We start from the raw sequence: 57,671 nt of genomic DNA on the forward strand, positions 1-57,671 counted from the left end.
TCCAGATGATTCTTACCGGACACGGTCCGGTGCTCATTGACAATCCGCAGGAAATCATTCATTTATACAAGGAATGGGCGACGGAAACCAATCCGAATTCTAAGAAAACAGTTATTATCCCTTATGTGAGCGCCTACGGTTATACGAAGATGATTGCAGACAAGATTACGGAAGGGATAAAAGCCTTCGGGGATATTGATGTAAGGCTTTACGATATGGTCTATGATGATACGGCAAAGGTTTTGGACGAGATGTATTGGGCAGATGGAATCCTATTTGGCACGCCTACCATGGTTGGAGAAGCACTGAAGCCGATCTGGGATCTGACAACGGCGATCTTTGCTAAGACACATGGCAAGAAAATTGCGTCAGCCTTCGGTTCTTATGGATGGAGTGGAGAAGGTGTTCCCAATATTATGGAACGGCTGAAGCAGCTGAATATGAAGCTTTACGGAGAAGGCCTGAAAATCAGATTCAAACCAAATGATGCGCAGCTTCAGGAGGCTTTCGAATTTGGCTATGGCTTCGGAGCATCCGTATTGGCAGGCAAGATTGTTGAAAATGTAAAACCCTCCAGTGCTCCCAAGAAAGTATGGAAATGCCTTGTTTGCGGTGCAGAGATTGAAGGAGAAGAACCACCGGAATCCTGCCCCGTTTGCGGTGTTGGACCGGATCAATTTACGGCGCTTGAAGTTTCTGATACTTCCTTTGTATCCGATAAAGCGGAGCGCTTTGTGATCATCGGAAACGGAGCAGCAGGAACTACAGCCTGTGAAGAAATCCGAAAGAGAAATAAAACGTGCAGTATTGAGATCATATCCAGTGAGAATGTCATCGGATACAACAGACCGATGCTGACAAAGGGCATTTTGTCCGAGGTGGATCCCATTAACTTTTATATCAAGCCCGAGGAATGGTATCGGGAAAAGAATATTACCTTGACCCTTGGTACCACTGTAAAAGAGATTAAGAAGGAAACCAAGGAGCTGGTACTGGAAAACGGAGAGACCAGAGTCTATGACAAGCTGATTCTTGCCACAGGAGCAGATTCTTTCATCCCTCCGATCAAGGGTGCGGGACAGGAAGGCGTTTTTGCAATCCGTACACTGGAAGGCGTTAATCAATTGCAGAAATTCCTGCAGACCGTAGAGAAAACCGTTATAATCGGCGGAGGCATTCTGGGTCTGGAGGCTGCATGGGAGCTGAAGAAGGCAGGAAAAGAGGTCACGGTCATCGAAATGGCCCCCGTTATTATGGGTAGACAGCTGGATGAAAGAGGCTCTGCACTTTTGACAGCGGCAGCTGAGAAATCAGGAATAAAAGTCGTCACTGGTGTTGGAATCGAAGAAATATCAGGAGACGGAAAAGCAGCCGGCGTGAAAATGGCTGACGGAACCTTAGTTGAAGCTGAGCTTGTCATCCTCTCCACAGGAGTTCGCCAGAACATCGAGCTGGCCAAAGTCATCGGCATTGAAGCAGATCGTTCCATCAAGGTCAATGAGAAGATGGAGACCAGTGCAGAGAATATCTACGCCTGCGGGGACTGCGCAGAATTCAACGGAGTCAATTATGCAATCTGGGGCCAGGCAGTTGAGATGGGTAAGGCAGCCGGCATCAACGCTGTTGGAGACGAATATCAATATGAGGCTTTTGTACCGTCAAATGCGTTCAGCGGCATGGGAACTACCCTATTTGCCGTCGGTGACAACGGGAAAGATCCTTCCAAGGTCTACAAGACATTTGAAGTTTATGACGGCGCCAAAAATACCTATGAGAAACTGTATTTTGTCAATAACAGATTCTGCGGAGGCATCCTGATGGGGGATGTGTCCAAGTCGGCAAAATTGCTGGAAGGATATAAAAACCAAGATCCTATTACAAAATTCCTATAGGCCTTAGCAGATAAAACTTTGGAAACTAAAGTAAATTTATCGGGTACTGGCATAATGGATGAGCAATAACGCAACGAAATAAATAATAAATAAAAAACAACACCTCATTCAGGCGGCATCTAGAAATATCCGCCCGAATGAGGTGTTTTGTTTCGCGATCAAAGTTATTGCTGCAATAGGGCCTCCCATCGGGCAATTTTATCTTTCAGCTGCTCAATAAAGATCTGATGGCTGTATTTTGCATGCTCAGGCTGTCTTGTCGAGCGCTCCTCCAATTTAGCAAGTGCTGCTTTTTCGAGCTGAAGTTCTATTTGCAGCTTGTTTGTAAGGGTAACGCCGGAACTCTCAGCGATTAGCATGACTGTTTTTTCCGGCAGGTCTTCAGCTTCGCGATCCCAATGATCACAACAACCAGTTAAGTTTCGGATAAAATTGTTGTCGGAGCCATTGTCAACAATGTCTTCTCCCGCATTGCACTCGATGCGGTTATGGTAGATGAGGCAATTTGAGGAATCTGGGGAGAGCGAGAGCCCGATGCTATCGTTACAGCTGATTCGGTTATTCTGTATGATACTGTAGTCACTCATCACGTATAAGCCGATTTCGTTATTATGATTCATAATGTTGTCAGCTATGAACGTATTTTCAGGGGAGGAAAAGTTCGAGGTACCATTGACGGAGCTGCCGTTCCCTTTACTTTTATTTTCTATTGCGAGGCAGTCTCTGCCCAGAACCACACCAACTCCGTTATAATGAGCACCGAATGCCGTGTTGCGATATGCAAGGCAATTTGCTCCAACGGCGGAAAAACAGCTCAGACCGCTGTTGCAGCCGTTATTACTGATAAATGCATTCCCGGTGCTTTCCGTAAAGAAGGATTCGAAGCAATCGGCAATACAATCCCGTACTTTATTCTCAATGATCCAGTTATCGGTGCTTTCCGTTTCCAACAAAACTCCGAACCGAGTAAGACAGATCTCATTTTTCCAAACCAAATTTGCGGATGACCGCACGATATCAACGCCCCGCTCCGCTGCCTCTTTGATAATATTGGAGAGGATTCGGTTTGCGGAGCCAAAGATCACGACAATGCCGGCATATGCGTAATTTTGAATTTTTATTCCGCTGACTTCAACGCCGGTTGTACCGAAAAGAAAGAAACCATTTGAAAGCTCACCGTAGCCGTCGAATACGACGTGCTGGTTTTTCGCCATGATACGAATATGGCTTTTGCTGATGAAAACCGACTGGTTATAAACTCCTTCTTCGAGAATCAGAACATCCCCCTGAGAAACCTCGTCGGAGGCGATCAAAGAGGTGATGTTTGTTTCGGGCGATACTTTGAAGATCGCCATAGTATCACGCCTTTCTATTCATTCAAACTCAGGCTGTTTCATGGCCATAACGCATCTGCCATGCAGCCGGGGTTAGGGAAGCACTGAATTGATCAAGTTTCCCTAGTACACTATATTCAAGGGAGAGCGATTTGTTGCGAAGCAGCTTGCTGAACCAGAATAAATGGAAAGAACCGGAAGTAAAGCAATTTAATATTTGAATTATTAGTAGGGGGCATATATACTAGTAGATACCTGCTTTGGCACTGCATTTCGGCAGGTACTTTGTGGAGATTTTGCTGCCAGCTTAACAAGTAATAAAAGGAGACGTATCACTGGAGCAGTGATACAAGAAGTACCACAGATGAACATTATGAAGGATAAGAAAACGAAAAAAATGATCGCTATCCTTGTGATTAGCTCGCTTTTTTTAATCGTTTCTGAATTGATCATATCACAAATGATCAGTACTGACTTTTCTATGTTGATGCAAAACCAGCGTCAAAGCTCGGTCAGCAAAATGGTTCATATGGCCTACAACACAATCGAGCCGATTCTCGATGACATGCGCCGCGGAATGCTGGACAAGACAGAGGCCAGAGAAGAAATCATAAATCTTGTTCGCAAAATGACCTACGAGGATGAGTACGGAAAAAATTACATATTTATGAGTTCTTATGATGGCGTAATGCTGGTGCAGCCCTTTGAAAACAGAAAAGAAGGATCCTATCAATGGGATCTACAGGATGTAAATGGTAAATATATCATTCGGGAGCTTGTGAAAGCTGCTAAGGAGACACCATCCGGTGCTTATGTCTCCTATCATTACTATATGCCGGAAGAAAACCGTGTGGAGGAAAAGTTGTCATATGTAATGGGCATTCCGGAAATAGATGCCTATATCGGCACGGGAATGTACCCTGAGAGCGCATATAGGGAGCTTGAAAAAGTGTTGAAAATTCAGCGATATGGGTTTCTTTTCATCACGATCAGTGTGATTATTGCTGCGGCAATATATATTCGTATTTTAATTACAGCCAACGACAGACTTTCTGTTGAGATTCAGGAAAGGATGTATGCGGAAAGCAATATTAGGACCGTCTTTGACTCAATCCATGATACTGTAATGATTCATGACAAAGATGGAGTGATCCTCCAGGCAAACAAAAGAGCGGGCTCTTTATTTGGGATACCGGTAGATCGAATCACGGATTACAGCATTCCGCAGCTCTGCGCGGATGGTTATGAGGCCGATGAAAAGCTGCAGCAAGCGGATACTCTTGAGATGGCATCCATGGTCTTCGAATGGAAATTCAAACGGCCTAACGATGGCAATACCTTTGATGGAGAGGTAGCTTTGAGAAAAAGTATCTGGTCGGGTGACGAAGTAATCGTTTCTGTGATCAGAGATATCAGTGAGCGAAAAAAGCATGAGGATGATATCAGATATCTGGCATATTGTGATTACCTGACTTCACTTTATAATCGTGTATATATCATGAATGAACTGAGAAAGGAATTTGATGCTGCTGATGATGAAGGAGTAAGTGGAGCTATCCTGTTCATAGACCTTGATAATTTTAAGAAGATTAATGACAGCTTTGGCCACTTCTTTGGCGATGAAGTCTTGGTTGAACTTGCAGAGAGGCTTAGGGAGCTTGCAAATCCTAATCTGATTCCGGCAAGGATTGGTGGCGATGAATTTGTTATCTTATATCATAATGCTGACAGCGCCAAAGCGGCCTTGGCGGCAGAGAATGTTCTTTCGGCGTTCCGAAAGCCGATCATGCTACGAGAAACACCCGTACATATCACGTGCAGTATTGGTATCAGTCTCTTTCCTGACGATGGGCGATCCGTGGAGGATTTATTTAAGAAGGCTGACCTTGCGCTTTACAGTGCGAAGGACAAAGGAAAGGACAGTTTCTGTTTTTATGAAGAGATATTAAGCCTTGAGCTGCAATTCAAAAGTGAAATGGAAGAGCAGATGCGGCTTGCCTTTACAAATGGTGAATTTGCGCTTCACTTCCAGCCAATGTTTGACATTAAAAGCCGGAGCATTAAGGGCTATGAGGCACTGATTCGCTGGAACAGTATAAAATATGGATCTGTTTCTCCTGAAGTGATGATTCCTCTGGCGGAGGAAATCGGGATGATCAAGCAAATTGGAGATTGGGTTATTGACAAATCGTTTGCCTTCGCACAACAAACCCAGTTACAGGGACTCTACATTTCCTGCAATGTTTCGTCGATTCAATTGTCACAGAATGACTTTGTGGAGAATGTGCTTGCAAAATATGATCAATATAAGTTGCAGAAAGGCAGTATTGCATTGGAAATCACAGAATCATGCTTAGTAGAATCCTTTGGTGAAGCATCTCAGAAGCTGACTTCTCTCAGGGAAAAAGGGATCCTTATCTATCTTGATGATTTTGGTACGGGATATTCTTCTCTAAATTATTTAAAAAACCTCCCCGCTGACATTATAAAAATTGATAAATGCTTTATTGATGAAATCGCAAATTCCGGAGTGGATAGCAAGATTCTTAAGACCATAATCTCTCTTGTTCATGATATGGGGATTAAAACGGTAGCGGAGGGCGTGGAAACAGAAGACCAGCTTCATTTCCTGGAAACCTGCGGCTGTGATTTGATACAGGGTTATTTGATCAGCAAACCAATTCCTGAAGCTCAGGTTCGTGCGGAATTGGGGCTATGATTGGTAATATGAATCGCTATAAAAAAATACATGGACAAAAATAAAACGTTGTGGTATAATCGGAGAAATGCCTGGATGAAGGATGAACTGAATCCTGAATGCAAGTCCGTTATATACCCTTGAAGGGATTAACTCGAAGTTGGAAAAGAGAGTGTTATTCTGTTGAAGTTTGCGTTAGATGATATCATTAAAAATGTGAATTATGATCAAAGCCGATTGTCGGAAGGGGTTTTCCGTGATGGGGTTCGTGTTTCAATCATTTGTAGCATGAATCAATGGAATGGAGCATCTAGCGATTGCATTTTAGAGATATTGAATGATCAATTAAGTGAAGAGAAAGGGAAAAAACAGAAACTACAATTGAACAGCGAAGGAAAAAGTGCAGGAATCAAATGATATTTTTTGATTCACTGCACTTTTATTTTACCGTCCTTTATATTTCTGCTGTGTGGCAAGACCGCCACGGATATGACGCTCCGCCTTGTTATTATCTAAAACAGTCTTGACTTCATGGGCAAGCCCTGGATTTATCTCAAGCAGCCTTTCGGTAATATCCTTATGGACTGTGGATTTAGATACCCGAAACTTTTTAGCGGCCGCTCTAACCGTGGAATTTGTTTCAAGTATGTACCTAGCGAGCTCCAGAACCCGCTCTTCTATGTAATCCTTCATATTATAGACTTCACCACCTTCATATATTTGTGCAATACTTGGAATTGGCCTCTAAGCCAAGCAACCGTTTCTTTACAACATATATATGTAGGACATGAAGGTGATATACCATTTGATTGACAGATAAAAATGGAACTTCGGAGGTGGATCAAGGCACCTATTCAAGCTTGCACCTCTGATTTGTAATTGCCAATGAATAAAAATACATTTTTCGTAATAAATATGCAAAAATCCGTTGACTTTGTTCCAAATAGGCGTATAATGATAAAAATGACATTTTAGCTGAAGTGGCTAAACTAGAGGAATACAGATCAATATCCAAAAACGAAGGAAGGTGCAGTCGGAATGGCATATAAAATATTTATTGACGGTCAAGAGGGAACCACAGGTTTGAAGATACATAACAGGCTGAAAAGCAGAGCAGATCTTACAATACAAACAATTGCCGAAGCGGATAGGAAAGAGCCTGAAGCCCGTCTTAAAATGATACAAAATGCAGATATATCCTTCCTGTGTCTGCCGGATGCAGCAGCAAGAGAAATAGCTGCTCTTGCAGGAGAAAGCAGCAGAATCTTGGATACTTCTACGGCTCATCGAACGAATCAGCATTGGGATTATGGAATGCCCGAACTGGATAAGAACCAAAGAACTCTTATCCAAAAATCAAATCGTATCGCAGTACCAGGCTGTCATGCTACCGGATTCATTTCTCTGGTAAAGCCGTTGATACAGTACGGAATTGCAGACGCTGGATACCCGTTTGTCTGTCACTCTTTGACAGGATACAGCGGCGCGGGAAAAAACATGATCGCCCAGTATGAGTCAGAGGGCAGGAATAAAGAGCTCAACTCTCCAAGGCAGTATGGACTGGATCAAAATCACAAACATTTACCCGAAATGATCGCCATGACAGGAATTGAATACGCTCCGGCATTTCATCCAGTTATAGCAGATTATTATTGTGGAATGCTGATTACCGTGCCGCTTCACACAAGACTCCTGGCAAAGAAAATGAGCCCGTCGATACTGCAGCAGGTGTTTGCAGAACATTATCAAGACCAGCCTCTCATTACAGTGAAGGAATTCGGGGAAAAGCCCGAAGATGGCTTTATGGCTGCGGGATCGCTTGCGGAAACTGATGGGATGGAAATTTATCTATGCGGTCATGCAGAGCAGATCACTTTGATGGCCCGATATGATAATCTCGGCAAAGGCGCTTCCGGCGCAGCAATCCAATGCATGAATATTATGCTGAACCTGCCTGAAACCACAGGGCTCGTTCTTCATTCATAAATATTGAAACAGAATTGGAGGAATCAATATGAATACAGGATTTATAGAGGGCGGAATCTGTGCGCCCAAAGGCTTTCAAGCGTCCGGAGTCCACTGTGGAATCCGAGGCAACACCTCGAAGAATGATTTGTCACTTATTTTAAGTGATGTTATGTGCAGCGCTGCTGCTGTCTATACTAAGAACAAGGTAAAGGGTGCACCGCTGCTGATTACAAAGGAGCATCTGGATGACGGAAAAGCGATTGCGGTCATCTGCAACAGCGGAAACGCAAATACCTGCGCACCCAACGGAATCGAGATTGCGGTAAAGACCTGCGAATTGCTGGCCGAAAAGCTGGAGGTAAAGCCTGAGGATATCATCGTGGCATCGACCGGGGTCATAGGCCAGCCCATGAGCATGGAACCCTTTGAAAAAGGAATCCCGGAAGCGATCAAAAAGCTCAGTGATAACGGTTCGGAAGAGGCAGCCTTCGGTATTATGACGACGGACACCGTGAAAAAAGAGTTTGCAGTCAAATTCGAGCTAGGCGGAAAAGAATGCAAAATAGGTGGTATCGCCAAGGGCAGCGGCATGATCCATCCCAATATGGCGACAATGCTTTGCTTCCTGACGACAGACGCGGCTATCGCTCCTGAACTTCTTCATAAAGCACTGTCTGCAGACATTCTGGATACGTTCAACCAGCTGAGTGTTGACGGTGATACCTCCACCAACGATATGGTATCCATCATGGCGAACGGAATGGCAGGCAATGTGCTCATTGAGAGAGAGGGAGAGGACTTCAATGTTTTCTGCGCCGCACTGAACCAGGTTACCTCTGCAATAGTCAAAGCGCTGGCAAAAGACGGCGAAGGTGCAGGGAAGCTCCTTGAATGCACCGTTACAGGAGCACCTGATAAGGAGACTGCGCGGACAATCTCCAAATCAGTCATTACTTCCAGCCTGTTTAAAGCTGCCATGTTTGGCGAAGATGCCAATTGGGGCAGAGTCCTTTGCGCCATTGGATATGCAGATGCAGAATTTGATATTAATAAAGTTGATGTTTCTTTGGCATCAGCCAAAGGTAAAGTGGATGTATGCAAAGGAGCCGCATACAACGAATACAGCGAAGATGAGGCTTCGGTGATCTTAAAGGAAGACGAGATCAGCATCCTCGTATCACTCAATCAGGGTGAAGCCGAGGCAAAGGCATGGGGCTGTGATCTGACGTACAGCTATGTGGAGATTAACGGCAGTTATCGGTCATAACAAGGAACGCAGCCTAGCAGATTCAGATAAGGGGAAAACATGAAAGACACGATCACAAGCGCGAAGGTACTGGTAGAGGCCCTTCCTTATATACAGAAATATTTTAATAAAACCGTAGTGATCAAATACGGCGGAAACGCAATGGTCAATGACAAGCTGAAAATGGCTGTCATGAAGGACATTGTGCTTCTGGCACTGGTCGGAATCAAGGTTGTCCTGATACACGGAGGCGGCCCTGAGATCAGCACCATGCTGAACATCATGGGAAAGGAATCCAAATTCATTGACGGGCTCAGGTATACCGATGAAGAAACTGCTGAGGTTGCGGCCATGGTTTTGGCAGGCAAGGTCAACAAGAATCTTGTTTCGCTGATCCAGCAGAATAATGGGAAGGCCATCGGCCTCTGCGGCCTGGACGGAGGAATGCTTCAGGTGGAAAAGCTGCAGGGAGAAGTGGATCTGGGTTTTGTGGGAGACATTAAAAAAGTCGAAGCTGCACCGATTACCATGGCACTGAAAAATGGGTTCATCCCGGTTGTGGCCACTGTGGGTGCTGACAAGGACGGCCAAACCTACAATATCAATGCAGACACGGCAGCGGCAGCAATCGCTGGTGCCTTGAAAGCAGAAAAGCTGATCCTGATGACCGACGTGAGAGGACTGCTTCGGGAAAAGGAAGATGAAGATACGCTGATTCATAAGGTTAGGGTAGATGAGGTTCCTGGGTTGGTCAGCAGTGGAATTTTATCTGGCGGCATGATCCCAAAGATTCAGAGTTGTGTAGACGGAATCAAAAGTGGAATCAAGGAAGCGGTCATTATCGACGGAAGAATTGAACATTCTATTCTGATCGAGCTTTTTTCCGACGAAGGTATCGGAACGCTGCTCTACTAGGGTGTGTTTCAGAAAGAATGATTGAAATAGAGGTACTGGATGCAAGGAAAGAAGGTTATCTTCCTCCCAAGGCTTGACGGTACAGGAACGGAGGCAAACATAATGAAAAGTGCAGATGTGAAAGAAAGAGATCAGAAATACATCCTTGGGACATATGCAAGAAACGATCTATGCATTGAAAAGGGTTCCGGAGCCACCTGTTGGTCACCGGAAGGAAAGAAATACATCGATTTCTCCTCTGGAATCGGCGTGAATTCGCTGGGGTATAGTGATACCGGCTGGGTGGATGCGGTGATGCAGCAATTAAAGAACATTCAGCACACATCAAACCTCTTTTATACAAGCCCCTGCGGAGAACTGGCCGAAATGCTCGTAAGCAGAACCGGTTACAAAAAAGTATTCTTCTGCAACTCCGGAGCAGAGGCAAATGAAGGCGCCATCAAAACCGCCAGAAAATACAGCAGTCAAAAATACGGAGACGGAAGATACGAAATCATTACCTTGAAAGATTCCTTCCATGGAAGAACAATGGCCACTATAACGGCAACGGGCCAGGAAGGTTATCATAAATATTTCAACCCCTTTGTGGAAGGGTTTGAATACGCCATAGCAAACGATACGGACGACCTGCTTTCAAAGGTTTCGGAAAAGACCTGCGCCATCATGGTGGAATTTGTCCAGGGAGAAGGCGGCGTCAATAATCTGAAACAGAGTTTTGTAACGGCGATCTACGAGCTCTGCAAGGAGAAAGATATCCTGTTCCTTGCAGATGAGGTTCAGACGGGAGTGGGAAGAACAGGTAAGCTGTTCGCTTATGAACATTATGGGATCACACCTGATCTTGTGACTATGGCAAAAGGACTTGGCGCAGGACTGCCTATCGGCGGAATTCTGTTTGGCGAGAAATGTGAAGGTGTGCTGCAGCCGGGGGATCATGGCACAACTTTTGGTGGAAATCCGGCGGTATGTGCCGGAGGTATTGAAGTTCTGAAGAGGATTGACGAAGCATTCCTTTCGGAAGTCAGTGAAAAGGGAGCATACCTGCGCAGCAAACTCCTTCAGATGGAGGGTGTTGCGGCAGTGACCGGGCTTGGGTTGATGCTGGGTGTAGCGCCTAAGGAGAAAGATGCTAAGGCTGTTGTAAAAAATGCGTTGGAAGCGGGACTTATTGCGCTGACCGCAAAGGATAAAATTAGACTTCTGCCTCCGCTGAACATCACAATTGAGGAGCTGGAAGAAGGGCTTGCAATTCTTGAAGCAGCCCTGAAATAAAGCGATGCGCTGAAAAGACGCTTACGCAGCAGTGGAAATAAAGCGGTGCAGTCTGGCGGGCAGATACGCCCTGCATCGCAAGAATTTCACCGGATATGAGCCTGCAGACTGATACGTTGGAATTGATGGGGAGGAATATAAAACATGGAACATGGCAATCAATTGACAGGAAAAGAAGAGCGCAAAGCATATTTAATCTTGGCGGATGGTTCTGTATACCAAGGAAATAGCTTTGGCGCTCAGGGTACAGCATTGGGAGAGGTGGTTTTTACCACGGGAATGACCGGTTATCAGGAAACCTTGACCGATCCCAGCTATTATGGTCAAATTGTAACACAGACCTTCCCGTTGATCGGAAATTACGGTGTGAATGAATTTGACAGTGAATCAAAAAAATCCTGGGTGAAAGGATATATTGTGAGAGAATGGTGCGAGGAACCGTCCAATTTCAGATGCGGCAAAACCATAGACCAGTATCTCAAAGAACAGAATGTAATCGGTATCTATGATATTGATACGAGGGCACTTACGAAGAAAACGAGAGAGCATGGCGTCATGAACGGTGCAATTACAACGGAATTGCCTGAAGATATGGACGCTTTTTTAAAGGAATTAAAGGAATATACCATACAGGATGCAGTGAAATCAGTAACCTGCGCGGAGAAGACATTTCATAAGGCAGAAAATCAAGAACTTCATGTTGCCCTTTACGACTACGGATCAAAGGAGAACATTCTCCGCAGCTTGCTGGAACGAGGCTGCAGCGTAACGGTGGTGCCTTATAATACCACTGTGAAAGAAATCCTCGACATCAATCCTGATGGGATTATGCTTTCCAACGGACCTGGAGATCCTTCAGAGAATACGGAGCCCATCGCAATTTTAAAAGAACTGATGAATTCTGAGATTCCTATCTTCGGCATCTGCCTGGGACATCAGCTTCTGGCCCTGGCAAATGGTGCAGCCACACAGAAACTAAAGTATGGCCACCGGGGAGCCAATCAGCCGGTGGTAGACACGGTGCGGGACAGAGTCTTTATTACGAGCCAGAATCATGGCTATGCGGTGGTAGGAGAAACGCTGAACCCAGCGGTTGGCTTTGTAAGCCATCATAATGCCAATGACGGGAGCTGCGAGGGGATTACGTATCAGAACGGAAAGGCCTTTACGGTGCAGTTCCATCCGGAAGCCTGCGCTGGACCGCTGGATACCAAGTATCTGTTTGACACATTCATCGGACTCATGAAGCAGCAGTAAAGAGAGGGAGGAAACTATGCCATTACGTAACGATATAAAGAAAGTGCTTGTGATCGGATCTGGTCCTATTATCATCGGACAGGCGGCGGAGTTTGATTATGCGGGAACGCAGGTCTGCCGTACACTGAAGGCTGACGGACTTGAAGTCGTGCTGGTCAATTCAAATCCGGCCACCATCATGACGGATAAAACCATAGCGGATAAGGTGTATATTGAGCCCCTGACGCTGCCGGTACTGAAAAAGATTATTAAGCTTGAAAAGCCTGACAGCATTCTGTCTACCATGGGAGGGCAAACCGCACTGACGCTTTCCATGCAGCTTGCAAAGGAAGGATTTCTGGAAGAACAGAATGTAAAGCTTCTGGGTGCTACTCCGGAAACCATCGATAAGGCGGAGGACCGGCAGCTGTTTAAGGATATGCTGGAGTCTATCGGAGAACCGGTGATTCCTTCCAAAGTTGTAACTGACATAGACGACGCCCTTGCCTTTGCGGAAGAGATCGGATACCCTGTGATCGTTCGCCCTGCATATACCCTTGGGGGAACTGGGGGAGGTATTGCATCCACGAAGAAGCAGCTTTTGAGAATCGGTGAAAACGGCCTGCGGCTGAGCCCCATCCATCAGATTTTGGTGGAACGCTGTGTTTCCGGCTGGAAAGAAATTGAATTTGAAATTATCAGAGACAGCAAGAACAATACCATCACCGTTTGCTCGATGGAAAACGTTGACCCGGTGGGCGTACATACGGGAGATTCCATCGTTGTAGCACCGGCTGTTACTCTGTCTGATAAAGAATATCAGATGCTGAGAACTGCATCGATCAATATCATTCAAGCGCTAGGCGTAGAGGGCGGCTGTAACTGTCAGTTCGCTCTGAATCCAGACAACTTTGAATATGCAGTCATTGAAGTAAATCCCAGAGTATCCAGATCCTCTGCCCTGGCTTCAAAAGCCACTGGATATCCGATTGCAAAGGTGGCATCCAAGATTGCCATTGGCTATACATTGGATGAGATTCTCAATACGGTAACAGGAAAGACTTATGCTTGCTTTGAGCCGGCACTAGACTACATTGTTGTCAAATTCCCCAAATGGCCCTTTGACAAATTTGTCTACGCAAAGAGAACCCTAGGCACTCAGATGAAGGCTACCGGAGAAGTAATGGCCATCGGTACTACGTTCGAACAGGCAATGATGAAAGCGGTTCGCTGCATTGAGCTGAATCTTGATTCCCTAAACCTAAGAAAGCTGAAGGAAAAAGATACCGATACCATTGAAGAGCTTCTGCACCACTGTGACGACGAACGGATCTTTGTGGTATATGAGGCGTTGAAGCGTGGAATCTCCATTGACACAATCTTTGAGATCACAAAGATTGATCGTTGGTTTATCAATAAGCTGAACAACCTATTCAAGATGGAGCAATCCCTTTCCCAAGGAGAGCTGACGCAGGAAAAATATAAAAAGGCAAAAAAACTGGGCTTTCTTGACAAAACCATCAAGAATCTTAGCGGACAGGAACCACCGCAAAAACTGTACGCTTCCTATAAAATGGTTGACACTTGCGCCGCAGAGTTTGCTGCGGAAACCCCCTATTTCTATTCCACCTATGATGAGGAAAATGAGGCAAGAGAATTTATCGAGCAGCATAGCACCGGAAAGAAGAAGGTCATCGTATTCGGTTCGGGTCCCATCCGGATTGGACAGGGAATCGAGTTTGACTACTGCTCTGTTCACTGTGTCACGGCACTGAAGGAAGCCGGATATGAAGCGATTATCGTGAATAATAATCCAGAGACTGTTTCCACAGACTTTGACATTTCCGACCGGCTTTATTTTGAACCCCTAACTCCCGAAGATGTGGATTCCATTCTCGAGACAGAGCAGCCATGGGGCGTGGTGGTGCAGTTCGGAGGACAGACAGCCATCAAGCTCACCAAGCATCTGAAGAATAAGGGCGTTAAAATACTGGGGACCTCAGCGGACAGCATTGATGCAGCAGAAGACAGAGAACGGTTTGATAAGCTTCTGGAGCATTGCAACATTCCGCGGCCAAACGGCAGAATGGCCTATACCACAGAAGTAGCAGTGAAGGAAGCGCAGAAGCTGGGATATCCCGTATTGCTGAGACCGTCCTACGTTTTGGGAGGCCAGAATATGATCATCGCTCACGGAAAAAATGATGTCATAGAATATATGGATATCATTACCGCAACAGAGCTTGAGAACCCGGTGCTCATCGATAAATACCTCATGGGTACGGAAGTGGAGGTCGACGCAGTTTGTGACGGAGATGATTTCCTCATCCCTGGCATCATGGAGCATATTGAGCGGGCAGGAGTCCACTCCGGAGACTCCATCTCCATCTATCCGCCCCAGACATTAACCCAGAAAATACGGGATACCATCGTGGAATATACCGGACGGCTTGCCAAGGAGCTCAACGTATCGGGTCTTGTAAATATCCAGTACGTCATCTATCAGGGAGAGGTCTATGTCATCGAAGTCAATCCCAGATCATCGAGGACTGTACCGTATATCAGCAAGGTTACCAACGTTCCTATTGTTGACCTTGCAACGAAGGTGGCACTGGGTGCAAAGCTCAAGGATCTCGGTTACGGCAGCGGCGTTTGCCCTGAAGGCGACTACGTAGCGGTCAAAGTACCGGTATTCAGTTTTCCTAAGCTTCATGACGCAGACAATCATCTCGGACCGGAGATGAAATCTACAGGAGAAGTACTTGGGATCGATCGCGATCTGGAAACTGCCTTGTACAAAGGTCTCATTGCAGCAGGTTATGAGATGCATAAAGTTGGAAACTGCGTTCTGATTACAGTAAAGGATTCTGACAAGCCGGAAGTCGTGCCTCTTGCGCAGAAGTTTATTGATTTTGGATATAAAATCTGGGCAACGAAGGGTACGGCAGAATATCTGAGAGAACACGGCGTACCGTCAGAAATCGTTAATAAGCACGATGGACCATCTCCCAATACGAGTGATTTGTTTGATACTGGTGAGGTTGACTTTGTAGTGTCAACATCCACCATCGGAAGAAAACCGGCGGTGCATTCCGTTCAGATGAGGCGAAAAGCAATCGAGAGAAACATCGCATGCCTGACCTCCATCGATACTGCCAATGCACTGGCCAATAGCCTTCTGATGAGGAAGACCTTGGAAGACTTTAACATGGTAGACATCGTAAAAATATGAATGTTAGCAGTGTGAGCTGTCGATTTCATCTGGCAGCTCCATTTCCATCCAAACTTTGTCTATGAAATATAAAATAAAAATTGAAAATTTTACTCTTTGTAGATATAATATTAAAGATAAACGTAAATGATAAGAATATGGCGGCGAAATCGAGATTTTTAAGATTTCCGAGCATAAGTTCGCCTTAGTTCTGTTTAGCGGGACAAGCTGATATATGCAGATCTATTTCCTTATGGATTACAGAATGATTTGATACGATATATACGAGGAGGGATAATTTTGGGATTTACAGAAGAAGTGGGCATTGACCTTGGAACAGCAAATGTTTTAGTTTATATAAAAGGGAAGGGCGTCGTTCTGAACGAGCCGTCCGTTGTCGCTATCAACAGAGATACCAATGAGATTCTCGCAGTGGGAGAAGAAGCAAGGCAGATGCTGGGGAGAACTCCAAGCAATATCATTGCTGTTAGACCGCTGAGAGATGGCGTGATTTCCGATTATGATGTAACGGAAAGAATGCTGAAATATTTTATTAAAAAGACCTGCGGAAGCGGCAGATTCTTCAAGCCAAGAATTATGGTTTGTGTGCCCAGTGGTGTTACTGAGGTTGAAAAGAGAGCCGTCAGAGAAGCTGCTACCCAAGCGGGAGGCAAAGCGGTCTATTTGATGGAGGAGCCTGTTGCGGCAGCCATCGGTGCAGGACTTGATATTTCTAAGCCCGACGGAGTCATGATCATAGACATCGGCGGAGGAACGACCGATGTTGCAGTGATTTCCCTGGGAGGAATTGTAACAAGTACCTCTGTAAAGGTTGCTGGTGATAAATTCGACGAATCGATTATTAAATATATGCGAAAAGAGCACAAGCTTTACATTGGGGAGCGTACCGCGGAAGAAATGAAAATGACCATCGGTACTGCTTATCCGAGAGAAGAAGTGGTCGTAAAGGAATGCAGAGGGCGAGACCTTGTCACGGGACTTCCGAAATCCATCGAAATCACTTCGAAGGAGATGATGGAGGCGCTGGACGAGCCTTTGCAGGTGATCTGCGAGGTTGCTCACGGCGTATTGGAGAGAACGCCGCCGGAACTTTCAGCAGACATCAGCAACAGCGGTATCGTCATCACCGGCGGAGGAGCACTCCTACACGGTATCGACAAACGGATCGAGGAACGAACAGGCATCAAGGTTACCATTGCTGAAGATCCCAAATCCTGTGTTGCCATCGGAACCGGTAAGGCCTTAAATTCCATCGATGCGATTGAAAACAATCAGATGAATAAAAGAAGGTCATACATTTAGTAGAAAATGAAAGCTCTCGCAAGAGAGCTTTTTATCTTTGTGGGAATCAATCTGCAAAGGTAATCGCAAGAGCCGGAGCCGTTGGGCTCTGACGGAAGTGGCAGATGCGCTTCCCATGGTATAGGAGGAAAAACTTTGGCAAAGCTGGAACTGATCGCCACCGCTACCTTTGGACTGGAAGCGGTGGTCAAAAGAGAAATTGAAAATCTAGGGTTCAAGGTTCTTAAGTCTGAAGATGCAAAAATAACCTTTTTAGGTGATGAACGGGCTGTTGTAAAATCAAACCTGTGGCTGCGGTGTGCCGACCGAGTGCTTGTTAAACTGGGCGAATTCGATGCGCTTAGTTTTGAAGAACTCTTTCAGCAGACAAAGGCTCTTCCCTGGGAAGAATGGATTCCGGAGGACGGTAAATTCACTGTTACAGGAACCTCTGTCAAATCGAAGCTGCACAGTGTTCCTGACTGTCAGGCGATTGTGAAAAAATCCATCGTAGAGAAACTGAAAGAGACGTATCACTGCCAATGGTTTGAGGAGACGGGACCGGAATTTATCATTAAGGTGACGCTTCTTAAGGATCGTGCAACCATTACGCTTGATACCAGCGGTGCAGGCCTTCACAAAAGGGGATACCGGGTTAAGGACGTGGCTGCGCCCATCAAGGAAACGCTGGCAGCAGCAATGGTCCAGCTGTCCTTTTGGAAAGAAGGAAGGCTTCTCCTTGATCCATTCTGCGGTTCCGGGACAATTCCCATTGAGGCGGCACTAATTGGGAGAAATATTGCTCCTGGCCTGAACCGAAAATTTGCGGCTGAGCAATGGCCGGCCATTCCGTCCCATCTTTGGAAAGAAGAGAGAAAGGCAGCATTTGATGCAATAAACAATGATGCTGAGATTCGCATTATCGGCTCTGACATTCTGCCTGCTGCGGTGATGGCAGCACGGGAAAATGCTATGGAAGCCGGCGTTGATGACTGCATCGATTTTCATATCCGCCCGCTGAAGGAAGTCCGGTTTGATGAAAATTATGGCATCATGATCGCGAATCCGCCCTATGGCGAACGAATCGGAGAAAAGGATGCGATTCGGCACATCTATTCTGACTTGAAAAAGTTGTTCGAACAAAATCCCACATGGTCCCTGTACTTAGTAACCACAGATAAAGAGTTTGAAATGCTTACCTTCGGACGTCCCGCAGACAGAAGAAGGAAACTCTATAATGGCAGGCTGGAAGTCACATATTATCAGTATTACGGAGAAAAACCCAAGAAAGCTTAAGGAAACGAAAATTTACGTGATCATCTGCGCATACACTCCATTTGATCAGTGCGTCCCTAATACTTGGAGATTTTTTAGGAATTATTGACAGGTAGTAATGAATACCTTATATTATAGTTATATTAACTATAAGCAAAAACTCTTAAGGATAACAATCGATGGAGGTAAAGTGTTTTGAGGTATGAAGAATTTATTAAAAATACGATAGACGAATTTGTAGCCAAGGGAAAAATTGATGAAGCAGCTTTTCCCGATATGGAAATTTATATGGATCAGGCGGAGACTTTTTTGAACAGGGAGCTTGCGGTCTATAAAAACAGTGAAAAAGATAAGGTCATCACAAAAACGATGATTGGAAACTATGTGAAGCACAATATGCTGCCAAGGCCCGTCAATAAGAAATATTCCAAGGATCATTTGATTCTGCTGACCCTCATTTTCTATATGAAGGGCACCTTCCAGATGGAAGAAATCGAAAAGATTATGAAACCGCTCATTGATAATTACAATTCTGAATTTGATGATAAAATTGATATTGCTGCACTGTATAAAGGAATTCTTGAAGTGCATGAAGCCGAACAAGATGCCCTTGCAAAGAGTATCAGCAGCGTGATCAAAAATAGTAAGAACTATCTCATGGAATCCGAGGTATCAGATGATGATATGCTGGAGCTCTTCATGCTGATCGTGAACCTTTCTCTGAAAGCAGACGCACAAAAATTCCTGGCTCATAAACTCCTTCAGGAGTATATCTTAAAACCAAAACAGAAAAAACAGAAAGAAGGTTGAAATCATGGCAGTTAATTTAAAGGGAAGAAGCTTTTTAACGTTGATGGACTTTACTCCGCAGGAAATCAGGTATCTGCTGGATCTGGCCCATGATTTGAAGGCAAAAAAGAGAGCTGGAATCAGCGGTGATTTGCTAAGGGGAAAAAATATAGTCCTACTGTTTGAAAAAACATCTACGAGAACGAGATGCTCCTTTGAAGTTGCTTGCCACGATGAAGGCGGACATGTGACCTACCTGGAATCCTCAGGGTCTCAAGTAGGCAAAAAAGAATCCATAGAAGACAGTGCTAAGGTTTTGGGCAGATTTTATGACGGAATTGAATACAGAGGGTTTGATCAAAAAACAGTCGAGGATCTTGCCAGATATTCTGGCGTTCCCGTTTGGAACGGACTCACAGACATCGATCATCCCACTCAGATCCTGGCCGATATGCTGACCATGGAAGAACATATGGCGAAACCGCTCAATAAGGCAAAAGTCATTTTCTGCGGCGATATTAGAAACAATATGGCTTATGCATGGATGTATGGCTGTGCGAAAATGGGCGTTCATTTTGTAGCGTACGGTCCCGATGAGCTTGAGGTAGATCCAGACGTTCTTTCTGCATCCAGAAAGGTTGCGGAAGCCACCGGAAGCGTGATTGAAGTAAGCAGTGACCCGGGATGCCTAAAGGGTGCTGATGTGATCTACACCGATGTATGGGCTTCCATGGGAGAAGAGGATCAGATACCAGCCAAAGTGAAGATGCTGACCCCATTTAAGGTTACCACGGAATTATTGGCAGCTACGGAGAATCCGGATGTTCTCTTCCTCCACTGTCTGCCTGCGTTTCATGATTTTGAAACGAAGATGGCCAAGGAATGGAAGGAGAAGGGCTTTGATATCAGAGAGGTCACAGATGAGGTGTTCCGCAGCAAGCATTCCGTTGTTTTTGACGAAGCAGAGAACAGAATGCATACAATCAAAGCCATTATGGTTGCCACTTTGTAGGGCCTTATATTTTCAATACCGAAAGCCGTATTTCACAAGCTGAATCGGTAATAGGAATTGCAACAAACGGAAAGAGAAAGATATTGGAGTGAGCTTATTCAAAGCTATTATCCAACACTTTCTCTTTTTTTACTGGGTAGATTTCCAAAAACCATTAATCGTAAGGTGCAAAATAATTTGCGTTATGAACTTGGAGCAACGCTCATATTTTACCATAAGAGCTTAGTGTAAAATTAGGACGGGAAAAATAAAGGAAATAAAAAAATAAGAGTGGCCTCATATGTTATGATGTTAATAACCACAAAAACAAATAACGGAGGCACTCTTATGAACAATAGTATAACTGAAATTGCAGAATTAATCATCAGGAGTTTTGAGGAAAACTTCGAAAAGATGTTGATGGAAAAGAAGGATATCTCCGAATTTGTAATTGAGACTAAGAAAATACTGGACCAAGTAGGAACGATTCTAGCGAAGGAAGCGCTGGAAATGATGGATTCTCTTGTGAAAGGAGATTCTCGTCGAAAGCAGAACTGGTATGTTCATGAGAAGGCTGCACCCAACACCCTTGCGACCATATTTGGTGAGGTTCATTATCATAGAACGTACTACAAGCATAAAACCGAAACGGAATATCGATATTTATCGGATGAACTGATGGGAATCGACTCCTACGACAAAATGGATGTTGCCTTGAAATCCAGACTGATTGAAGAAGCGATTGATACCCCGTACGCAAGAAGTGGCAGGAAAGCTGCCGAGACACTACAGATTTCAAGCCAGAGTGTTATGAACGCCATAAGGGAACTAGGCCCGGTCAGGAATAACGAAGTGAAAATTTCAAGATCAAAAGAAACGCCTACAATTCTCTACATTGAAGCTGACGAAGATCACGTTGCGCTTCAGGCTGGCGGCTGTTCAGAACCAAAGCTTGTGTATGTGCATGAAGGCAGGACACAGGTCGGAAAAGAAAGGTGGAAACTGCAGAACCCGAGATATTTCGGTGGAATGTACAGGGAATCAGAAGAACTCTGGAACGAAGTAGCAGATTACATTGATACCGCCTATGACTATGATAAGATTGAAAAAATATATTTGTCCGGGGATGGAGCAAGCTGGATAAAGTCAGGAGCAACCATAATCAACAAAAGTATTTTCGTACTTGACCGATACCACCTGCACAAGGCGGTAAAAACAGCAGGAGCGCATATTGAAAACGCTGAGAGGGAAATATGGAGAGCCCTTAAAAGAGAAGACAAAGAATACCTAAAGGTCGTATTTGAAACCATCCTGGATGCAGCAGAAACAGAGACAAAGGCACAATCGGTGAAAGAAGCAAAGACCTATATCATGAATCATTGGGAAAACATTAAGTATCACTATTCCAAGGATTATTCGGGCTGCAGTGCCGAAGGGCACATTAGCCATATCTATTCAGATCGGCTCAGTTCCAGGCCGCTGGGATGGAGCCTTGAGGGAGTCGATCAGATGGCAAGACTCCGAGTCTTTGCTGAAAACGGAGGTAATCTATTCGATCTGGCGCTAAGAAAGAAACAAGAACGAATCAGAGAGACAAGAGCCATTGAACTGGACTTAAAATTATGCAGAAAAAAGATACGAAAAGTCAGTGGAGAGACAATCGATAACCTGCCTGCTCTAAATTCAGGAAAGCGCACTCAACTGGCATTAGCATTACGAGGACTCAGGGGAATTTAATACAAGGTTTTAACAATGGGGAAACTCCAGCTTTATTTTTCCCGTCCTAACTTGACGCGATCCCATAAGAGGGAAAACGTTGACAGAATGAGAGAAAAAGAATATATTTTACCTTGGCAAAGCACTGATCGTTTCATTGTTGCTTTCAGAGCGAAGCCAGATGCAATCTGAGGGAACCGACTTTACTGAAACTATAATCATGTATTAAGACGAAGCATTACTCTGATACAAAAATTAGTGAAAGTAGCAGGAAGGATCACCTATGGATATTACCATCAATCATCATGCCCATACACCGATCTATATGCAGATTGTGAATCAGCTGAAAGAGATGATTTTAAAAGGAGAAATCACCGACGGATTTGTATTGCCTTCAGAAAGAACCATGGCAAAGCTCCTGAAGGTTCACAGGAATACGGTCGTTAGAGCCTATATGGAGTTGAAGGCGGATGCCTTTCTTTCTTCATCACAAGGAAAAGGGTATACCGTATCGTATCAGTCAGATGCAGGAGAACATAAAGACTGCGGGGAATACAAGAACTCGCGGACGGCAGCAGAAGCAGGAGCAACCATTGCCTGGACCAGTCTGATTCGGGATGAATATCTCGATCTCAAAATCACCTTTGACGATCTATTCACAAAGTCTTATACTTCAAACAACATCTCCTTTGCAGGGGGAATCGCATCTGCTGAGGAATACGGCAAGGAGGATCTAGCCAACATTCTTGGGGACATTATTTCATCGGACAACATAGAAACCTATTCGTTCTCTCCTTATCAAGGAAACCATGATTTAAGGCAGAATATTGTTCATTTTATGTCTGGCAAGGGGATTGGGGCAAAGCCTTCCGAAATACAGATCGTTTCTGAGACCAATCAAGCGCTGGACTACCTGGCCTCTCTTTTAATTCGCCCTGGAGATACTGTGATCACAGAGGAACCGGTTTCTCCAGACGTCTATAGAACCTTCGCGCTGGCGGGAGGGAAAGTAATTACTGTGCCTATGGATGAGGAGGGAATCCTTTGCGACAGACTGGAACCCCTTATTATCAAGCATCAGCCTAAATTTATTTATGTAAATCCAGATTTTCAAAATCCAACCGGAATCGTCATGAGCCTGGAACGGAGAAAAGCACTTCTCGACCTCTCTCACAAATATCGCATGCCCATCATCGAAGAAGACGCAGTATCGGAAATTCGATTTGAAGGGGTTCGTATTCCATCATTAAAAGCTCTGGATAAGGGAAATAACGTGATCTTTATCTATTCCTTTGCGCTGACATTTGCACCCGGAGTTCGAATGGCCTTTGTCTTGGCTGATAAAACCCTGATAAAGAGTTTGAGTTATATTGTTTCGATTCGTTTAATCAGTTTGGACAGCATTTCACAAAAGCTTCTTAGCAGCTGTATCGAAAAAGGAATTTACCAGAAAAACCTCAGAACCATTTGCGGCGATTATAAGGAAAAGAGAGACCTGATGTGTTTATGTCTCCAGGAAGCAAATGATTTGGGCCTCCGTTTTCGGAAGCCTGCCGGTGGGGTTTATCTCTGGTGCAAACTTTCGTCGGATACGGACTACCACAAGCTGTATCTAAAAACTCTCGAAAAAGGTGTCTCCTTTATCCCCGGAAGCGTGTTTTATATCAGAGGATCAAAGGGAGATTGCTGCATTCGCCTCAATTTTTCCTATCCCAGTAAGCTGCAGATTGAAAAAGGCATCGGACTGCTGACACAAGCCTTGCGGGAGAGCCGACTTACATTAGATAGCAGCTATGGGACAGAACTGGAGAGAGAAAGCTAAAGTGCTGAATCGGGATGCTAAGAACTGAAATATTACTAGGCAGGCAGCCGCTTCCTATTCACCGTTTACTGCAGCTCAGTACTGGCACATGGAAATAATCCTGTGCTGGTACTTTCTTTTTTTTGCCGCTGTTATATGATGCAAATCAGGAAGAGTAATGCTTTATATTTTATTTATGAGGAGATAGGAGATGGCAGTAAATTTAAAGGGAAGAAGTTTTCTTACACTGATGGATCTGACTCAGGGAGAAATCCGGTACCTTCTTGATCTCGCCAGAGATCTCAAGGCGAAAAAAAGAGCCGGGATTCAAAACGAAATACTAAAGGGGAAAAATATTGTACTGCTTTTTGAAAAGACCTCTACAAGGACGCGATGCGCCTTTGAGGTCGCCTGTCTTGATGAGGGAGCCCATGTTACCTTTTTGGATTCAGGCAGTTCCCAGATGGGAAAAAAGGAGTCTCTGGAGGACACCGCCAAGGTACTAGGAAGATTTTATGACGGAATCGAGTACAGGGGATATGAGCAAAAGGTGGTTGAGGAATTGGCGAAGTTCTCTGGCGTTCCGGTATGGAACGGGCTAACGGACGCGGATCATCCAACACAGATATTGGCGGACCTGCTTACGATGGAAGAGCATCTTTCTAAGCCTTTGAAACAATGCAAAGTTGTATTTTGCGGAGATATCAGAAATAACATGTCTTATGCCTGGATGTATGGCTGTGCTAAAATGGGGATTCATTTCACCGCTTACGGGCCTGCAGAGCTTGAACCGGATCAGCAAATTGTTGCCATGGCCAAAGCCGTTGCGGCTGAAACAGGTGGCACAATTGAGGTGTCGGATTCGCCGATTTGTCTGAAAGACGCGGATGTAATCTATACCGACGTTTGGGCGTCTATGGGGGAAGAAGCGCAGATTCCTGAGCGGGTCAGACTGCTAACGCCATTTAAGGTGACCATGGACCTCATGAATGCAACGGAAAATCCTGATGTACTCTTCTTGCACTGTCTGCCTGCCTTCCATGATTTTGAAACCAAAATGGCAAGAGATTGGAAGGAAAAGGGGTATGACATCAGGGAAGTAACGGACGAAGTATTCCGCAGCAGGCATTCTGTCGTCTTTGATGAGGCGGAGAATAGAATGCATACCATAAAGGCAGTCATAGCCGCCACCATCGCATAGGATATTGCTGCGCAACAGACCATCCTTAAAGGAATCTGTCATAATTCGATAGGAATCTCCCTGATGATTCATAGATCGAGGGAATCGATTTGAAAGGAGAACGTGATATGGTACAGGGCATAAACGTTTATTCGGAGATTGGGAAGCTGAACCGGGTGTTGCTGCATCGTCTTGGACGAGAAATAGAGGGCTTGGTGCCGGACAATTTTGAAAGACTCCTCTTTGATGAAATCCCATATTTAGAGGTTGCCCAGAAGGAGCATGACTGCTTTGCTAATGTGCTAAGGGAAAACAAAGTAGAAGTTCTTTACTTTGCGGATGAGGTAATCCTGGCGCTTGAGAATGCACAGGTTAGAAGGAAATTTATCAAAGAGTTTTTAAATGACAGTGATGTTTTTTCTTTACATGCGCTGGAGGCAATGGAACAGTACTTGATGGATATGCCTGTGAAAGAGATGGTTGAATCAATCATCGCCGGCATTAAAAAAGAGGATGTCCATTTTAAAAAAACCAATTCCCTGGCTGATTATATCAATGAGGAATATCCATACTACACAGACCCCATGCCTAACCTGTACTTTACCAGAGATCCGGGAGCATGTATCGGAAACGGCGTCAGCATCCATTGTATGAAAACCAAAGCCAGAAAAAGAGAAGCATTGATGCTGAAGTACATCTACCTTTACAACAAGAGCTTTATGCCCGAGGGAACGGAACGTTGGTACGATTACGAAGGTATGAGCCCCATCGAGGGCGGAGATATTCTCGTACTTTCGCCTCAGATTGTTGCTGTTGGACTAAGTCAGAGAACCTCTGCAGATGCGATTGAAATTTTGGCCGAGCGGCTTCTGAATCACAACAACAGTTTTCGTAAAATCCTAGTATTTGAAATACCGAAATGCAGAGCTTTCATGCATCTAGATACGGTGTTTACGATGGTGGATTACGATAAATTCACCATCCACCCAGAAATTGAAGGCCCCTTACACATCTACGAAGTAACACTGGATAAGGAAAGAAAGCCAGTATTCAAGAGCAGTAAAAATGAACTGGAAACCATCTTAAAAAGAGAACTGAAGCTCCCTGCGGTACAGATGATACGGTGCGGAGGGTCGGATAAGATCGCAGCGCAAAGAGAACAATGGAGTGATGCATCCAATACCTTAGCCATCGCACCAGGAACCGTAATTACCTATGACAGAAATCACGTAACAAACGATCTTCTCGATCGGTACGGTGTTACGGTCATGACCATACCAAGTTCAGAACTTTCCAGAGGGAGGGGAGGTCCAAGATGCATGAGTATGCCGATTCATCGAGATTGAGTCAGCAGTATTGCATGTTCGTTTATGGCAGCAGATCCCAAATAAAGTTATATAATTAATAAGGAGGAGAATTGAAATGTGCAAAGGCAAGATCGTTATTGCCCTAGGGGGAAATGCTCTTCAGGCTTTTGGTTCCCCCCCAACCGCAGAGTGCCAGCTCGAGGTAGTTCGGAAAACAAGCGATTATATCGCACAAATCGTTGCCAGTGATTATGAAATTGCCTTGGTTCACGGAAACGGCCCTCAGGTCGGAAGAATCCTGCTGGCTTCTGAAACCGCGAAAGAAGTGGTGCCGCCGTTGCCCTTTGATGTCTGTGGTGCAATGAGCCAAGGCTATATCGGGTATCACTTACAACAGGGGATGCACGAAGCCCTTGTTAAGGTAAAGAAAGGTCATATTCCGGTGATTACTGTAGTAACACAGATGTTGGTGGACTATGATGATCCTGCTTTCCAGGAGCCAACAAAACCGATCGGTCCCTTTTACAGTGAAGAGGAAGCGCAGAAGCTCTCTGCTGATAAAAAATACGTGATGAAAGAAGACTCTGGAAGGGGCTGGCGCCGCGTTGTGCCCTCACCCATTCCGAAGCGAATTGTGGAGATCGATACCATTAGAAGGCTTTGGGATTCCACCATCGTCGTCTTCGCTGGAGGAGGGGGAATTCCTGTTGTTGAGCATGAAGATGGTTCCTATGAAGGTGTTGCCGCAGTCATTGATAAAGATTATGCTGCGGAGCTGCTGGCAGAGGAAATTGGCGTCGATACGCTGCTGATCCTAACCGAGGTTGAAAAGGTTTCGATCAATTACAAAAAACCGGATCAAAGGGATCTGGATGAGATGACTGTAAGGGAAGCGAAGCAATATGTTGAAGAAGGTCATTTTGCACCGGGGAGCATGCTTCCTAAGGTGCAGGCAGCGATGAAATTTGTGGAATCCGGTACGGGAAAAACGGCTATTATTACCTCACTATATAAAGCAGTGGACGCTTTGGATGGAAAGACGGGCACTCGAATCGTTGGCTAACCCATGAATGATTGTAAGAGGAGCCTGATTCATAGTCGGGCAGCAGACGGTAGAAGGACAAGAAAAAGGAGGTTAACTCCTCTTAGCATACAGAAAAGTTGCTGATCACACTGATCGGATAAAAAAGAGCTTGCAGCATCGAATCGGATGATTGCAGGCTCTTCTTTTGATGAAATGGATTGTTAGTTTTTCGCTGCTCGATTAAATTAATTCCGGCAGGTTCAATCGACGGAATCCAGCCGCTTCATGATCAGCACCTTTATAATGGCAGCAATGGGAACAGCAAGTATCATTCCGATGATTCCGGCATAGTATCCGCCTACAGTAACTGAAATGAGTATGAATAAGGGATGGAGGCCGGTACTGGATCCAACAACTCTGGGATACAAAAAATTTGCATCGATCTGCTGGATGATGACCAGAACAAGGATTGCCAGTAATCCCTGGCTTACGCCTCCGGTCATGAAGCCGATCATGGCAGCAGGAACGGTACTGATAATTGGACCGAAATATGGGATGATATTGCAAAGACCTGCAAAACAACCGATAAAGACTGCAAAATCAAGGCCGATGAGGGACAAGCCGATGGAAGACAAAATTGCGATGAAGAGTGCATCCAGAAGCTGGCCTCTTAAAAACTGAGAAACAACCTGATTGATATCGGATAACGTCTCCGTTACAACTGCATTCGCCTTCATGGGCAGTATCAGATGCAGCAGTTTACGCCAGAGCCGAAGGAAAAACTCCTTATCCTTCAGAAGATAAATGCTGACAACGATTCCCAGCACAGTATTGAGAATACTCCCGCTAATATTGGTGATAAAGCGGAAGACTGCTGCTGTGCTGAAGTTTTTGGAGACCCAAGAGATTGCTTGGTTAGCGAATTCTTGAATTCTTTCTTCTATGCCGGTATTATTGGGGATTGCGTCAATCCAACTTTTAAAAGAAGACTCGTATTTCATAAAGTAATTTACAATACTGTCTAACATATTCTGAAGACTTGTAAACACAAGATCTCCCACAATTAAAAAAGCGAACGCATAAATAATGACGCAAATTATGAGAAAGATAAGCAGGAAGGTAATCAGTATACTGATGGTCCGTTGAAGCCCAAGACGTTTCTCCAGCTTGATGGGATCGCTGGGCAGATTAATAAAGAGTTTTGAAATCAGCTTCTTATTAATAAACTCAACCAGCGGACTAAGTAAATATGCGAGGATCAAGCCGGTGATCAAAGGTGCGAATGCAGTAAGTACGCTGCCTAGCATATTGGAAATGCCAGTAATGACCATATTAAAGTTCTTGATAAAAAAATACAGTACATACAGTAGTGCAGATGTAAACACTACGTACATGCAGAACTTAATATATTTCCAATCAGATAACATTTCTTTGAATTTTGACATTCCTGTACCTTCCTTTTGCAAGCTCTGCTTACCGTGCTTTAACGATTTATATGCTGCAAGCTTGGGATGAATAAGATAAATTCCAAGGCTGTTATTGTTGATTTCTAATGCCTGTTGATAGTATTATATAACAAGACAAAAGTTATAAGCAAATTAATTTTGGAAGGTAAAGCGTTGACACTATGGAAGGCAGGGAGAAATGTACATTGATAAAATTGCTTCAATCTCACAAAAAATGGGTTTGCTGTTGGTAATGTTGCATAGATTGAACCATTTTCAAAAGGATTGCCGCATCGCCATAGGAAGCGTCTTGGAACAAAATCGATAGCATCCAAAAATAGGGGCTTAGAAAAATGGGGATTTATCGCTTTAGAATTTACGTTGACCACCAGTAAATAGAAAATAACTCCAAAGAAATCCCAAGACTTGTTTATAATTTCACAATATATTATTTATTTTATTTTTTTAATGAAAAACTGTTTGACTCAAAGGGAAAATAGCATTAGAGTAATATAGAAAACACTTATGTTTTTTGTCAAATTAATAAAAACATTTACTGGAAATCGTTAAGAATATATTAACTTAACAAAAAAGGTGACAGAAAAGTAACAAGGACAGCATAATTATCACTGTGTGCAATGCACAGAGCAGCAGGAATCACAAATCATCGGTTCTAGTTGTGGTGAATTTACAAAGCATGCGTTACGAAATAAGATGGGTTAATTGAATACTTTTAGATGCTAGGTTAATAATTCTTATGTTTGATAGATTTGTTAAGGAGGGTTACACTATGGCAAAAAGAAAAACAAAAACGATGGATGGGAATACAGCAGCAGCACATGTATCATATGCATTTACTGATGTTGCAGCAATATACCCTATCACACCATCCTCAACTATGGCTGAGGTAGTAGATGAGTGGGCAGCTTACGGAAGAAAAAATATCTTCGGACAAGAGGTCAAGGTTGTAGAGATGCAGTCAGAAGCCGGAGCAGCTGGAGCAGTACACGGCTCATTAGCAGCAGGCGCTTTGACTACAACATACACAGCATCTCAGGGACTGCTTCTCATGATCCCGAACATGTACAAGATCGCCGGTGAACTGCTGCCAGGCGTATTTCATGTAAGCGCAAGGACGCTGGCAGGACATGCACTCAATATCTTTGGAGACCATTCAGACGTAATGTCAGCGAGACAGACCGGTTTCGCACTTCTCGCATCAAGTTCCGTTCAGGAAGTAATGGACCTTGGCGGTATCGCACATCTTGCATCCATTAAATCAAGAATTCCTTTCATGCATTTCTTTGACGGATTCAGAACATCCCACGAAGTACAGAAAATAGAGATAATTGAAGATGAAGAATTCAAGAGCCTTGTTGACATGGAAGCGGTACAGAGATTCAGAGAGAATGCCCTTAATCCGGAGCATCCTGTAACAAGAGGTACTGCACAGAATCCTGATATCTTCTTCCAGGCAAGAGAAGCTGCAAACAAGTTCTATAATGCAGTTCCGGAAATTGTTGCAGGCTACATGAAGAAAATCAGCGATCTGACAGGAAGAGATTATCACCTGTTTGACTATGTTGGTGATCCCGAAGCAGAACAGATTATTATTGCAATGGGTTCTGTCTGTGAAACCATCGAAGAGACCATGAACCTGCTGTTAAAGCAGGGAAGAAAAGTTGGTCTTGTAAAGGTTAGATTATATCGTCCGTTCTCACCAGAAGCCATCAAGGCTGTCATTCCTAAGACAGTTAAGAAAATTGCTGTTTTGGACAGAACAAAAGAACCGGGTGCTATCGGGGATCCGCTCTATATGGACGTCAGAACCATGTACTACAATGAGAAGGATGCTCCTGAAATCTATGGAGGAAGATACGGTCTTGGTTCCAAGGATACCGTTCCCGGACAGATCGTTGCAGTATATGACAACCTGGATCAGGCTGAGCCAAAGAACCAGTTTACCATTGGTATTGTTGATGACGTAACATTCACTTCTCTGTCAACTGTAGAAGGAATTACCACTGAGCCGGAAGGAACAATCCGTTGTAAGTTCTGGGGTCTGGGTTCCGACGGTACAGTAGGAGCTAACAAGAACGCCATAAAGATCATCGGTGATGAAACAGATCTTTATGCGCAGGGATACTTTGCATATGACTCCAAGAAGTCAGGCGGAGTAACCATCTCCCACCTGAGATTCGGAAAGAGCAAGATCCAATCCACGTATCTTGTTAACGAAGCAGATTTCGTTGCATGCCACAATCAGGCATACGTTAACCAGTACAACTTACTGAAGGGCCTGAAAAAGGGCGGAACCTTTGTTCTCAACTGCAACTGGAGCGATGCAGAGCTTTCACAGCATCTGCCTGCTTCAATGAAAAGATATATTGCAAAGAATGATATCAATTTCTATAGCATCGATGCTACCGAGATTGCAAGTGAAATCGGACTTGGAAACAGAATTAACATGGTCATGCAGGCTGCCTTCTTCAAACTGGCAAACGTAATTCCGGTAGAAGATGCAGTGAAATACCTGAAGGAAGCTGTTGAACACTCCTATGGTAAGAAGGGCGAAAAGATCGTCAGCATGAACAATGCAGCTATTGACAGAGGTATCACCGATATCAAGAAGGTTGAAGTTCCTGCAGATTGGGCTGACGCTAAGGATGATGCAAACACAAAGCTTGAAGTTCCTGAATTTATCGAAGAGGTTCTCATTCCAATGACGAGACAGGAAGGCGATGATCTGCCTGTAAGCGCATTCTCCGGAAGAGAAGATGGAACCTTCCCAGCAGGAACCTCCGCATATGAAAAGAGAGGCGTTGCAGTTCAGCTGCCACTTTGGAAACACGAAAACTGTATCCAGTGTAATCAGTGCTCCTTCGTATGTCCGCATGCTTCCATTCGTCCGGTTCTCGTAAATGAAGAGGAAAAAGCAAATGCTCCCGAAGGATTTGAAACACTGAAAGCGATTGGAAAAGGTCTGGAAGGACTTGAATACAGAATACAACTTTCCCCACTGGATTGTATGGGCTGCGGAAACTGCGCAGATATTTGCCCTGCAAAACAGAAGGCACTGGTAATGCTGCCGTTTGCTGAAGTTGCCGACGCAGAAACAGACAAGTGGAACTACTTTACAAAACTTCCTGTAAGAGATAAGCTTCTTTCAAAGGAAAGTGTAAAAGGAAGCCAGTTTGCAAAACCATATATTGAATTCTCAGGAGCCTGCGCAGGCTGCGGAGAAACACCATATATCAAGCTCATCACACAGCTTTACGGCGACAGAATGATGATTGCTAATGCAACAGGTTGTTCCTCCATCTGGGGAGCATCCGCACCGTCCACTCCTTACTGTGCAGACGAAAATGGAAGAGGACCTTCATGGGCAAACTCACTGTTCGAAGACAATGCAGAGTACGGCTTCGGTATGTTCATCGCAACAAAGCAGATGAGAGAAAAGCTTGAAGATTGCGCAAATGCACTGCTGGCTCTCAATATTCCTGCAGATCTTAAAGCTGCGCTTGAAGGATGGCTAGCGTCAAAGGATGACGGAAATGAATCCAGAGTTGCCAGCGATAAACTGCTGGAAGCAATCAATGCTTTAAAGACTGACGATAAGGAAATTGCAGAACTCGTAAAAGATATTGATGATAGAAAAGACTTCCTGGTCAAAAAATCCGTATGGGCACTGGGCGGCGACGGCTGGGCTTATGACATCGGTTATGGCGGTCTGGATCACGTTCTTGCTTCCGGCGAAAATGTGAACATCCTCGTATTTGATACAGAAGTATACTCCAATACCGGAGGACAGTCTTCCAAATCTACTCCAGTTGCAGCAATTGCTAAGTTTGCGGCATCCGGAAAGAGAATTAAGAAGAAGGATCTGGGTATGATGGCTATGTCCTACGGCTATGTATATGTAGCCCAGGTAGGAATGGGTGCTGACAAGAATCAGTTCATGAAGGCAGTCATCGAGGCAGAAAAGTATGACGGACCTTCCATCATCATCGCTTATGCTCCTTGTATCAACCACGGAATTAAGAAGGGCATGGGCAAAGCTCAGGAGAACATCAAGGATGCTGTCGATGCAGGTTACTGGCACTTGTACAGATTCAATCCGGAGCTCAAGAAGGAAGGAAAGAATCCGTTTACGCTGGATTCCAAAGCACCTACTACAAACTTCAGAGACTTTATCCTTGGTCAGGTTAGATACTCTTCCCTGGCACAGGAATTCCCAGAGGTTGCTGACAAGCTATTTGAGATGTCTGAAGAAAATGCAAAAGATCGTTATGAGAGCTACAAGAGACTGGCGGATCATCAATAATCTAAACTGAATAGAACAATAAACATCCATTACAAGCACCCCTTGCCCAATCTGGGCAAGGGGTCTTCTTTCTTCTGACTATGCAAAGATAAATTTCCGAATGTATAAGAATAAAAAAATGATATATAATAGGTATGAACACTGTTTAGACTGGAAAATAGCGGTGTTAAAAATGAATTCGGGCTACTTTATGCAATTACTCTTATAATTAGATAAAAAGTTACAAAAAGAGGTTGACAATGCTTGCCGTGTTTGTTAAGATTATCATTACTGTCAAGTGCTTCAGTAAATTCTGAGATCTTGACATTCATAGTGAAAGCCGACGGAAATTACAAATCCTAGATTTGTGAACAGCCAGTCTAGATTCTGTCAGAGGTATTGAATCCTAAAGCAGAATGGTAAAAAAAGATGAAAAAAGTCACAAAAATGAGTTGACAGAAACAAGCATCTTTGATACTATGAATAAGCACCTTTCGAGACGAGCTTAACGCTCTGAAAGAAAGGCGCAGCCCTCAAAAGACGGACAGTCGAGCTTCGAAAGGAGCCGAAAAAAAGTTAAAAAAGAGGGTTGACAAAGAAGCGTAGATGCGATATGATATAAAAGTTCGCTAAACGCGGATGCTTCGAAAGAAGCGATGAACCTTGACAACTCCATAGTGCAGAAATTTAGTCAAAGAGATCTTAGCTGATCTCGGAAAACTAAAGTACAAATACAATCAGCAATGATTGGTAAGACAAATTCAAACTTGTTTGAAGGAGTCAACGTACAATTCTTTGAAAAAAAACAATAATTCTGAGATTCGTATGCCATATGAAAATATGCAAATGAAAATTAGAACAAAGCGAAACGCAAACGCGTTTTACTGAGCAAGATTTAACTGCTTGAGTAATCAAGTATTAAATACCATTTATTAAGAGTTTGATCCTGGCTCAGGATGAACGCTGGCGGCGTGCCTAACACATGCAAGTCGAGCGGTATATACTTAAATGAAACTTCGGTCGAGTGAGAGTATAGAGAGCGGCGGACGGGTGAGTAACGCGTAGGCAACCTGCCCCATACAGAGGGATAGCCTCGGGAAACCGGGATTAAAACCTCATAACGCGAGGGAGTCACATGGCTTCTTCGCCAAAGATTTATCGGTATGGGATGGGCCTGCGTCTGATTAGCTAGTTGGTGGGGTAACGGCCTACCAAGGCAACGATCAGTAGCCGACCTGAGAGGGTAATCGGCCACATTGGAACTGAGACACGGTCCAAACTCCTACGGGAGGCAGCAGTGGGGAATATTGCACAATGGGCGAAAGCCTGATGCAGCAACGCCGCGTGAGCGATGAAGGCCTTTGGGTCGTAAAGCTCTGTCCTTGGGGAAGAATAAATGACGGTACCCTTGAGGAAGCCCCGGCTAACTACGTGCCAGCAGCCGCGGTAATACGTAGGGGGCAAGCGTTATCCGGAATTATTGGGCGTAAAGAGTGCGTAGGTGGTTTTGTAAGCGCGGGGTGAAAGGCAATGGCTCAACCATTGTAAGCCTTGCGAACTGCAAGACTTGAGTGCAGGAGAGGAAAGTGGAATTCCTAGTGTAGCGGTGAAATGCGTAGATATTAGGAGGAACACCAGTGGCGAAGGCGACTTTCTGGACTGTAACTGACACTGAGGCACGAAAGCGTGGGGAGCAAACAGGATTAGATACCCTGGTAGTCCACGCCGTAAACGATGAGCACTAGGTGTCGGGGCCGCAAGGTTTCGGTGCCGCAGTTAACGCATTAAGTGCTCCGCCTGGGGAGTACGCACGCAAGTGTGAAACTCAAAGGAATTGACGGGGACCCGCACAAGCAGCGGAGCATGTGGTTTAATTCGAAGCAACGCGAAGAACCTTACCAGGACTTGACATCCCTCTGACAGTCCCTTAACCGGGATCTCTCGGAGCAGAGGAGACAGGTGGTGCATGGTTGTCGTCAGCTCGTGTCGTGAGATGTTGGGTTAAGTCCCGCAACGAGCGCAACCCTTGTCATTAGTTGCCAGCAGTTCGGCTGGGCACTCTAGTGAGACTGCCGGGGATAACTCGGAGGAAGGTGGGGATGACGTCAAATCATCATGCCCCTTATGTTCTGGGCTACACACGTGCTACAATGGCTGGTACAAAGAGAAGCGAGACGGTGACGTGGAGCAAATCTCAAAAACCAGTCCCAGTTCGGATTGTAGGCTGCAACTCGCCTACATGAAGTCGGAGTTGCTAGTAATCGCGAATCAGAATGTCGCGGTGAATGCGTTCCCGGGTCTTGTACACACCGCCCGTCACACCATGGAAGTTGGGGGCGCCCGAAGTCGGTCAGTTAATAGGCTGCCTAAGGCGAAATCAATGACTGGGGTGAAGTCGTAACAAGGTAGCCGTATCGGAAGGTGCGGCTGGATCACCTCCTTTCTAAGGAGACTTAAATTTCTGCACTATGAGTTTAATAAATTGGCGTGTATGCGCCGGAAGAATTTCGCAGAGCAAGGCGCAGCGAGTGAGTGCGATGGGCACGTATTAATATACGTAAGCAAGCACGAAGGAACCTGCAACGAAGCAATGCGGAATTTTAACAAGCATGGGGAATTAGCTCAGCTGGGAGAGCACCTGCCTTGCACGCAGGGGGTCAAGAGTTCGATCCTCTTATTCTCCACCATGAATCTTTTTAGAAGATTCTTTTTTAACGGGGAAAAAGCCGCTGATGCTGTAGATTCCCAAAACAACACAGAACTCCAATGATCTTCACAGGGGATCAGGAAGAGCAATGTACCTTGAAAACTGAACAATGCAAAATATATTTCGAATTAACAACGAAATCGAGGTTGTGTAGAAATACACAGCAAAAGTTAAAAACTAAGTAAAGTCTTTTCTAGATCTTAACGGATCGAAAGAGACTGTAAAGGGTTTTAACTACAATTTCAATAATTTGAACCGAGAAACCAGAAAAATTACTGAGTTAATTAACAAAGTAAACCAACGCTGTCTAACGCAGACAGCAAATCACTTTTGGTCAAGTGAATAAGAGCATAAGGTGAATGCCTTGGCACTAGGAGCCGAAGAAGGACGTGGCAAGCTGCGATAAGCTGCGGGCAGGAGCAAACATCCGTCAATCCGCAGATTTCCGAATGAGGAAACTCACTTGTGGTAATGCGCAAGTACCCTGTACTGAATTCATAGGTACAGAGGAGGTAACCCGGGGAACTGAAACATCTAAGTACCCGGAGGAAGAGAAAGAAACATCGATTCCCTAAGTAGCGGCGAGCGAACGGGGAAGAGCCCAAACCGGATTTATCCGGGGTTGTGGACCACTCATAACGTGAAGCGTTCATAGTCGAAGCGAACTGGAAAGTTCGGCCGTAGAGGGTAAAAGCCCCGTAGGCGAAATGGACTAATCATAGAGTGGCACCAGAGTACCACCAGGCACGTGAAACCTGGTGGGAAGCAGGGGGGCCCACCCCCCAAGGCTAAATACTACCTAGTGACCGATAGAGAATAGTACCGTGAGGGAAAGGTGAAAAGAACCCCGGGAGGGGAGTGAAATAGAACCTGAAACCTTATGCTTACAAGCAAAGGGAGCGCAAGTGACCTTGTACTTTTTGTAGAACGGGCCAACGAGTTATGGTATGTAGCAAGGTTAAGGTGCTGGAGCACCGGAGCCGAAGCGAAAGCGAGTCTGAATAGGGCGTCAAGTTGCATGCTGTAGACCCGAAACCGGGTGACCTATCCATGTGCAGGTTGAAGTATCCGTAAAAGGATATGGAGGACCGAACTCATGTCTGTTGAAAAGGCTGGGATGACGTGTGGATAGCGGTGAAATTCCAATCGAACCCGGATATAGCTGGTTCTCCTCGAAATAGCTTTAGGGCTAGCCTCAGTCAAAGATACTCGGAGGTAGAGCACTGAATGTTCTAGGGGCCTTCACCGGTTACCGAAAACTATCAAACTCCGAATGCCGAGATATTGTTTACTGGGAGTCAGACTGTGTGAGATAAGTTTCATAGTCGAAAGGGAAACAGCCCAGACCAACAGCTAAGGTCCCAAAATGTAAGTTAAGTGGAAAAGGATGTGGAGCTGCATAGACAACTAGGATGTTGGCTTAGAAGCAGCCACTCATTTAAAGAGTGCGTAATAGCTCACTAGTCGAGTGGCTCTGCGCCGAAGATAAACGGGGCTAAAACTTACTACCGAAGCTTTGGAATGATTCTAACGAATCATTGGTAGAGGAGCATCGTATGCGGGTAGAAGCTGTATCGTAAGGTATGGTGGACTGCATACGAGAGAGAATGTTGGCATGAGTAGCGTAAGGCAGGTGAGAATCCTGCCCACCGAAAATCTAAGGTTTCCTGAGGAAGGTTCGTCCACTCAGGGTAAGTCGGGACCTAAGCCGAGGACGAAGGTCGTAGGCGATGGACAACTGGTTGAGATTCCAGTACCACCGAAAATCGTTTGAGCGATGTGGGGACACAGAAGGATAAGCTGAGCGCGCCGTTGGTTGAGCGCGTCTAAGCGTCAAGGGAGATCTGGTAGGCAAATCCGCCGGATCAATTCTGAGGCGTTATGGGAGGGAAATTAAAGTACCGAAGCAGCTGATTTCACACTGTCGAGAAAAGCCGCTAGCGAGATCGTAGGTGCCCGTACCGCAAACCGACACAGGTAGATGAGGAGAGAATCCTAAGGTGAGCGAGAGAACTATTGTTAAGGAACTCGGCAAAATAACCCCGTAACTTCGGGAGGGTGCCAGCGCAAGCTGGCCGCAGTGAAAAGGCCCAGGCGACTGTTTACCAAAACACAGGTCTCTGCTAAAGCGAAAGCTGATGTATAGGCTGACGCCTGCCCGGTGCTGGAAGGTTAAGGGGACTGCTTAGAGCAATCGAAGGCATGAACTTAAGCCCCAGTAAACGGCGGCCGTAACTATAACGGTCCTAAGGTAGCGAAATTCCTTGTCGGGTAAGTTCCGACCCGCACGAAAGGCGTAACGATCTGGGCACTGTCTCAACAATAGACTCGGTGAAATTGTAGTACCGGTAAAGATGCCGGTTACCCGCAGGACGGAAAGACCCCGTGGAGCTTTACTGTAGCTTGATATTGGATTTCGGCGTTGCATGTACAGGATAGGTGGGAGACTATGAAACCAGGACGCCAGTTTTGGTGGAGTCACCGTTGGGATACCACTCTTGTAACGTTGAAATTCTAACTGTGCGCTGTTATCCAGCGTCAGGACAGTGTCAGGTGGGCAGTTTGACTGGGGCGGTCGCCTCCTAAAGAGTAACGGAGGCGCCCAAAGGTTCCCTCAGCGCGGTCGGAAATCGCGCGAAGAGTGTAAAGGCAGAAGGGAGCTTGACTGCGAGACATACAGGTCGAGCAGGGACGAAAGTCGGGCTTAGTGATCCGGTGGTTCCGAGTGGAAGGGCCATCGCTCAACGGATAAAAGCTACCCCGGGGATAACAGGCTTATACCCCCCAAGAGTCCACATCGACGGGGGTGTTTGGCACCTCGATGTCGGCTCGTCTCATCCTGGGGCTGAAGTAGGTCCCAAGGGTTGGGCTGTTCGCCCATTAAAGAGGTACGCGAGCTGGGTTCAGAACGTCGTGAGACAGTTCGGTCCCTATCCGCTGTGGGCGTTGGAAATTTGAGTGGAGCTGTCCTTAGTACGAGAGGACCGGGATGGACATACCTCTGGTGCACCAGTTGTTCTGCCAAGAGCACGGCTGGGTAGCTATGTATGGACGGGATAAGCGCTGAAAGCATCTAAGTGCGAAGCCCCCCACAAGAATAGATTTCCTCCAGAAATGGTAAGACCCGTGAGAGACTATCACGTTGATAGGTCGGAGGTGTAAGTGCAGCAATGCATTCAGCTGACCGATACTAATAGGTCGAACGCTTGACCATTGATTTCAAGGTAAAATATTTTGACATTGTTCAGTTTTGAGGGTACAACAACTATCTTGAAAATGTACTTTCAAAAATCGTGAATACGATTCAAACTTGTGAAAACCTTTTACTTAATGCATGCAGTGAGTAAAAGGATAAACAAGAAGATCTGGTGACAATAGCGAAGAGGTCACACCTGTTCCCATCTCGAACACAGTAGTTAAGCTCTTCAGCGCTGATGATACTTGGCGGGCAGCTGCCTGGGAAAGTAGGACGTCGCCGGTTTTTAGAAAAAAGACATTCCATTCGGAGTGTCTTTTTTCTATGTCTTGAGATTCTACATACTACTTTCCTAAGTAACTTGCTGACCGCCAAGTGGCGGGGCAGGTGCGTATTTTACGCAGCTTTAGCTGCAGTGTAAAACAGGACAGCGAACGAAAGAACGGAAAAAACGACGTGGGAGTTTCCGTTCATGAGTCGGAGTGGAGAACGGAGTTCGACACGTTGCCTGGGAAAGTAGGACGTTGCCGGTTTTGCAAAAAAAGAAGTTACTTAGGTAGCTTCTTTTTTTAATGCAAAACGGGACAGCATGCGAGCGAAGCGAGTCGGAGAGAGGCACGTAGTGCTGAACGTTGCCGGTTTTACAAAAAAGCACATTGCAAAATGCAGTGTGCTTTTTTAATGTAAAACGGGACAGCAGGGAGAGAACGGATCAAATGGACAAAAGGTAGATCCGTTCTCGAGTCGGAGAGAGGCACGTAGTGCTGAACGTTGCCGGTTTTTCCCGGCTTCAGCTACTGTGCAAACAGAACATCAGGGAGCAGTGGATCAGAGCTAAGAGATGAGATCCTTAGGTGAGTCGGAGTGAAGGGCATTGTCCGCAGACTCGTATAGAAGTGAATGCGACTTTACTCGAGATTTAACTCAAATGATATTATAGCTTGATCGTTTACAAATGACATTGTCACCAGAAAAAAGAAATAGAAATAAGGCGTCAATAACATTCGAAAATGTCACTCCTAGATTGAGTTAATTATCGGGCGAAAATGTCACCCCCAACTAACCCAACCAGGAAAGAATATAAAAATGTCTGTGCCGCTTTACTAAGAGAGATATCTTCGAGCATAGAGAAGATATCACGGTCGGTTTCCCCAAAGAACTTAGGACCAGTGAGAATCATGCAGCGTGCATTGGGAGGAATTATTCCAGAATAAGCACCTTCTTCTACCTTGAAGCTTTTTTAGAGGAGGAGAAGACTCTTTCTGCATCGACTGTCCGATCTTCCTTAACGCAGAGGATATAGTCGATTCATTCCATCAGAAGGTTTGTGGAACATGGAATCAGCGAGGCTCAGCTCAACTGCAAATTCGATTCTTACTCTAGCTTGTGGAGAGCGGGCAGAGAAAAGTTCGGCAGAGAGTTCTCTGAGAAATCTTCCGAATTGAGTATCGTTCACCGTGATCGACGGATCAATAATTCGTGCTTTGTTGGGGGACTGAAATATGGTAAGCCTGTCAGCATAAAGACTCAAGGAATTCCATACTTCTAAATGGTCCTTCTGAGCATTTAGAAGTATCCGTGAGGACACTCATTCTTGCACATGTAAAGAGCGTTAATCTTGCGGGTAGAATCATCAATAGCCCCCATGTATGGAATACTATTCTCCATCTCCTTTAACAAGCATAAGGAGTAGCATTGACTTGGTAGCAGCAGACTTGCTTGGGGATGTCGCTTTCGCTTTCGATGTGGCTTGAACCTGAGTCGCTTCTTAGGTGACTTGATATCAGCCTTAGTAAGAATACTATACAGAGTCGAATAGGAGACTTCGATCCCGCGATGTTCAGAAAGATATCCAGCCTATTCAGTTGTCCGAGTCAAACTTATCAAATCATGTTTCATAAAGTAATTCAACAACAGGGGTGACATTTTCGCTCGATAGTTTACATACTGACATTATCGTAAGATAACAACAAAAGAAATAGAAATAGGGTTGACAGCAGAGAGTATCTTTGATAGTATAACCAAGCACCTTTCAGACAGGACACGAACCTTAAGAAGGGGCCAACCCCGAACTGAAATTTATACTTAAAAATAAGTTGAAATAATTATCGGACAAGGGTTGACAGTGATACATAACTTTGGTAGTATAACCAAGCACCTTTCAAACAGGACAAAAACCTTAAGAAGGGGACAATCCAAAACCATGAATTATTACTTCTAAATAAGTTAAATTAATTTGAGAAATTGGGTTGACAGTAACACATAACTTTGGTAGTATAACCAAGCGCCTTTCAGACAGGATACGAACCTTAAGAAGGGGCCGACCCCGAACCATAAATTATGGCTTCAAAAGAAGTTAGAAATTATTTATAAAAAGGGTTGACAGCAATGCATAACTTTGGTAGTATAACCAAGCGCCTCACAGACAGGACAAGAACCTGCTGAAGGGGTAGCCCTCAAAAGACGGACAGTCGAGCTTCGAAAGGAGCCGAAAAAAAGTTAAAAAAGAGGGTTGACAAAGAAGCGTAGATGCGATATGATATAAAAGTTCGCTAAACGCGGATGCTTCGAAAGAAGCGATGAACCTTGACAACTCCATAGTGCAGAAATTTAGTCAAAGAGATCTTAGCTGATCTCGGAAAACTAAAGTACAAATACAATCAGCAATGATTGGTAAGACAAATTCAAACTTGTTTGAAGGAGTCAACGTACAATTCTTTGAAAAAAAACAATAATTCTGAGATTCGTATGCCATATGAAAATATGCAAATGAAAATTAGAACAAAGCGAAACGCAAACGCGTTTTACTGAGCAAGATTTAACTGCTTGAGTAATCAAGTATTAAATACCATTTATTAAGAGTTTGATCCTGGCTCAGGATGAACGCTGGCGGCGTGCCTAACACATGCAAGTCGAGCGGTATATACTTAAATGAAACTTCGGTCGAGTGAGAGTATAGAGAGCGGCGGACGGGTGAGTAACGCGTAGGCAACCTGCCCCATACAGAGGGATAGCCTCGGGAAACCGGGATTAAAACCTCATAACGCGAGGGAGTCACATGGCTTCTTCGCCAAAGATTTATCGGTATGGGATGGGCCTGCGTCTGATTAGCTAGTTGGTGGGGTAACGGCCTACCAAGGCAACGATCAGTAGCCGACCTGAGAGGGTAATCGGCCACATTGGAACTGAGACACGGTCCAAACTCCTACGGGAGGCAGCAGTGGGGAATATTGCACAATGGGCGAAAGCCTGATGCAGCAACGCCGCGTGAGCGATGAAGGCCTTTGGGTCGTAAAGCTCTGTCCTTGGGGAAGAATAAATGACGGTACCCTTGAGGAAGCCCCGGCTAACTACGTGCCAGCAGCCGCGGTAATACGTAGGGGGCAAGCGTTATCCGGAATTATTGGGCGTAAAGAGTGCGTAGGTGGTTTTGTAAGCGCGGGGTGAAAGGCAATGGCTCAACCATTGTAAGCCTTGCGAACTGCAAGACTTGAGTGCAGGAGAGGAAAGTGGAATTCCTAGTGTAGCGGTGAAATGCGTAGATATTAGGAGGAACACCAGTGGCGAAGGCGACTTTCTGGACTGTAACTGACACTGAGGCACGAAAGCGTGGGGAGCAAACAGGATTAGATACCCTGGTAGTCCACGCCGTAAACGATGAGCACTAGGTGTCGGGGCCGCAAGGTTTCGGTGCCGCAGTTAACGCATTAAGTGCTCCGCCTGGGGAGTACGCACGCAAGTGTGAAACTCAAAGGAATTGACGGGGACCCGCACAAGCAGCGGAGCATGTGGTTTAATTCGAAGCAACGCGAAGAACCTTACCAGGACTTGACATCCCTCTGACAGTCCCTTAACCGGGATCTCTCTTCGGAGCAGAGGAGACAGGTGGTGCATGGTTGTCGTCAGCTCGTGTCGTGAGATGTTGGGTTAAGTCCCGCAACGAGCGCAACCCTTGTCATTAGTTGCCAGCAGTTCGGCTGGGCACTCTAGTGAGACTGCCGGGGATAACTCGGAGGAAGGTGGGGATGACGTCAAATCATCATGCCCCTTATGTTCTGGGCTACACACGTGCTACAATGGCTGGTACAAAGAGAAGCGAGACGGTGACGTGGAGCAAATCTCAAAAACCAGTCCCAGTTCGGATTGTAGGCTGCAACTCGCCTACATGAAGTCGGAGTTGCTAGTAATCGCGAATCAGAATGTCGCGGTGAATGCGTTCCCGGGTCTTGTACACACCGCCCGTCACACCATGGAAGTTGGGGGCGCCCGAAGTCGGTCAGTTAATAGGCTGCCTAAGGCGAAATCAATGACTGGGGTGAAGTCGTAACAAGGTAGCCGTATCGGAAGGTGCGGCTGGATCACCTCCTTTCTAAGGAGACTTAAATTTCTGCACTATGAGTTATATACATTTTACTCCAATGATCTTCACAGGGGATCAGGAAGAGCAATGTACCTTGAAAACTGAACAATGCAAAATATATTTCGAATTAACAACGAAATCGAGGTTGTGTAGAAATACACAGCAAAAGTTAAAAACTAAGTAAAGTCTTTTCTAGATCTTAACGGATCGAAAGAGACTGTAAAGGGTTTTAACTACAATTTCAATAATTTGAACCGAGAAACCAGAAAAAATTACTGAGTTAATTAACAAAGTAAACCAACGCTGTCTAACGCAGACAGCAAATCACTTTTGGTCAAGTGAATAAGAGCATAAGGTGAATGCCTTGGCACTAGGAGCCGAAGAAGGACGTGGCAAGCTGCGATAAGCTGCGGGCAGGAGCAAACATCCGTCAATCCGCAGATTTCCGAATGAGGAAACTCACTTGTGGTAATGCGCAAGTACCCTGTACTGAATTCATAGGTACAGAGGAGGTAACCCGGGGAACTGAAACATCTAAGTACCCGGAGGAAGAGAAAGAAACATCGATTCCCTAAGTAGCGGCGAGCGAACGGGAAGAGCCCAAACCGGATTTATCCGGGGTTGTGGACCACTCATAACGTGAAGCGTTCATAGTCGAAGCGAACTGGAAAGTTCGGCCGTAGAGGGTAAAAGCCCCGTAGGCGAAATGGACTAATCATAGAGTGGCACCAGAGTACCACCAGGCACGTGAAACCTGGTGGGAAGCAGGGGGGCCCACCCCCCAAGGCTAAATACTACCTAGTGACCGATAGAGAATAGTACCGTGAGGGAAAGGTGAAAAGAACCCCGGGAGGGGAGTGAAATAGAACCTGAAACCTTATGCTTACAAGCAAAGGGAGCGCAAGTGACCTTGTACTTTTTGTAGAACGGGCCAACGAGTTATGGTATGTAGCAAGGTTAAGGTGCTGGAGCACCGGAGCCGAAGCGAAAGCGAGTCTGAATAGGGCGTCAAGTTGCATGCTGTAGACCCGAAACCGGGTGACCTATCCATGTGCAGGTTGAAGTATCCGTAAAAGGATATGGAGGACCGAACTCATGTCTGTTGAAAAAGGCTGGGATGACGTGTGGATAGCGGTGAAATTCCAATCGAACCCGGATATAGCTGGTTCTCCTCGAAATAGCTTTAGGGCTAGCCTCAGTCAAAGATACTCGGAGGTAGAGCACTGAATGTTCTAGGGGCCTTCACCGGTTACCGAAAACTATCAAACTCCGAATGCCGAGATATTGTTTACTGGGAGTCAGACTGTGTGAGATAAGTTTCATAGTCGAAAGGGAAACAGCCCAGACCAACAGCTAAGGTCCCAAAATGTAAGTTAAGTGGAAAAGGATGTGGAGCTGCATAGACAACTAGGATGTTGGCTTAGAAGCAGCCACTCATTTAAAGAGTGCGTAATAGCTCACTAGTCGAGTGGCTCTGCGCCGAAGATAAACGGGGCTAAAACTTACTACCGAAGCTTTGGAATGATTCTAACGAATCATTGGTAGAGGAGCATCGTATGCGGGTAGAAGCTGTATCGTAAGGTATGGTGGACTGCATACGAGAGAGAATGTTGGCATGAGTAGCGTAAGGCAGGTGAGAATCCTGCCCACCGAAAATCTAAGGTTTCCTGAGGAAGGTTCGTCCACTCAGGGTAAGTCGGGACCTAAGCCGAGGACGAAGGTCGTAGGCGATGGACAACTGGTTGAGATTCCAGTACCACCGAAAATCGTTTGAGCGATGTGGGGACACAGAAGGATAAGCTGAGCGCGCCGTTGGTTGAGCGCGTCTAAGCGTCAAGGGAGATCTGGTAGGCAAATCCGCCGGATCAATTCTGAGGCGTTATGGGGAGGGAAATTAAAGTACCGAAGCAGCTGATTTCACACTGTCGAGAAAAGCCGCTAGCGAGATCGTAGGTGCCCGTACCGCAAACCGACACAGGTAGATGAGGAGAGAATCCTAAGGTGAGCGAGAGAACTATTGTTAAGGAACTCGGCAAAATAACCCCGTAACTTCGGGAGAAGGGGTGCCAGCGCAAGCTGGCCGCAGTGAAAAGGCCCAGGCGACTGTTTACCAAAAACACAGGTCTCTGCTAAAGCGAAAGCTGATGTATAGGGGCTGACGCCTGCCCGGTGCTGGAAGGTTAAGGGGACTGCTTAGAGCAATCGAAGGCATGAACTTAAGCCCCAGTAAACGGCGGCCGTAACTATAACGGTCCTAAGGTAGCGAAATTCCTTGTCGGGTAAGTTCCGACCCGCACGAAAGGCGTAACGATCTGGGCACTGTCTCAACAATAGACTCGGTGAAATTGTAGTACCGGTAAAGATGCCGGTTACCCGCAGCAGGACGGAAAGACCCCGTGGAGCTTTACTGTAGCTTGATATTGGATTTCGGCGTTGCATGTACAGGATAGGTGGGAGACTATGAAACCAGGACGCCAGTTTTGGTGGAGTCACCGTTGGGATACCACTCTTGTAACGTTGAAATTCTAACTGTGCGCTGTTATCCAGCGTCAGGACAGTGTCAGGTGGGCAGTTTGACTGGGGCGGTCGCCTCCTAAAGAGTAACGGAGGCGCCCAAAGGTTCCCTCAGCGCGGTCGGAAATCGCGCGAAGAGTGTAAAGGCAGAAGGGAGCTTGACTGCGAGACATACAGGTCGAGCAGGGACGAAAGTCGGGCTTAGTGATCCGGTGGTTCCGAGTGGAAGGGCCATCGCTCAACGGATAAAAGCTACCCCGGGGATAACAGGCTTATACCCCCCAAGAGTCCACATCGACGGGGGTGTTTGGCACCTCGATGTCGGCTCGTCTCATCCTGGGGCTGAAGTAGGTCCCAAGGGTTGGGCTGTTCGCCCATTAAAGAGGTACGCGAGCTGGGTTCAGAACGTCGTGAGACAGTTCGGTCCCTATCCGCTGTGGGCGTTGGAAATTTGAGTGGAGCTGTCCTTAGTACGAGAGGACCGGGATGGACATACCTCTGGTGCACCAGTTGTTCTGCCAAGAGCACGGCTGGGTAGCTATGTATGGACGGGATAAGCGCTGAAAGCATCTAAGTGCGAAGCCCCCCACAAGAATAGATTTCCTCCAGAAATGGTAAGACCCGTGAGAGACTATCACGTTGATAGGTCGGAGGTGTAAGTGCAGCAATGCATTCAGCTGACCGATACTAATAGGTCGAACGCTTGACCATTGATTTCAAGGTAAAATATTTTGACATTGTTCGGTTTTGAGGGTACATGATACCTTCAATATCCGGTGACTATAGCGAAGAGGTCACACCTGTTCCCATCTCGAACACAGTAGTTAAGCTCTTCAGCGCTGATGATACTTGGCGGGCAGCTGCCTGGGAAAGTAGGACGTCGCCGGTTTTTAGAAAAAAGACATTCCATTCGGAGTGTCTTTTTTCTATGTCTTGAGATTCAACATACTACTTTCCTAAGTAACTTGCTGACCGCCAATGGGCGGAGCAGGTGCCTGTTTTACGTGGCTTTAGCCGCAGTGTAAAACAGGACAGCGAACGAAAGAACGGAAAAAACGACGTGGGAGTTTCCGTTCATGAGTCGGAGTGGAGAACGGAGTTCGACACGTTGCCTGGGAAAGTAGGACGTCGCCGGTTTTGCAAAAAAAGAAGTTACTTAGGTAGCTTCTTTTTTTAATGCAAAACGGGACAGCATGCGAGCGAAGCGAGTCGGAGAGAGGCACGTAGTGCTGAACGTTGCCGGTTTTACAAAAAAGCACATTGCAAAATGCAGTGTGCTTTTTTAATGCAAAACGGGACAGCAGGGAGGGAACGGATCAAATGGACAAAAGGTAGATCCGTTCTCGAGTCGGAGAGAGGCGCGTAGTGCTGAACGTTGCCGGTTTTTAGAAAAAAGACATTCCATTAGGGGTGTCTTTTTTCTATGTCTTGATGACGATCTGCTTTCCGAAGTAATCTGCAGCCCGTCAATTGGCGGAGCAGGTGCCTGTTTTACGCGACTTTAGTCGCAGTGAAAAACCGGACAGCAGGGAGAGAAACGGATCGAAACGACCAAGATTAACGTAGAAACAAAATAGTGTACTTGTAGAAAATGGTTAACTTAAGAAAAAACAGTTGACATAGTTACGTAATTGCTTTAATCTATTAACAAAGTAAATCAATTAACACTGTTTAGTCAATTTGAGTGGAGAAGAAAAACGGCAAAAAATGAGAGGTGCAAGTGATATTTAAAGCAGCTATTTTGGCCGCTTGTTTTCGTTTAAAGGAGGAGGTAAGTTAAAGTTTGTAATTAATTTGGGTTGCGTAATATTTGTCTAGAGTATATTTCAAAATACTATTTTTACTATCAATGAAAGCTCTTTTGGGTGAATCAACTTATGAAAGGACAAATTATGAAACGAAAACGTATAGTGAGTTTAATTTTAGTTCTCACAATGGTACTTACAACGGTTTTGAGCAATATAACTGTTTTCGCAGATGAGGAAACAGTAGATGATTATGACAGGCTTCGAGAGAAATGGCAGTATCTGGCCAAGGGTGGTGATTATAATCCTGAAGATCCCAACATGCAGGGGTTACTTCGGTCGATAAACGATGTGGCTCAGGATTTGCTTGATAGGATGAACCAAAGCCCAACACCTGGATGGGGAAGCAACGATTACCTTTGGGCAGAATATATCCTTGGGAAGCGCAGTGATGCATATGCTGATTCGAATAATACCCAGTTTACAATCAGAAGCCTGAAGTTTATGGCATTAGCATATCAAACCAAAGGTTGTGATTTGTACCAGAATGAAAAACTAAAAAATGAGATACTTCGCGGACTTGATTATATTTATAAAAATCATTATAAGATAGGTGTAGACTCTAACCCATATGGAAATTGGTTTACCTGGGAAATCGGGGGCCCGATTTATCTTCTTGAAACAGTATTGCTTATGAGTGATTATATGCCAGCAGATCAAATTCAGGCATATGCGGCAACGGCGCTCAAAGCTACAACCAAAACCGGCGGCGATTCCTATATGTACGTTGGGGCTAATGCTTTATGGAGAGACCGCGTCCGAATGTATGCGGGTATTCTTCTGAAAGATGGAGAAACTCTAAATTATGTAAAGAATGATGTCCCAACTTATATGGGATATGTCACCAGTGGCGATGGATACTATGCAGATGGTACTTTTATGCAACATGGAACTGTCGTGTATAATGGGGGTTATGGGAAAGAAGCATTTTCTGATATCAGTCATTTCATTTATATGCTTGATGGTTCTCCATGGGAAATTAAGGGTACCGAAAGAGATAATATGCCTACAATTGTAGAAAAAAGCTATGTCCCTTTCATGTATAAGGGTATCTTTATGGATATGGTAAGAGGACGTGAAATCACCCGTACGGATACTACTGATGCTTATGCAGGCATAACAATCAGCCTTGACGTCTTACTGTTTTCTGAATCCCTACCGGAGCAAGAAGGCAGAAGATTTAAGGGAATGATTAAGGAATGGATGAATAATGAAAATGCAATACTCACTCTGAACGAAGGTGCGGGAGTTGCGTGGTATCTGTTCCCTGTATATAACCTCTCAAAGACGCTGGAAATTATTAATGATGATTCAATCACACCCGTTTCAAACGTTGAGAAAAGTTATACGTTCGGCAAGGGTGTCAGAACTGTTCACACGAACGATAAGTTCACCTTTGGTCTTTCGATGTACAGCAAGGATATCAAAACATATGAGGTGGGCGACAGCAATCAAAAGGGTTGGTACACAGGGCTTGGGCAGACGTATGTTTATACACCTGATATTGGGCAGTTTACGCTTCAAAAGCCAACGCTTAATTGGTATCGTCTCTCCGGAGTAACTGCTGTAAATGGTATTACAGTTGGCAGCCATACCAACGCAAGTGCGTTTGCAGGAAGCACAACCTTAAAGAGTTTATACAGTACTGCTGGACTGGAGATTTCAAGCGGCAGTACGCAAGTCAGTGCAAAAAAATCCTGGTTTATGTTCGATGATGAGATTGTAGCACTGGGAACTGATATTTCCTCTAACCATAATAATAAAGTCGAAACAACCATAGACAACCATTACATAACAAAGGATAATGATTTCATTGTTGATGGGGAAAAGCAGTCCAATGAGCTTGGATGGAACAGCAGCTTTGATGATGTAACATGGGCATTAATCGAAGGAAACGTTAAGGGATCCAATATTGGTGTTTATTTTCCTAATAAAGCCAGAATTGGCGCAGTCCGCGAAACCCGTACCGGAAAATGGACTGATTTAGGTTCCTATAATGTTGATGAAACGATTCAAACAGCTAATTACCTTACCACGTGGATTGATCACGGCGCAAAACCTGTAGATGATGGCTATGCCTATGTTCTGCTGCCTGGTACCAACGCGGCTCAGGTCGAAAATTATGCAGACTCCAGCGATATTTATATCGTCCGGCAAGACACGAATGTACATGCTGTATATGAGAAAACGCTGCATACCCTGGGTGCGAATTTCTGGAAAAATGAATATGAGTCCATTGATGCAATGGGAGTAGAAAATTATTTATCAGTGGATAAAGCATCCTCTATCATGATCAAAGAAGATGATGACAAACTGAGTTTCGCTCTTACCGATACTACACAAAGAAATACTGACTCAATTATGGTTGAGATTAACAGGGAGGCTGCGGGGGTTATTTCAAAAGATAACCGCATTAAAGTCATTCAAACTTCACCCTCCATCAGGCTTCAGATCGATGTCGATAAGTCTGTAGGAAATCCAATTGAAGCAGAGTTTTCTTTTAAAGCACTGGATTTGCCTGGAGAAACAGCCATTACAGGAATGTTTTTAAGTGACGATACACTGAGCGTCAATTTTAAAGAAGCAATGCGTGCATCGGGATACAAACTTGTCTACGGGACTGTAAGTGGTGAGTATACTGACTCACTTGTTACTTCAGGGACAACTGCTGAAATCAGAGGATTAAACGCGAATACAACTTATTACTTTGCCGTGCAAGCCATCAATGATTCAGGAGAAGGCGAGCTCTCGGCAGAACGCTCCTATGTAATTGGAAATACAAGAACCTTAATCGACGAGTTTGCGGATTTCTCCAAGACGGTCAGCTATTCAGGAGGCTGGGCCACTGACTCTTCCAATGCAGGTACTTATTATAATGGGGATGACACACGTATCAAGAGAAATGACGCTGATAAAACGAATCCAAGGCGTGCGGAATATATCACGTACTATGCTCCTTCACCGGTAGATTTTGAACTTACCACATATGATTACGGAGTAAGTGCAAGCGATAATACAATTCTTGAAATTTATGGTTCTCCAGATAATGAGAATTGGACACTAATTCCTGCGACAGCAACAGGGCCAGCGGTAACCAAGGATAAGTGGAGCAAGCTTGTGTATACCAATGCAGGAGATTTGGATCATTCCATAAAGTTTATTAAGATTGTTGTCTCGAACAATACCAAAATTTGGGCGCCGCAGCTTTCAAAACTAGTAATCAATTATGCATGGGCTTCCGATCGTGTGGTAATGGATACCATGCTGGATGATTCCAGAGCATATGAGATCAATGGGGATGCTGCGTATATGCTGGGTGACGGGGTTAAATTCGGCGGTGATAAAGATATTCTCATCAAGAGCGGTTCTGATGATGCAACCCTGCTTTACAGTTATACCAATATACAGGATGCAAAACTTACCGCTTATATTTCAAAGGAAAACGCAGGGAATGTTTCCTTTCAGTCTTCGGCAGATGGATCTGATTTTAAGAATATTTCCAGCAACCAAGTGAATGTGGCTGGTGATTATGGGGACTACAATAAAGTAGTATACAACATTCCAAATCTGGACGTAGGAACGAATTATTTATTGCTGACAGTAAGCGGTGAAGCTGATTCTATTGCTCTATCGGATATTAAACTGTCATATGTCCATGAAATTGCCCCCATTCAGAAGATACGTTTTAGAGATCATCAGCTTGAAGCGGTACTGAACTACACATTATTACCAGCAGTAAAACTGGCACCGATGAATGCCACTGGTGAAATAAGCTACACAATTTCGAATAAGAATATTGCTTCAGTGAATACCTTAACAGGTGCCTTACAGGCGCAGGATCTTGGAACGGCAGTTCTGAAAGCTACGGTCCTTGGAACGGAAAAAGACATTAGTGAAAGTATCAATGTTCGTACTTCACAAAATGTTGCACTAAAAGCAGGTACGACAGCAAGCTCTGAAAGATCCGGATATGCGCCGAGTAAAGCGGTCGACGGAGATTATCTTTCACGCTGGGAATCCAATGCAGGCGCAACTCAGTGGCTGCAGATAGACTTTGGTTCTCCCAAGGAGTTTAATGTCATTGAGCTTAACTGGCAGCAGTATGCAACAAATTATGTGGTTCAGGGTTCTCAGAATGGCAGCGTATGGGAAACGCTTTATACTGAAACAAAGGGAAAAGGCGGTAATGTATGGGTAGAGCTTGATAGTGCAAAGAAATATCGCTTTATCAAATTAAGCGGAACACAGGCACCGGCTGCCTACTCACTATATGAGCTTCGCGTACTATCCTTTAAATCCCAAAGCATTGTACTTGGAAATCTTGCAATTGGCAAAACAGCCACTACAAGTGGAAATGACACCACCAATAGTAATCCGCTTGCAGCGATTGACGGCAGTACTTCAACCCGCTGGGCTTCAGCAAGAGCAGAAGGTCAGTGGTATACCATTGACCTGGGAACGAGATGTAATATCTATCAGATCAATTTGATGTGGGAAGCATCTTATGGCAAGGAATATGATATACAGGTGTATGATGATGAGGCGAATATTACTACTGCAGTAATGGAAAGATCAGGTGCAGAAGGCTGGAAGAAGTATGTGCTGAATGAGCCAGTACAAGGTCGTTATGTACGAATGAAAGGAATTTTGCGAGGCAACACCAAATATGGATATTCCATATATGAATTTGAGGTAATGGGAAATCTGGTCGAAACAGATGTGAATTCGATTCAGTTTGCATCAGAGAAACTATCTGTTTTAAGAGGCAACAAGAAAACAGCGTCTGTCATTACAGATCCCCCCTACTTAAATGATGGGAGCATCATCTTTGAAAGTTCAAACCCAGAAATAGCAACCGTATCCGATAAAGGGATCATTACGGGAATCTCGACGGGTACGACGGTTATTACGGCACGTTCTGCCATCCATGAAGAGGTCAGTGACAGTTGTGAGGTAACCGTAACGGATTATAATGGAGCGCCAATACCTGTTTCCAATCTTGAGGTGCAAGGAAATGCATCAATTTTAGAAAAAGGGACAACTGCCCAGCTTGATGCTTCAATTGCTCCAGATAATGCATCAATAAAAAACATTCGCTGGACCTCAAGTGACGAAAGTGTGTTGCTGGTAACCAACGAAGGCTTAATTAAAGCAATTGGAGTAGGATCTGCGGTTGTAAAAGGGACCAGTGTTGCCAACCCACATTTCTTATATGAAAGAGAAATCCGTGTTGTTGATGCAGAAGCAGAAACCGTAAAAGCGCTGATTCATGGAATTGGCATTGTCACCCTGGACAGCAAGGAAGATATTGATACTGCAAGAGCAGCTTTTGACGCACTGACCGACGAACAGAAGGCACTCGTTGATAACTACGCTGATCTGGAAGCAGCAGAAGCACGCTATGAAGCGTTGGTTGAGGCAATCCAAACTGTCCGGGAACTGATTGACGCAATCGGCATCGTTACCTTGTATAGCAAGGATGATATTGATGCTGCAAGGGCAGCGTATAATGCACTGACAGAGGAACAAAAGGCACTCGTTGACAACGATGAAGTGCTGGAAGCGGCAGAAGTAGAATATGAAGCGCTATTATTGGCTCAGACGGTCGAAACCGTAAAGGAATTAATCAATTCAATCGGTGAGGTTACTTTGAGCAGCAAGACAGATATTAATGTTGCAAGGGCAGCGTATAACGCGCTGACAGAGGAACAGAAGGCACTCGTTGATAACTACGCTGATTTGGAAGCGGCAGAAGCACGTTATCAGGAGCTGGAAGCCTCAGAGAAGGTAAGCAGTATTAAACTTGACAAGGCAACAATGGCCTTGAAGGTAGGTGCCCACGGTCAGCTGATAGCAGAAATCACACCAGCCACTGCTGTAAACAAGGATGTAACCTGGTCAAGCAGCAATACCAGTATCGCTACTGTGGACAGTACCGGTTTGGTCACTGCGAAGGCAACCGGAACAGCCAACATAACGGCAACTACTTTAGACGGAGGAAAAACAGCAACCTGTTTGGTAACAGTCAGCAAGAGAAGCGGCTCTACGAAACCGACTACACCAGTAACACAAACACCAACAGAAAATGTCTCAGATGTCGTTCCTGTATCTGAGACCGTAATGAACAGTACCGGTAAGGCATCAACTGCCATTGATGAAAACGCATTGACCAAAGCACTGACAACTGCAGATAAGGCTAAAATAAATGTACCGAAGGCTGAGGGGGCCAGCGCATATGAAATAGTGGTGCCTGCAACTGTTTTGATGTCTGATGCAGCAAAGAAAATCGATATAGCAACTGAGCTTGGTAGGGTATCCGTTCCTGGAAACATGCTTGATACAGCAAATGCAGCAGGGGCGAACAATGTAGGACTTACCATAGCCAAAACAGATAGAGACATGTTTGGTTCGGCGGTAAGGTCACAAATTGGTGAGAGACCGGCAATAGCTCTCAATGTCAGTATCAACGGCAAAGAAACAACCTGGAGCAATCCGCAGGCGCCTGTGACGGTAGGAATTCCTTATACACCCACAGCAGGCGAACTTGCTAATCCCGAGCATATTGTCATATGGTATGTAGATGAAGAGGGAAAGGCAGTACCGGTTCCGACAGGTAAATATGATTCTGAAACTGGTACTGTAACATTTACAACAACACACTCCGGCAATTATGCAGTGGCATATGTTGTGAAGAGTTTTGGAGACATTGGTGGATATCCTTGGTCAAGCAAGGAAATAGAAGTAATGGCAGCGAAAGGTGTTATTAACGGTACTTCTGAAACAACCTTTCATCCTTCCGCCGATATTAAGCGGGCAGACTTCATGGTCATGCTTGTAAAGGCACTGGGATTAACTGCAAAACCACAAGGCAACTTTTCAGATGTAAGTCCGAGCGCATATTATGCAGAAGCGTTGGCAACAGCAAGAGCTCTTGGAATTACAACAGGAGTCGGTAACAATAAATTCGATCCAAATGCCAAGATCTCAAGGGAAGACATGATGGTACTTTCAGCAAGAGCGATGAATATGGCAGGGAGATCTTTAGGAACTGCTTCTGATGCAGAGATGAAAGGATATTCTGATTCTTCACAAATAAGCGGTTACGCATTAAAAGATGTTGCTGCTTTAATTGAAGCAGGAGTTATAAAAGGAAGCGGCAATTCCATAAACCCGAAAAAAACGGCAACAAGGGCTGAAACTGCTGTGATTATTTATAACTTATATAATCGGTAGTTACATGTATGCGGGGTTTCCTTATATTTTGGAAACCCCGTTTTTTCGTTTACAGCAAAAAACGAAATCAAGCCAGGAAAAAACACATGACTAATTCGCTGTAATAATAGAAGCAATTTGCTGCACGATTCACCATCAATAATCTTCTGAATACATCAGGAATCTCTGAAATAGCACATAATCACATAAAAATACATGCTTAATACCTCAAATTTCAATAAATACTAAATATATTGAAAAAAAGTGTGGAAAACGGGTTGACAGAGATAGGTATATTTGGTAGTATAACTAAGCGCCTCACAGACAGGACAAGAACCTGCTGAAGGGGCAGCCCTCAAAAGACGGACAGTCGAGCTTCGAAAGGAGCCGAAAAAAAGTTAAAAAAGAGGGTTGACAAAGAAGCGTAGATGCGATATGATATAAAAGTTCGCTAAACGCGGATGCTTCGAAAGAAGCGATGAACCTTGACAACTCCATAGTGCAGAAATTTAGTCAAAGAGATCTTAGCTGATCTCGGAAAACTAAAGTACAAATACAATCAGCAATGATTGGTAAGACAAATTCAAACTTGTTTGAAGGAGTCAACGTACAATTCTTTGAAAAAAAACAATAATTCTGAGATTCGTATGCCATATGAAAATATGCAAATGAAAATTAGAACAAAGCGAAACGCAAACGCGTTTTACTGAGCAAGATTTAACTGCTTGAGTAATCAAGTATTAAATACCATTTATTAAGAGTTTGATCCTGGCTCAGGATGAACGCTGGCGGCGTGCCTAACACATGCAAGTCGAGCGGTATATACTTAAATGAAACTTCGGTCGAGTGAGAGTATAGAGAGCGGCGGACGGGTGAGTAACGCGTAGGCAACCTGCCCCATACAGAGGGATAGCCTCGGGAAACCGGGATTAAAACCTCATAACGCGAGGGAGTCACATGGCTTCTTCGCCAAAGATTTATCGGTATGGGATGGGCCTGCGTCTGATTAGCTAGTTGGTGGGGTAACGGCCTACCAAGGCAACGATCAGTAGCCGACCTGAGAGGGTAATCGGCCACATTGGAACTGAGACACGGTCCAAACTCCTACGGGAGGCAGCAGTGGGGAATATTGCACAATGGGCGAAAGCCTGATGCAGCAACGCCGCGTGAGCGATGAAGGCCTTTGGGTCGTAAAGCTCTGTCCTTGGGGAAGAATAAATGACGGTACCCTTGGAGGAAGCCCCGGCTAACTACGTGCCAGCAGCCGCGGTAATACGTAGGGGGCAAGCGTTATCCGGAATTATTGGGCGTAAAGAGTGCGTAGGTGGTTTTGTAAGCGCGGGGTGAAAGGCAATGGCTCAACCATTGTAAGCCTTGCGAACTGCAAGACTTGAGTGCAGGAGAGGAAAGTGGAATTCCTAGTGTAGCGGTGAAATGCGTAGATATTAGGAGGAACACCAGTGGCGAAGGCGACTTTCTGGACTGTAACTGACACTGAGGCACGAAAGCGTGGGGAGCAAACAGGATTAGATACCCTGGTAGTCCACGCCGTAAACGATGAGCACTAGGTGTCGGGGCCGCAAGGTTTCGGTGCCGCAGTTAACGCATTAAGTGCTCCGCCTGGGGAGTACGCACGCAAGTGTGAAACTCAAAGGAATTGACGGGGACCCGCACAAGCAGCGGAGCATGTGGTTTAATTCGAAGCAACGCGAAGAACCTTACCAGGACTTGACATCCCTCTGACAGTCCCTTAACCGGGATCTCTCTTCGGAGCAGAGGAGACAGGTGGTGCATGGTTGTCGTCAGCTCGTGTCGTGAGATGTTGGGTTAAGTCCCGCAACGAGCGCAACCCTTGTCATTAGTTGCCAGCAGTTCGGCTGGGCACTCTAGTGAGACTGCCGGGGATAACTCGGAGGAAGGTGGGGATGACGTCAAATCATCATGCCCTTATGTTCTGGGCTACACACGTGCTACAATGGCTGGTACAAAGAGAAGCGAGACGGTGACGTGGAGCAAATCTCAAAAACCAGTCCCAGTTCGGATTGTAGGCTGCAACTCGCCTACATGAAGTCGGAGTTGCTAGTAATCGCGAATCAGAATGTCGCGGTGAATGCGTTCCCGGGTCTTGTACACACCGCCCGTCACACCATGGAAGTTGGGGGCGCCCGAAGTCGGTCAGTTAATAGGCTGCCTAAGGCGAAATCAATGACTGGGGTGAAGTCGTAACAAGGTAGCCGTATCGGAAGGTGCGGCTGGATCACCTCCTTTCTAAGGAGACTTAAATTTCTGCACTATGAGTTTAATAAATTGGCGTGTATGCGCCGGAAGAATTTCGCAGAGCAAGGCGCAGCGAGTGAGTGCGATGGGCACGTATTAATATACGTAAGCAAGCACGAAGGAACCTGCAACGAAGCAATGCGGAATTTTAACAAGCATGGGGAATTAGCTCAGCTGGGAGAGCACCTGCCTTGCACGCAGGGGGTCAAGAGTTCGATCCTCTTATTCTCCACCATGAATCTTTTTAGAAGATTCTTTTTTAACGGGGAAAAAGCCGCTGATGCTGTAGATTCCCAAAACAACACAGAACTCCAATGATCTTCACAGGGGATCAGGAAGAGCAATGTACCTTGAAAACTGAACAATGCAAAATATATTTCGAATTAACAACGAAATCGAGGTTGTGTAGAAATACACAGCAAAAGTTAAAAACTAAGTAAAGTCTTTTCTAGATCTTAACGGATCGAAAGAGACTGTAAAGGGTTTTAACTACAATTTCAATAATTTGAACCGAGAAACCAGAAAAATTACTGAGTTAATTAACAAAGTAAACCAACGCTGTCTAACGCAGACAGCAAATCACTTTTGGTCAAGTGAATAAGAGCATAAGGTGAATGCCTTGGCACTAGGAGCCGAAGAAGGACGTGGCAAGCTGCGATAAGCTGCGGGCAGGAGCAAACATCCGTCAATCCGCA

At 45.1% G+C, this 57,671-nt stretch carries 24 protein-coding genes, 2 tRNA genes and 8 rRNA genes (2 of these 34 cut by a window edge); 30 read left to right on the plus strand and 4 right to left on the minus strand.

Going from position 1 to position 57,671, the window contains the following annotated elements; all coding sequences use genetic code 11:
• Nucleotides 1-1,892, plus strand: the 3' portion of a protein-coding gene (locus FRZ06_20305) for an FAD-dependent oxidoreductase (protein QOX65536.1). The gene continues 652 nt to the left of window position 1, outside the view; only the last 1,892 of its 2,544 coding nucleotides appear in the window; its start codon lies beyond the left edge, outside the window; it ends in the stop codon at nt 1,890-1,892.
• Nucleotides 1,893-2,056: 164 nt separating this feature from the next.
• Here the strand turns inward: FRZ06_20305 and FRZ06_20310 are convergent, their stop codons facing one another.
• Nucleotides 2,057-3,247 carry a hypothetical protein gene (locus FRZ06_20310; protein QOX65537.1) on the minus strand — a complete coding sequence of 397 codons (1,191 nt, stop codon included), beginning with the start codon at nt 3,245-3,247 and terminating at the stop codon, nt 2,057-2,059.
• A 343-nt stretch (nt 3,248-3,590) separates the two neighbouring features.
• On the opposite strand from FRZ06_20310, the gene FRZ06_20315 reads away from it, so the two are divergent.
• Both FRZ06_20315 and FRZ06_20320 read left to right on the plus strand, forming a co-directional pair.
• Nucleotides 3,591-5,945: an EAL domain-containing protein gene (locus FRZ06_20315; protein ID QOX65538.1), complete on the plus strand. Its 2,355-nt coding sequence runs from the start codon at nt 3,591-3,593 to the stop codon at nt 5,943-5,945.
• A 162-nt stretch (nt 5,946-6,107) separates the two neighbouring features.
• Complete coding sequence (locus FRZ06_20320) at nt 6,108-6,341, plus strand: hypothetical protein (GenBank protein ID QOX65539.1); 234 nt, start codon at nt 6,108-6,110, stop codon at nt 6,339-6,341.
• A 27-nt stretch (nt 6,342-6,368) separates the two neighbouring features.
• Here FRZ06_20320 and spoIIID read toward each other — a convergent pair whose 3' ends face one another.
• A complete protein-coding gene (gene spoIIID, locus FRZ06_20325) occupies nt 6,369-6,617 on the minus strand; it encodes a sporulation transcriptional regulator SpoIIID (GenBank protein ID QOX65540.1) in 249 nt (82 codons plus the stop codon).
• Nucleotides 6,618-6,962: 345 nt separating this feature from the next.
• Between spoIIID and argC the strand changes: the two genes are divergently transcribed.
• The 15 genes from argC (at nt 6,963) to arcC (ending at nt 27,196) form a co-directional block, all read left to right on the plus strand.
• Nucleotides 6,963-7,910: an N-acetyl-gamma-glutamyl-phosphate reductase gene (gene argC / locus FRZ06_20330; GenBank protein ID QOX65541.1), complete on the plus strand. Its 948-nt coding sequence runs from the start codon at nt 6,963-6,965 to the stop codon at nt 7,908-7,910.
• A gap of 28 nt (nt 7,911-7,938) precedes the next feature.
• A complete protein-coding gene (gene argJ, locus FRZ06_20335; GenBank protein ID QOX65542.1) occupies nt 7,939-9,159 on the plus strand; it encodes a bifunctional glutamate N-acetyltransferase/amino-acid acetyltransferase ArgJ in 1,221 nt (406 codons plus the stop codon).
• Between the two features lie 39 nt (nt 9,160-9,198).
• Nucleotides 9,199-10,053 (plus strand): acetylglutamate kinase, encoded by an 855-nt coding sequence (gene argB / locus FRZ06_20340; protein QOX65543.1) that lies wholly within the window; start codon nt 9,199-9,201, stop codon nt 10,051-10,053.
• A 102-nt stretch (nt 10,054-10,155) separates the two neighbouring features.
• The gene (locus tag FRZ06_20345; protein ID QOX65544.1) at nt 10,156-11,325 is read left to right on the plus strand and encodes an aspartate aminotransferase family protein; all 1,170 of its coding nucleotides are present in this window, start codon (nt 10,156-10,158) and stop codon (nt 11,323-11,325) included.
• Nucleotides 11,326-11,469: 144 nt separating this feature from the next.
• The gene (gene carA, locus FRZ06_20350; GenBank protein QOX65545.1) at nt 11,470-12,582 is read left to right on the plus strand and encodes a glutamine-hydrolyzing carbamoyl-phosphate synthase small subunit; all 1,113 of its coding nucleotides are present in this window, start codon (nt 11,470-11,472) and stop codon (nt 12,580-12,582) included.
• A gap of 16 nt (nt 12,583-12,598) precedes the next feature.
• Nucleotides 12,599-15,793: a carbamoyl-phosphate synthase large subunit gene (gene carB, locus FRZ06_20355; GenBank protein ID QOX65546.1), complete on the plus strand. Its 3,195-nt coding sequence runs from the start codon at nt 12,599-12,601 to the stop codon at nt 15,791-15,793.
• A gap of 279 nt (nt 15,794-16,072) precedes the next feature.
• Complete coding sequence (locus FRZ06_20360; protein ID QOX65547.1) at nt 16,073-17,095, plus strand: rod shape-determining protein; 1,023 nt, start codon at nt 16,073-16,075, stop codon at nt 17,093-17,095.
• Nucleotides 17,096-17,230: 135 nt separating this feature from the next.
• The gene (locus FRZ06_20365) at nt 17,231-18,370 is read left to right on the plus strand and encodes a class I SAM-dependent RNA methyltransferase (GenBank protein QOX65548.1); all 1,140 of its coding nucleotides are present in this window, start codon (nt 17,231-17,233) and stop codon (nt 18,368-18,370) included.
• Nucleotides 18,371-18,544: 174 nt separating this feature from the next.
• Nucleotides 18,545-19,159, plus strand: coding sequence for a DUF1836 domain-containing protein (locus FRZ06_20370; protein QOX65549.1), 615 nt, complete (start codon nt 18,545-18,547; stop codon nt 19,157-19,159).
• Nucleotides 19,160-19,163: 4 nt separating this feature from the next.
• The gene (gene argF, locus FRZ06_20375; GenBank protein QOX65550.1) at nt 19,164-20,150 is read left to right on the plus strand and encodes an ornithine carbamoyltransferase; all 987 of its coding nucleotides are present in this window, start codon (nt 19,164-19,166) and stop codon (nt 20,148-20,150) included.
• A 285-nt stretch (nt 20,151-20,435) separates the two neighbouring features.
• Complete coding sequence (locus tag FRZ06_20380; protein ID QOX65551.1) at nt 20,436-21,866, plus strand: ISLre2 family transposase; 1,431 nt, start codon at nt 20,436-20,438, stop codon at nt 21,864-21,866.
• 262 nt (nt 21,867-22,128) lie between these two features.
• On the plus strand, nt 22,129-23,667 hold the full coding sequence (locus FRZ06_20385) for a PLP-dependent aminotransferase family protein (GenBank protein ID QOX65552.1): 1,539 nt from the start codon (nt 22,129-22,131) through the stop codon (nt 23,665-23,667).
• A gap of 190 nt (nt 23,668-23,857) precedes the next feature.
• Nucleotides 23,858-24,847 (plus strand): ornithine carbamoyltransferase, encoded by a 990-nt coding sequence (gene argF / locus FRZ06_20390; GenBank protein ID QOX65553.1) that lies wholly within the window; start codon nt 23,858-23,860, stop codon nt 24,845-24,847.
• Between the two features lie 107 nt (nt 24,848-24,954).
• Nucleotides 24,955-26,172, plus strand: coding sequence for an arginine deiminase (gene arcA / locus FRZ06_20395; protein QOX65554.1), 1,218 nt, complete (start codon nt 24,955-24,957; stop codon nt 26,170-26,172).
• 76 nt (nt 26,173-26,248) lie between these two features.
• Entirely contained in the window at nt 26,249-27,196 is a 948-nt protein-coding gene (arcC, locus tag FRZ06_20400; GenBank protein QOX65555.1) for a carbamate kinase, read from the plus strand.
• A 221-nt stretch (nt 27,197-27,417) separates the two neighbouring features.
• On the opposite strand, the gene FRZ06_20405 is transcribed toward arcC, so the two are convergent.
• Complete coding sequence (locus FRZ06_20405) at nt 27,418-28,602, minus strand: AI-2E family transporter (GenBank protein QOX65556.1); 1,185 nt, start codon at nt 28,600-28,602, stop codon at nt 27,418-27,420.
• Between the two features lie 790 nt (nt 28,603-29,392).
• On the opposite strand from FRZ06_20405, the gene nifJ reads away from it, so the two are divergent.
• The 5 genes from nifJ (at nt 29,393) to rrf (FRZ06_20430) (ending at nt 39,093) form a co-directional block, all read left to right on the plus strand.
• The gene (gene nifJ / locus FRZ06_20410) at nt 29,393-32,926 is read left to right on the plus strand and encodes a pyruvate:ferredoxin (flavodoxin) oxidoreductase (protein ID QOX65557.1); all 3,534 of its coding nucleotides are present in this window, start codon (nt 29,393-29,395) and stop codon (nt 32,924-32,926) included.
• Nucleotides 32,927-33,834: 908 nt separating this feature from the next.
• Nucleotides 33,835-35,355, plus strand: a 16S ribosomal RNA gene (locus tag FRZ06_20415).
• Between the two features lie 161 nt (nt 35,356-35,516).
• Nucleotides 35,517-35,592, plus strand: a tRNA-Ala gene (locus FRZ06_20420).
• 349 nt (nt 35,593-35,941) lie between these two features.
• Nucleotides 35,942-38,827 (plus strand): 23S ribosomal RNA (locus FRZ06_20425).
• 149 nt (nt 38,828-38,976) lie between these two features.
• Nucleotides 38,977-39,093, plus strand: a 5S ribosomal RNA gene (gene rrf, locus FRZ06_20430).
• The 16S, 23S and 5S rRNA genes sit together here with 1 tRNA gene alongside, the layout of an rRNA operon.
• A 1,000-nt stretch (nt 39,094-40,093) precedes the next feature.
• Here rrf (FRZ06_20430) and FRZ06_20435 read toward each other — a convergent pair.
• On the minus strand, nt 40,094-40,339 hold the full coding sequence (locus tag FRZ06_20435; GenBank protein ID QOX65558.1) for a hypothetical protein: 246 nt from the start codon (nt 40,337-40,339) through the stop codon (nt 40,094-40,096).
• Nucleotides 40,340-41,660: 1,321 nt separating this feature from the next.
• On the opposite strand from FRZ06_20435, the gene FRZ06_20440 reads away from it, so the two are divergent.
• The 7 genes from FRZ06_20440 to FRZ06_20470 all read left to right on the plus strand — a co-directional run.
• Nucleotides 41,661-43,184 (plus strand): 16S ribosomal RNA (locus FRZ06_20440).
• 313 nt (nt 43,185-43,497) lie between these two features.
• Nucleotides 43,498-46,394, plus strand: a 23S ribosomal RNA gene (locus tag FRZ06_20445).
• A gap of 60 nt (nt 46,395-46,454) precedes the next feature.
• Nucleotides 46,455-46,571: ribosomal RNA gene (rrf, locus tag FRZ06_20450) — 5S ribosomal RNA — on the plus strand.
• 988 nt (nt 46,572-47,559) lie between these two features.
• The gene (locus FRZ06_20455; protein ID QOX65559.1) at nt 47,560-54,720 is read left to right on the plus strand and encodes a hypothetical protein; all 7,161 of its coding nucleotides are present in this window, start codon (nt 47,560-47,562) and stop codon (nt 54,718-54,720) included.
• 730 nt (nt 54,721-55,450) lie between these two features.
• A 16S ribosomal RNA gene (locus FRZ06_20460) occupies nt 55,451-56,974 on the plus strand.
• Nucleotides 56,975-57,135: 161 nt separating this feature from the next.
• Nucleotides 57,136-57,211 (plus strand) — tRNA-Ala (locus FRZ06_20465).
• A gap of 349 nt (nt 57,212-57,560) precedes the next feature.
• Nucleotides 57,561-57,671 (plus strand): 23S ribosomal RNA (locus FRZ06_20470); it runs 2,777 nt beyond the window's last position.

This window comes from Clostridiales bacterium (genome assembly GCA_015243575.1).
Classification (GTDB): Bacteria; Bacillota; Clostridia; order Peptostreptococcales; family Anaerovoracaceae; genus Anoxybacterium; species Anoxybacterium hadale.

What these genes read in the sequence shown, in the direction of transcription:
- FRZ06_20310 (QOX65537.1), bottom strand. Translation starts at nt 3,247, where the DNA reads ATGGCGATCTTCAAAGTATCGCCCGAAACAAACATCACCTCTTTGATC.
- FRZ06_20315 (QOX65538.1), top strand. Translation starts at nt 3,591, where the DNA reads ATGAACATTATGAAGGATAAGAAAACGAAAAAAATGATCGCTATCCTT.
- spoIIID (QOX65540.1), bottom strand. Translation starts at nt 6,617, where the DNA reads ATGAAGGATTACATAGAAGAGCGGGTTCTGGAGCTCGCTAGGTACATA.
- argC (QOX65541.1), top strand. Translation starts at nt 6,963, where the DNA reads ATGGCATATAAAATATTTATTGACGGTCAAGAGGGAACCACAGGTTTG.
- argJ (QOX65542.1), top strand. Translation starts at nt 7,939, where the DNA reads ATGAATACAGGATTTATAGAGGGCGGAATCTGTGCGCCCAAAGGCTTT.
- argB (QOX65543.1), top strand. Translation starts at nt 9,199, where the DNA reads ATGAAAGACACGATCACAAGCGCGAAGGTACTGGTAGAGGCCCTTCCT.
- FRZ06_20345 (QOX65544.1), top strand. Translation starts at nt 10,156, where the DNA reads ATGAAAAGTGCAGATGTGAAAGAAAGAGATCAGAAATACATCCTTGGG.
- carA (QOX65545.1), top strand. Translation starts at nt 11,470, where the DNA reads ATGGAACATGGCAATCAATTGACAGGAAAAGAAGAGCGCAAAGCATAT.
- carB (QOX65546.1), top strand. Translation starts at nt 12,599, where the DNA reads ATGCCATTACGTAACGATATAAAGAAAGTGCTTGTGATCGGATCTGGT.
- argF (QOX65550.1), top strand. Translation starts at nt 19,164, where the DNA reads ATGGCAGTTAATTTAAAGGGAAGAAGCTTTTTAACGTTGATGGACTTT.
- FRZ06_20380 (QOX65551.1), top strand. Translation starts at nt 20,436, where the DNA reads ATGATGTTAATAACCACAAAAACAAATAACGGAGGCACTCTTATGAAC.
- FRZ06_20385 (QOX65552.1), top strand. Translation starts at nt 22,129, where the DNA reads ATGGATATTACCATCAATCATCATGCCCATACACCGATCTATATGCAG.
- argF (QOX65553.1), top strand. Translation starts at nt 23,858, where the DNA reads ATGGCAGTAAATTTAAAGGGAAGAAGTTTTCTTACACTGATGGATCTG.
- arcA (QOX65554.1), top strand. Translation starts at nt 24,955, where the DNA reads ATGGTACAGGGCATAAACGTTTATTCGGAGATTGGGAAGCTGAACCGG.
- arcC (QOX65555.1), top strand. Translation starts at nt 26,249, where the DNA reads ATGTGCAAAGGCAAGATCGTTATTGCCCTAGGGGGAAATGCTCTTCAG.
- FRZ06_20405 (QOX65556.1), bottom strand. Translation starts at nt 28,602, where the DNA reads ATGTCAAAATTCAAAGAAATGTTATCTGATTGGAAATATATTAAGTTC.
- nifJ (QOX65557.1), top strand. Translation starts at nt 29,393, where the DNA reads ATGGCAAAAAGAAAAACAAAAACGATGGATGGGAATACAGCAGCAGCA.
- FRZ06_20455 (QOX65559.1), top strand. Translation starts at nt 47,560, where the DNA reads ATGAAAGGACAAATTATGAAACGAAAACGTATAGTGAGTTTAATTTTA.